Source organism: Vibrio sp. D404a (assembly GCF_030248535.1).
In the GTDB taxonomy this organism is placed as follows: Bacteria; Pseudomonadota; Gammaproteobacteria; order Enterobacterales; family Vibrionaceae; genus Vibrio.
In genome coordinates, this window is sequence record NZ_JAHGAJ010000016.1 from 230,687 (window position 1) to 281,840 (window position 51,154).

Sequence of the window (51,154 nt, forward strand, 5' to 3'; positions counted from 1 at the left end):
AAGGTGATCGTTGCACCTTCGTATGGCAAACCTGGGTAGCTTGGAACCATCATGTGCTCAGATGGTGTTACTACCAGTGCGTTTTCACCCTTGTCATCTTGGTTAAGACCGATAGTGTCGAATAGGCTAAGTGCAAATGTCACCAAGTTGGTGTCGCCATCAGTAGAAGCAATTTTCTCAGCGATTTCAGTCGCTTTCTCACCACCGTTCGAGTGCATCTCAAGCAGTCGATCACGACCTTTCTCAAGATCTGCTTTAAGGCTCTGGTTGAGTTTCGCCGACTCTTCAATCACTTCATCTAACTGTTCAGTGTTACCCGATGCTAGCATCTCAATCAGGTTTTCTGCGTATTTGTCGTAAACGGTGCGACCGGTTGGACACGTCTCACCAAACGCATTCAATCCTTCATCAAACCAACGTGCAAGAATCGCTTGCGAGGTACCTTTCAGGTATGGAACGTGGATATCGATATCACGCTGCTGACCGATACGATCAAGACGACCAATACGCTGCTCTAGCAGATCGGGGTTAAACGGTAGATCGAACATCACCAGTTGGTTCGCAAACTGGAAGTTACGACCTTCTGAGCCGATTTCACTACAGATCAGAACCTGTGCGCCACCCTCTTCCTGTGCGAAATAAGCCGCAGCTTTATCGCGCTCTAGGATCGACATGCCTTCGTGGAATACCGTTGCACGAATGCCTTCACGCTCACGCAGTGCCTGCTCAAGTTGCAATGCTGTGCTCGCACGCGAAGCGATCACTAGGATCTTCTCGCTACGCTTATCTTGGATCTTGTCCAGAAGCCAGTTTACGCGAGAATCGAACTGCCACCAGCTTGACTCTTCACCTTCAAACTCTTGGAAGATCTCTTCTGGGTATAGCATCTTCATCGCACGAGCTTCTGGCGTCATCTTACCGCCAATCATGCCCGATACGCGCATCGACGTGGTGTACTGACTTGGGATCTCCATTGGCAACAGGTGAACGTTACGCTTAGGGAAACCTTTAATCGCAGCACGCGTGTTTCTAAATAGAACACGACCTGTACCGTGACGATCCATGAGGTTATCGATCAATTCTTGACGCGCGATAGCTTGCTCTTCTTCAGGGCTATCGCCTTCGATAACGCGGAACAGCGGCTCCACATCTTGCTCAGAAAGAAGCTCTGTGATCTGATTTTTCTGGCTGTCTTCTAGCTTCACACCAGAGAAGAGTGCAGTAACCGCATCAGCTACTGGAGCATATTGCTCTTCTTCTTCAACAAATGCGTCGTAGTCATAGAAGCGATCAGGATCCAGCAGGCGCAGGCGAGCGAAGTGGCTCTCGCGGCCTAACTGTTCTGGCGTTGCCGTTAGCAGCAACACACCCGGTGTATTTTCAGCTAAGCCTTCAACCACTTGGTATTGACGGCTCGGCTTGTCTTGGCTCCACTCTAGGTGGTGCGCTTCATCGACAACCAACAGATCCCACTCGCCCTCTAGCGCCTGCTCATAGCGCTTGCGGCTCTTACGCAGGAAGTCGAGTGAACACAGTACATATTGCTGGGTATCAAACGGATTATCTGATTCCGCGAATGCTTCAATACAACGCTCTTCATCAAAGATTGAGAAATGCAGGTTGAAACGACGCATCATCTCAACAAGCCATTGGTGTTGCAGTGTTTCTGGTACCACAATCAAGATACGCTCAGCACGGCCAGACAATACTTGTTGATGGATGATCATGCCCGCTTCGATGGTTTTACCCAGACCAACTTCATCTGCGAGTAAAACGCGCGGTGCATGACGACGACCCACTTCATGAGCGATGTACAACTGGTGAGGGATAAGACCTGCACGCATGCCGCATAGGCCACGCATAGGGCTTTTGTGTTGTTGGTATTGGTTGCTCAGCGCACGGTAGCGAAGCACAAAGTTGTCCATGCGATCGATCTGACCAGCGTACAACTTGTCTTGAGGTTTGTTAAAGCGGATCTGGTTGCTCAGGAAGATCTCACGAAGCGTGATATCACCCTCTTCCGTATCTTGACGAGTACCTCGGTAGGTAAATAGACCTTTCTCTTCAATCACTTCCTCAACCGACAGTGACCAGCCTTCTTGACATTCAATAACATCGCCAACATTAAACGTTACTCGGGTTACGGGAGCATCAGTACGTGCGTAAACACGATTCTCTTCTGATGCGGCAAACATTAGTGTCACTGTGCGAGCATCCATTGCTACAACGGTACCTAAACCTAAATCGCTCTCCGTATCGCTTATCCAGCGCTGCCCCAAAGCAAATGTCATGAATCGACTACCTCAATCTTATCTATGGAATTTGGTCATTTAAGCTATCAATTTCTTATCGGAACTTTGCAATTCCCAGAATAAAAATATAGCTAAAAATGCTTCATTTGCAGCCACATTTTTCTCAAGCCAATCAGATTCTATTGGTTGAGAATATGGTGCAGAAAAAGGTCGCTCATCTTACTTGATGCTGTGATTTAGGTCACGCCAAAAGGTGATGATTTCATGCTTTTTTTCTGATTTCGTCTGTGCAATCAAACTGTCAAAAAAGCATGGCTATTCTAGAACGCAAAGATTGCTGTTTTTACATGAATGAACCATATTTACAGTATCGGCAATATGGTGACATTCCTCTGGCTAAAGTTGAGCTAGGTTGTTAACTAACATGCTCATTAGGCTTTGATCCTAGCTGGCTTTATCCACGTTTATCTGTGATACAAGAAGCCGTATCTGGCAAGGAGATGCTATGGGCGAGACCAATCGGAAACTATTTGTTCTAGACACCAACATTCTACTTCACGAACCCTTCGCTATTTTTTCTTTTCAGGAGCATGACGTGGTTATCCCCATGACTGTGCTTGAAGAACTCGACCGAATCAAAGACAGCAAAAGAGATGTCGCACGCGACGCAAGAATCGCAATTCGCGCGTTAGAGGACCTATTCAGAGATGCGACCCCAGATCAAATCTCAGAAGGCATTCCATTTTCTAAAGACCTAAACAGCGCTACAGGCAGTATTTCCATTCTCGCAGACTATGAGCTGCAAGAGAGCATCAAAGCATTTGCCGACGATAAAGCCGGCGACAACCGAATTCTTAATGCTGTGCTCTATCTACAAAACAAACGCGCACCACGTGAGGTGGTGTTAATCACTAAAGACATCAACATGCGTCTACGTGCTAAAGGTGCAGGCGTGCGTTTTGTTGAAGATTACCAAACCGACCAACTGATTGATGATATCCAATATCTAACCAAAGGCTTCCAAACGATAGAGGGCGCATTTTGGGATGGCATTGATAACGTTGATAGCCGAACTCTCGGAGGCAAGACTTTCCACACCTTAGCGCGCAGTCCTTTCGAACCCACTTTTATTAACCAATATGTGATTGATGAAGAGAGTGATTTCGCTGCTCGTGTTGCAGAGATAGAAGCGGAAACCATTACTCTGCAAGACATGAGCCGCGAGCGCCTAATGAGCCGTCGCACCTGGGACATCACGCCGAAGAATATCTATCAAGGGATGGCAATAGATGCACTGCTCGATCCAGATATCGACTTGGTAATCCTCACTGGCGCCGCTGGTAGTGGTAAAACACTACTCGCCATGGCGGCAGCCCTTGAGCAAACCATTGAGCGTAAGCAATTCGATAAGATCATCGTGACCCGAAACACACCGGATATCGGTGAGTCGATTGGCTTCCTACCCGGTACCGAAGAAGAGAAGATGCTGCCTTGGCTGGCTGCGGTGACCGATACGCTCGAAGCGCTACACAAAAATGACCACTGCACAGAAGGCTCGATGAAGTATATCTGTGACAAGGCGAACATTCAGTTTAAGTCGATCAACTTTATGCGCGGCCGTTCAATTCAGAACGCCTTTGTACTGCTTGATGAGTGCCAAAACCTCACCGCTTCACAAATCAAGACCATCATCACTCGTTGTGGTGAAGGCACCAAGATTGTCTGCTCAGGTAACCTAGCGCAGATAGATTCTTCCTACCTAACACCAGTCACTTCTGGTTTAACTTATATGGTTGAGCGCTTCAAAGACTTTGAAGGCAGTGCCAATATCCACCTCAATGGTGTGGTGCGAAGCCGCCTAGCCGAGTTTGCTGAAGAGAATATGTAGTCCTAAACCTCACTAACAAATACGAAAAAGCGCCTCACTAGGAGGCGCTTGATTCATTCTGGGAAGAGTATTGATTACTCCGTACCACCGACAGTCAGTGAGTCAAGCTTCAGCGTTGGCTGACCAACACCTACTGGTACGCTTTGACCCGCTTTACCACATACACCGACACCACGGTCAATGCTAAGGTCATTACCAACCATAGACACCTGCTGCATAGCTTCGATACCCGAACCAATCAGCGTTGCGCCTTTCACAGGGTGAGTGATCTTGCCGTTTTCAATCATGTAGGCTTCAGAAGCCGAGAACACGAACTTACCGGATGTAATATCCACCTGACCACCACCAAAGTTTGGTGCATAGATGCCCTTATCAACGGTTGCGATGATCTCTTCTGGCGTATGCTCACCCGGTAGCATGTAAGTGTTGGTCATACGAGGCATTGGAAGATGAGCGTAAGACTCGCGACGGCCATTACCCGTTGGTGCAACACCCATCAAGCGCGCATTGAGTTTGTCTTGCATGTAGCCCTTCAACACACCATTTTCAATCAGCGTATTGTATTGGCCGTTAACACCTTCGTCATCTACGTTCAGTGAGCCACGTAAATCAGTCAACGTACCATCATCAACGATCGTACATAGGCTCGATGTAACTTGCTCACCAATTTTGCCAGAGAAAACGGAAGACTCTTTTCGGTTAAAATCACCTTCTAAACCATGACCTACCGCTTCGTGCAGTAGCACACCCGGCCAACCAGAGCCTAATACCACAGGCATTGCACCGGCAGGCGCAGCTACAGCTTCGAGGTTAACCAGAGCTTGGCGAATTGCTTCGTCAGCAAACTGATAAGCCACTTGAGAACCGTTGTCGTCACTTAGGAAGAAATCGTAACCAAAGCGACCACCGCCACCAGCACTACCACGCTCACGACGATCGCCTTTTTGCGCTAATACACTGATAGACAGACGAACAAGAGGACGAATATCACCCGCATACGTACCATCGGTTGCTGCTACTAGCATTTGCTCATGCACACCACTCAGGCTGATCGACACTTCTGTCACCATCGGCTCTTTAGTACGAATGTAAGCATCCAGCGCCTTCAGGAGTTCGGTTTTTTGCTGTTTTTCCCAGCTCGCTAGCGGGTTTACTGCATCATAGTAAATCTGATTGGTATTGCGCTTAAACGCATGAACCTGAGTGTTTTGGCCCTGCTTAGCAATACCACGCGCAGCAATCGCGCTCTGTTTTAGACCTTCCAATTGGATTTGGTCAGAGTAGGCAAAACCGGTTTTCTCACCAGCAACAGCACGAACACCCACACCACAGTCGATGTTAAATGAGCCGTCTTTAATGATGCTGTCTTCTAAAACGAGAGACTCATGCCAGCTGGACTGAAAGTAGATATCAGCATAATCAATTTGGCGGGTAGCAATGCTCGCCAATGTATCTGCGATATTTTGCTCCGTAAGCCCTGTCGGGTTAAGTAGCGCTTCTTCAATTTGATTGATGCTCATAAATGGCTCTTATTTTTAATTAAAATTGATTCGAAAATCGAGAGTGTTGAACGATTGGCATATTCTGTCTAATAGGCTCACAACTTTTGGTATCGAGTTCGACAACCATGCTCTTCGGCTCTTGGCCTAGTTGTGCCACCACTCTCCCCCATGGGTCAATCACCATGGAGTGTCCCCAGGTCTCTCGCTGACAAGGGTGCTTCCCGCCCTGTCCAACCGCAACGACCCAAGATTGTGTTTCAATGGCTCGGCAGCGTAATAACGCTTCCCAATGCGCCTCGCCCGTCACAGCAGTAAATGCCGCCGGTACGACAATAATCTGTGCGCCCTGCTTTCTTAATTCAGAGTAGAGGTGCGGAAAGCGCACATCATAGCAAATACTCAAACCTAAGCGACCAAAAGGTGTCTCAGCAGTGACGACGCGATCACCGGGCGTAAAAATATCCGATTCGCGATAACACTTGTGTGCGTCAGCCACATCTACGTCAAACATATGCAGTTTGTCGTAATGGGCGACAACCGTACCGAAATCATCGATGACCAATGAGGTTGTCGTCACCCCAGTCACCGTCTTGATGGGCATACTGCCGACAACAATCCAAACACGATGCTGCTTGGCTAATTCACCGATTTGCTTTTGAAGTGGCCCGTCTCCCAACGGCTCTGCATGTTGGTGGTAATCCTTTTTGCTGCCGAACACCAAGGCATTTTCTGGGCAGACGACCCAGTTAGCTCCGTGCTCTTTACACTTAGCTATCTCTTTCGACAGAAAGTGCAGATTCTCGCTCGGGCTGGGCCCTGAGGTCATCTGAATCAAGCCAACACAATCCATGTGTTTTACTCCTTTATCATTCTTCATCCAGTCATATGAGTGCTAAAAGCGACCCGGTTTACTGGGCCATATCTCTAAGCTTTTCTGGCAATTTGAACTCGCCTTTACTTCGCGATAGCTCACTTACAGTCGGAGAGTCCAGTGGGCCTTTTACCGAGTAATTCACTTGAGTAAATACCTCAACAACTGGCGAGATCACGGTGGTAATGGCCAACACGTAGAGTGCCGTTTGTGGTGTTACAGCAAACGCAGTCAATACCGGAATACCCGAAGTAATGTCTGGGGTGAAGTTCACCTCAGCATCAACTAAGCGACTATTAAGGTTCGCGATGCCTTTAATCTTCATCTCACCCGCGACGGCATCCATTCTCAGATCGTTGGTTAAGAAAATCCCGTTTTGGAATTCACCGGTTCCCGTAATACTGTTGAATGCCATGCCTTTATCGAACACATCCGAAAAATCGAGCTGCATTTTGCGCAAGATAGAATCAAGACTAAATAGGCCAAGCAGTCGAGCTGCCCCGCTCACATCAGAGATGATCCCCTTGCCAAGCTCTGTCTCAACATCGCCACCAAGAGTGTCGATCTTGATCCCCCACGGTGAACCATCCCACTCAAGCTGTGCTTTCATCGAGAACGGCGCTTTCTGAATACCCGAGGTAATACCAAAACGCTCCATCAATTCACTGTTGTTTTCACCCTCAACATCAACATTCAATGCTGAATGGCTTTCGGTATCGCTCAGTGCCCACCAACCGCTCAGATCAGCTTTGTTGCTGCCGCTTCGAACTTGGATCTTGTTCCACTCAATACGATCATTCTTACGTTGTAGCTCAACATCAACCTTGCCAACCTTGTAACCCTGCAACCAAAAATCTTTAATCACAAGGGTTAGGTTTGGCATCGCATCATGGATCTTTCGGTCCAACTCAGAGATCAATGGTGAATCTTCATCTTTACGCTGTAGCAGTTGGTCTTCGCTCTTCTTCTCGCTCCACTCAGGCACAAATAGGTGCAGGCGATCCAAAGAAACCGTGAGATCATACGGCGCTAAGTAGTTGATATCGCCCTCAACCTCTTGGCTTGCAAGCTGCATTTGCCACGCTGATTTATTCTTACGCGCACTAAATTCCACATCATTCCAAGCGATACCACCAAGCGTGAGCTCTTTACTCTCTAGCGTAAGACGCGTCGGTGCCGGTATGGTTGGCGTGTTCATCTGGCTTAATACGGCCGTCGACGGCTTTACGGGTTCCATAACCACCGCTAGCCAATCATCAAGGTTAAACTCATCGGTACGGATCAGCGCATGATGCCCAACCACAGGACTTATCTTAAAGCCGCCACGCCCTAACACCAGGTTGGTCGCCTTGAGCACTGGTACGTCGCCAGTAATGTCGATCTCTGTTTGATACTTGGTATTCGGCAACTGCAGACGCGCTGTGATTGACTCCTGATTCCCTGACGCCTGAAGCCTTGCAGTGCCTTTCTCAAAGGTGCTCTTGGCCAATGGGTATGGATAATCACTCGCCAAATAGGTTAGGTCTGACTGTAAGTCTAGCTGATAAGTGAAACCTATGTCGTTGAGTTGTATATCGATATTTGATTGCCACGGTGCGTGACCTGACAAGCGGCTCAACCATTGCTCACCAATGTATGGCTCAAGTGGCTTAACATCCCAATCACCGAGAACATCAATCCCAACCGCATAACCCGGGCCATCATTCTGACCCGTAAAATCAACTGAAATGCCTTGAGTTAAGAGTTCTGCAGATAAGCCTGTCGCCGTCACTACATCGTTATCAAATTCGATACGACCGGTAGTATTTTCCAGCACCATAGGCGGCGCTTCTATCTGTACATGATTCCCTTTTAGGTCAGCATAACCCCAAGCTCTTGGTTCTCGGCTGTTATCAAACGGAATATCAAGCTGGAACTCAGAATAAACATCACCGTTAACTTGAAGTGCGGTCAATGCAGCACCGACTGAGTCCACCAACGGAGATGACGTCATGTAATCACGAACCGCGTTACCCGTTGCGGTTGCTTTGGCCTCAATTTCAATGTGGCCGCCTTCTCCTAGGTAAGGAATTCGCCCTGTGATTCGATCAGCAGTGACATCCATCAACTGAGCAGAACGAGAATCAAGGTGCATTGCATCATTCTCAAACAACAGGTCGAGTTGAAGATCGGTGATCAATGGCCATGCCGTATCGAAACTGAATTTCACATCCTCAAGCCCTACCCAGATCTGGAAAATTCCATCATGGTTTGAATAAGGAAATTGAGCTAGCTCGCCGTGCCATAACAGTTTCACCGAGCTTGAACGGCCTGCTTGAATCGCAGTCGAAAGATAATCGGTAAGCTCTTGTCCTAATGCCAGTGTTGGCAGGTAACGCCATGTTTCTCCGACGTTGTAAGCATCCGCTTCGCCATAGAAAGAGAGATAAGGACTGGCGTTGTTAGGGAAGTCGAGACGAAAAGCACCCAGCACTTGCAGATCAGGCGTCGCCGCCGTCACTTTGTCAGACCATAGGCGCCAACCATTCTCATCTTGCTGCCAAACAATATCCACTTGGCCTTGCTTGATATTTAGTGGAGCTTGGAACACCTCGCCATATGGGAAGACGTCGTCAATCACATTGATACTGGCCTTTGCCTCAGTTGTAGAACCAAACACCGAGCCAGAAACTTGGCTAAAACCCGGTAGCAACTCCCACTGCTCCATAGCTAAATCAGAGAAACTCGCTGAATAACGAAGGCTCTCAATACCAGAATCCATTGAGACACGAATATCGTCAACCAAGCCACCCGGCGACAATTGATCGAGCAGTTCATTGGATTTTTCTGATTCTGGCAGCAACTTGATAAGTGGGGTCAACGCAGCAATATCGAGCTCAGAAACATTGAGTTGCCACGGGCCTTTCTGCCAATTGAAAGCCACATCCAACTCTGGCCAAGCATGATCATCGGTGCGCAGGTTAAGTGAGTGACCATTCACTTGCCAGCCAAGTTGAGTTGGAGTTAACTTGAAGGTGCCCGACTCAATCATTAGCTCATGATAGCCATCTTCATCCCAAGTGAGTTCTGAAGGCAAGACTTCTACATACGCATCGACCGGTTTGCTGTTCTTGAGCGTAAGCCAGCTATTAAGGCTGACATTACCGGTTTTAATGCCCGATTCTGCTTGCATGTAGCGAGTGAGCCAAGGCTTCACTGAAATATTTTCAGCACTGACATAGAACTGCCCAGTAACGTCTGTTAATGAGCCACCATCAACAAAGTTAGCACTTACTGACAAAGAGTTGAGGTTAGCGTCTTTAATGCTGACAACACCCTCAGCAAGATGATGCTTACCAGAGTTCTGCCACTTGAGGGTTTCAATATCGAGTTGACGTTCTTCATCAGAAACCGTTCGATAAAGTAACGAGGAATCCTTAGCCGTAACATCGACCAAGGTTTTAAGTAGAAGGTTATCGAGCTCTTTGATGACCCGACCCGACGAGTCCGAAGTCTCTGTCCCACTGCTATCGCGAGCAGCAAACAGATCAATGGATCGGATATCGAGATACATCCCGTTCATCACCAAGTCGGCAACAACCGGACGCATTTGAATCGCCGATTGAATCAGATCGAATTCAACTTCGACTGTTTCAACGGAAAACGTCACATCTTCAGCTTGAACAAGATTGGCTTTCACCCCCTTCAGGGCAATAGAAGGGTGTGTGTTTCGCCAAAAGCCACTCACATCTTGAATAGAAAAATCAAAACCTGAATGCTGATCAACCCACTGTTCAATTTCAGTTTGGTATTTATTCAGGTTAGGAAGCGCAACACGTAAAGTGGTTACCGCTATGGCAAGCGCCACAAGTAAAGTAACCACTAACCATAAACATGCACGCAGTAGCTGAGTAACACTAGAGCTCACAAAATATCCATTACATCATAACAACGTCAAACTGCTCTTGAATATACAAAGGCTCAGCTTGAATTTTAACTTGTTTACCAATAAAGACCTCAAGCTCAGCCAGCGCATGAGACTCTTCACCTTCAAGGGCTTCGGCAACCGCAGGCGCTGCGTAAACCACAAATTTATCGGCGTCGTAGGCACGATTAACGCGCGTAATCTCACGCAAGATCTCGTAGCACACCGTCTCAACCGTTTTGACACTGCCGCGGCCTTCACAAGCAGGACAGCTTGAACACAAGATATGCTCAATGCTTTCGCGAGTACGCTTACGGGTCATTTCAACCAGACCTAGTTGCGTAAAGCCATTGATATTGGTTTTAACGCGGTCTTTATCGAGTGCTGCTTCTAATGAAGTAAGTACACGCTTACGGTGCTCTTCTGACAACATATCGATGAAGTCGATAATGATGATACCGCCCAAGTTACGCAGACGCAGCTGACGAGCAATTGCCTGTGTCGCTTCAACGTTGGTGTTAAAGATGGTCTCTTCAAGGTTGCGACGCCCAACAAACGCACCTGTGTTGATATCCACCGTGGTCATTGCTTCGGTCTGATCGATAATCAGGTAGCCACCAGATTTAAGTTCAACCTTACGATCAAGCGAACGCTGAATCTCGTTTTCGGTGTCATACATATCGAAGATAGGCTTATCGCCTTCGTACAGCTCAAGCTTGTTGGTCAGCTCTGGCACATATTCGGACGTGAACTCTTTAAGGTTTTCAAACTCTTGGCGTGAATCGACCTGAATCTTGCTCAACTCTGTTCCAACAAAGTCACGCAGGATACGCTGGCTAAGGCACAACTCACCGTACAGACGTGTGCGCGCTTTGTGTTTACCACGGCGCTCAAGTACTTTGAGCCAGAGACGCTTTAGGAACGCCGCATCTTGCTCAAGTTCATGGGCATCGGCACCTTCAGCGGCTGTACGAATAATAAAACCGCCATGCTCATCGCAGTAGCGAGAAACCACCTTTTTAAGACGATTACGTTCTGACTCGCTATCGATACGTTGAGAAACGCCGACGTGGCTAGCACCTGGCATAAACACAAGGTAACGAGAAGGCAGCGTGATATCCGTGGTTAGGCGGGCGCCTTTTGTGCCGAGTGGATCTTTAACCACTTGCACGACAATGTCTTGTCCCTGACGAACAAGCTCTGAAATATCACGCACTTGAAACTGCTTTTTCTCATTCTCTGCCACACACTCAGTATGGGGAACGATGTCTGAAGCGTGCAAAAACGCTGCTTTTTCTAGACCGATATCGACAAATGCTGCCTGCATACCTGGTAGAACGCGGCTGACACGTCCTTTGTAGATATTGCCTACAATGCCTCGACGAGCATCTCTTTCAATATGGATCTCTTGAAGAGCTCCCCCCTCAATCATGGCCACGCGAGTTTCACTCGGGGTCACGTTCAGCAACAATTCAGCACTCATGGTGCACCTCAGATTAGTAAATTATAAGAATTCTTGCAGTAGCTGGTCCGTTTCAAATAAAGGTAAGCCGACAACGGCGTAATAACTACCTTCGATTCGAGTAACAAAGCGTCCACCCAAACCTTGGATCCCATAGCTACCGGCTTTATCGCATGGCTCCCCTGTTTGCCAGTATTGTTCTATTTCTTGTTCACTGAGGGGTTTGAACCATACGTCGGTAATCACGATTTCTGTTTTTTGTTTGTCCGCAGAAACTACAGACACGGCTGTCATCACTTGATGGCGCTTATCAGACAGCTGGGTGAGCATTCGCTTACAATCGGCCAAATCACTCGGCTTTTCTAGCACCTGCCCTTGGCTTACGACTACAGTATCTGAGCCTAAAACCACTATATTATCTGAACCTAAAACAACAGTAGTATCTGAACCAAAAGAAGCAGTGTCGTCTGAATTAGGCTCTCGCTTTACTATCAAGTTCAATGCCGCTTGAGCTTTATCAAGCGACAGCCGTTGAACATACGCTTTGGCATCTTCATCCGGCTGCTGACGCTCTTCAATATCGGAAACGAGAACAGAAAACTCGTAACCTAACTGCGTGAGTAGTTCCTTACGTCTCGGTGAGCCCGAAGCCAAAACTAATGATGGGGTATCCATATCCCTTACCTCACATGCCAATGGCGACGCACTCGGCGCATCAACAAGAACATCCAAGGCCAAAGTATACAGTTAATCAATGCACTCCATAGCGATAATGGATTAAAAACAACGTCTTGAATCAAATATTCACCAAAGAAGATCAATACTTCAAACAAAACGGTTAATGCCGCCATGATCATCGCCTGTTGCCAAAGTGCCATGTTGCGAATAACAAGGAAGTTCATCGCAATAATGTACATCACTATCGACAGCATCATGCCGCGAATGCCTAGCGTTGAGCCGATCAACAAGTCCCATAGAAGACCAAGAATCAGAGCACTGCCCACGTTGACGCGGTGTGGCAACGCCAATACCCAATAACAAGTCACCAACAGTAACCAAGATGGACGAAACAGATCTAGGCTGCCCGGCCACGGAATGGTTTGAAGTATCAGGGCAATCAGAAGCGAGCAAGCGATCACTAACTTACTTTTTAATACGCTATTGGCCATTGTCACCCTCTAACATGGTTTGTTCTATATTAGTCTGATCTGCTTGCATACGCTTGTTTTCATCAGGCCAAATCAGCAGTAGGTAGCGCAGTTTATCAAACTCAACCACAGGCTCAGCTTTGATTACTGCAAACTCACGTTTCGGGTCGTAGTCGACCGATGATACATAAGCCACTGGGTAACCTTCTGGGTACACACCACCCAAGCCAGATGTCACTAGCATGTCTTCTTGCTGGATATCGGTACTGGTTGGAATGTGCTGCAGTTCAATCTCATCAATTTTTCCGTTACCCGACGCAATCACTCGAATGTCATTTCGAATCACCTGAACCGGAATCGCGTTATTCGCATCAGTAAGAAGCAAAACACGGCTATTGTGCGCAGCAACAAAGGTCACCTGACCCACAATACCTTTTTCATTAATCACTGGTTGGCCTTCATAAACACCATCGATCTGGCCTTTATCAATCACCACTTGATGTCGGTATGGAGAGGTATCAACCGCCATCACTTCAGTCACCACCTTCTTCTCGTCACGAATAAAAGGCGAACCTAAAAGCTTACGTAGGCGTTTGTTCTCTTCTTGATACTGCTCGAGCAGAATAAGCTCGCTTTTAAGACGAAGTACTTCACGCTTCAAACCGTGACTCGATTCGATCAAGCCCTTACGGGTGTTAAAACGATCATAAACACCATCAAACATGGTTCGAGGTAAGTTAGCAGCGTACTGGATTGGCGCTACCATGCTGTTCAATAGATAGCGAACATTTGAGAAAGCATCTAAACGACTATCAGCCAGCATAAGGCTGGCTGATATAATTACAGCAAAAAATAGGCGCAATTGTAGAGAGGGACCTCTACCAAAAATTGGCTTCATTCTATTTTGGTCCTAGGGCTACATTTGATCCTTTAGACAAAGTCCTAGGCTCTCAGCTGGCAATACGAGGCGAAAGAGCCTAAAACTCGATGATTACTCTTCGCTGAACAGATCGCCACCGTGCATGTCGATCATCTCTAGAGCTTTACCGCCACCAAGAGCAACACACGTTAGTGGTTCTTCAGCAACCACTACAGGGATACCTGTTTCTTCTGTCAGTAGACGATCGAGATCTTTAAGCAGTGCACCACCACCTGTCAGAACCATACCGTTTTCTGAGATATCTGAAGCAAGCTCTGGTGGGCACTGCTCTAGTGCAACCATCACTGCTGATACGATGCCTGATAGTGGCTCTTGTAGCGCTTCAAGGATCTCGTTTGAGTTTAGGCTAAAGCTGCGTGGCACACCTTCTGCAAGGTTACGACCGCGAACTTCGATCTCTTCTACTTCATCGCCAGGGTATGCTGAACCGATCTCGTGTTTGATCTTCTCTGCTGTCGCTTCACCGATCAAGCTGCCGTAGTTACGACGAACGTAGTTGATGATCGCTTCATCAAAACGGTCACCACCGATACGAACAGACGATGAGTAAACCACGCCATTTAGAGAGATAACCGCAACTTCAGTTGTGCCACCACCGATATCAACAACCATTGAACCAGTCGGTTCTGAAACACGTAGGCCAGCACCGATCGCTGCAGCCATTGGCTCATCGATTAGGTAAACCTCACGAGCACCAGCACCTAGTGCCGACTCACGGATAGCACGACGCTCAACTTGGGTAGAACCACAAGGAACACAAACAAGTACGCGCGGGCTTGGCTTAAGAACGCTGTTATCATGCACTTGCTTGATGAAGTGCTGCAACATTTTCTCTGTTACGTAGAAGTCTGCAATTACGCCATCTTTCATTGGGCGAATCGCTGAAATATTACCAGGCGTACGACCTAGCATCTGTTTAGCTGCGTGACCTACAGCAGCAACACTCTTTGCAGAACCCACACGATCTTGGCGAATAGCTACAACTGAAGGCTCATCAAGAACGATGCCTTGGCCTTTTACATAAATAAGGGTATTGGCAGTACCTAAGTCAATCGATAGGTCGTTTGAAAACATGCCACGAAGTTTTTTAAACATATTCTTCGCTCATCCTGCAAGAATTAGAAGACAAAAATTGCACTAAATGTACCAATGCCTTGCTGTAACGGCAAGGCATTGAAGTATAAACATGGGCTGAAACCCGCATTTTCTTACAGATTCCTAACTTAGCGCGTAAAAATTATATTATCGCTGACCTGTAAGACCACTCTCCCCTCGGTAGATCACGCGATCGTTACCGCGGTAGATACCGAATGTGACCACTGTGGAAGGGTCTTGCTCCCCATTAGCGTCATCCGAAACTTCATCACTGTCCCAGTTATAACGTAGCCAAGGCATATCATTAGAACCTCTATCAAGCTGTAACCACATCTGAGTTTGTTGGCGCACCTGAGTTGAGTGAGTAACGGTAATATTGTTTAACACCCCGTCAGCAACAGTTCCACTCCCACTAAACGTTAGCGTATCTGGAGTTTGATTATCCTCGACCCAGATATCTACATTTTCGGTAGAATCATTGACAGATTGAACTTCAGTCGTGGAATCACCTTTTGATCCTTCCTCACTAGTAACAAATCGATCGCCATTCCAAAATTCAACACGCAACGGAATTGTAAGTGTGCTATTGACTGAACCACCTACGCTATCAAGAGCAACACGACCAAAACGAAGAGCAGGTTGAGAATCTAGTTGATCGCCGCTGTCCAAAAATTCTACTGGGTCAATACTATTTTCTAGTGCGATACGAATATCTGTCGAATCAGTGCCAGCTCCATCATTAAATGGGCCATCTTCATACCCTAGGGCTGTTTTTGCTTTGCTCCAACACAAGCTATTAGCATTGCTATCACTACAATGCCCAGTGGGTGTAGCAGAGAAAGTCCCTATGCTCTGTTTCCCCCCCGCCCATGATGCATGACCAAAGTCAGGAAACCTCAACCTATTCGGCATCACATTATCATACAAATTGAAACGAGCTTGCACTACTGAACCAAAGTATTGGTAGTTCTCAACTGCCAGTGGAAATTCCCCACCGGAAAGTGCTTCAACATCAAAACTTACTTCGTCAAAGTTCTGATTCATATAATTGAACTCTTGAACACCAGCATAATTCCAAAATTGGCCAATAACTTGAAAATATTTAGGATAGAAGCGGCCAATAAGTTGAGAATCTGAGTCTAATGTCATTCCCAAGTACGTAGGGTTAGATATGCCATTACCCTTACTATCATCAAAAGTTCTAACTTCAAAACTTCCAACTTCATCCCAATTATTATCGGCAACCACTTTCACGCCTCCAGCATCGTTCGATAGAAATGATGGGGAAATCTGAGACAGAACTAAATTACCAGTATTAGCATTGCTGCCCGGATAAATCACTTGCCGAGTAATCGCCAAAGGACCACTATCCAACGCATAATTTGTCGTAACCGGTAGCTGGCACTTATCGGCACCTACATTGACTTCAGCATACGCCACAGGGCGATAGTTGATCGAAAACTCTTCTCCTGCAGCCATAAAACCTGTATTTCCGTCCGTTGAAGCAGGGTTAAAATTAGAAGGCTTTGATGTTTCTTTCACGTCACAGATAGCAATTTTCCAAGGTCGAGACTTAACAATAAAACTGCCTGAAAGTGAATCAATACCACTATCAGGACATCCCGCTAACTCACTACATTCAAAAGAACTGTCACTAAGAGTTACTCGAAACTGTCCCGACTCCAAGATCGTCAAAAGATCTTGAGTCTCACCATTCTCAGACGCAATAAACTCGGGCTCATAGGTCAACAAACTTATATCGTCTTTACCACCTGACGGGGATTCGATATCTAGTTGAATATCTGGCTTGCCAATATAATCTTGTGAAACAGGTGCATTTTCTGTATCGCACGACAAAACTCTGGCTGTAACGCTTTGAGCTTTACCAGCTACAACTTGTTGAGGATCAGCATCGAACTTATAAGGCACAAAAGAAACCTTAGAGCCCCCCAGAAACTCTTCTCCATTCCACTCACCACTAACTTCGTATCCAGATTTATTTAGCTGGTTTGAGGAAAGATAAAGTGTTTTTTTACCTTCAACTAATGATGCTGTTAGAGAAGAACCATAGTTACTACACTGCGAAAAGCTCCCCGTATCTTTGTCATACACTTCGCACCAACGAGCATTAGCATTTGGCATCGCTTTAGCGACAAAATCACCAGTTTCACTAGTCACGGTAGCGTTGCTATCTTTCTCTTTTACTCGAAACTCAACAGCGGCGGCTTCACAAGTCAAAACATGCGACTGAATAGGAGTAACAACTAATTCTCCCTGAGGAACTGGAGGTAGTGGACAACTATAATCGGGCTTATTAATAGTGACATTGGAATTATGGAATTCAGCCTTGCGGGCAGTAACAGCACCTTCGATATTCCCTTGATTCAAAACTAGATGGTCTGCAAGAATAAATCCTCTAAAAATTGAAAATTCATGGAAAGTAATTTTACCGTCCGGCGCATATAAAACTGGATATGAATGTTCCTGAGATATCTGAGCTCTCGTTAAGGTCATCGACAATCTGATATTAACTTGAGCCCCTGGTTCAAATATATATTGAGTGCTTCCAGACTGATGGTGAAATGTTCCAAATGTCACTGTGCTTAGCTTAGGAAATACAAGCTCAACATTGTTACCAGATGAAATCTGCATATTTTCAATATACAGATTATCTCTCAGCTTAACCCTAACGATACTATCGTTAGCCCACTCTTTGTTTATCGTTAAGTCAGCTAGGTCTTTCTCGATGACTACTTCGATGTTCTTTCCACTTTCGGAATACGAACATAACTTAGGGGTAGCACCATCTCGACAACTGTTCTTGATTCCATCAATAGTCGCGATTCTTAAGGTATGCGAAGTACTTCTCTGTGGAACCGGTAAAATATTAGCCTGTGCCACTTTTCTTAAATCTAAATACCCGTCTCCATTGCCAACATCGCAAGCATAGTCACCATTACAAACTTTCGATGTATAGAGGGGGTATGCAGTGGTTGTATGATCAAAACCCAATAATAAATAATCATCTACAGAAGGTGACCATATGCTCTCATCATAGCGCTGATAGCCCTCAGAGACTTTATTCACATATCGGTCGATGTAATCTTCTGACCAACCGTTTATCTTGATTGGATTCCCTAAATAAAGCTCGCTATTCACACCAGACCAGCTTTGGATTGGTTCTGGGAACAAGTTACAAACATTAGTAGGTAGCTCTGTTTCAGGGATCTCAAAAGCAAAATAACCAATTGACTCTGCTTTGCCGTGTTTACGGTTGTTGAGAGACTCTACATCTTCGTCAAAGGCAAAGGTAAAAGTTGGTTTCCCAGCTTCTTCAAACTGCTTACAGTAACGCAGCCATCCTCCATGACTACCTACTCGGCTTTGCTTATTAACAATCACACCGAACTTCGAAAAGTTCTGGTGTAAATTCACTTTATTATTCTCGCACGACCAACCAATAGACTTGGTCACTTTTAGCTCTTTTGATTGAGCATAATCTCTAGAGCCTTGGTAAAACTCAATGTTTGACTGCGAGTCTTCGTCTTTACCGTGAAACTCAGGGACAACTAAGTACGCAATATCTTTAGTGCCAGTCCCCAAAGGCCCTTGACGGCCTCGCTCAAGAGATAAGTCAAAGCCTGTTGAACTGACACTCTGGATTGCAGTGGTCGCCCACTTAGAATCTTTTCCTTGGACTTGAGCCATGATAACTGGTGCAGTGATATTTCCCAATTGATAGTCAATATCCACCCAATCATTAGCCCTATTACATCCACTCGTACACTGGGCTAGGTCTGTTGTTTTGACACCAGCTTCGCCGTAAACAGCACTGCCACTAGAGTCATAGAACTTTAACTTTCCGGGCTCGGTAACAAAGTAGTAGATAGGAGACATTCGGTCTGATTTTGAGGTACCCGGCATCGACTCACTTTCAATAGTCGCACCTTTCTTAGAATCCCAAATCGTAGCAACACTCGCTTTTGTCGGAACACTATTAACAATATCGTCTGGATCAATGGTCGACATCAAAAAGACAATAGGGTTTTCATATGACTTTTGAAATAGAAGGTTACACCCATGAGTACAATCCATCCCTTCAATGGAACCGAATTCATAGTGAACATCTTTCAAAGGCTCAGGAGTTACGTCTGTACCACATAAATTAGCATAATCCTCAACTGGGCAAACATTTTCAGAGTATGCACAACTTTCCATACCTAGAGCACAGTAAATATCATCGCCACGAATCAATTCGTCGTCTTCATATACTTCACCACACACAACAGAGTTATTTATTGTAATATCACCTTCAGATCTGATGGCCGTACCTTTTGAAAAAACATAGTTTTTCTTTTTATTAAAATCTAACGTCACAAAATCATCTGAATTTATTTCACCATCACATATAACCGTATCTTTTAGTGCAACCCCATCCCCTGTAGTTGCTACATTTCCAAAAATGAAGCTTTGCCCACCATCTGTAGTTACTTTATCCCCCTCCAAATTTATTGGAGCATTAACACTTCCAACAATAGAGTCTAGTATCTGAATCTCACCATCAGAATAAATAGTAATAGAGCTACTAGTCGAATTAACAATACTATCGCCTTTATCTAAAAATATTTTATCATCACAACTATTACTATTCTTGTCCCATTGACCTGTACAGAACCCTGTATCATCAGGAAATACATAATCAGTCCCAGAAATCGAAGGATTAGAGAATAGTAAAATGACAATAAAAGGAAAGAGCAAAGAAATCCGACTACTTATCTGAAACCTTTTTTTACCCGTAACTTGGTTCATAACTGCTCCTGCTCCCTCACCCAAATCTGTTGATTGCGTTGAACTCGATTAACACCTGTCCCACAAATTACTGAAGATTCCAAAACGTAAAAATTCATATCATTTAATCGACCACGATTCTCACACTCCAAACGGTGTAGCTCACAAGAGACAGGTGCACTTTCAACTAAGGTTCTAGCAAAATTGCTAATATTGGTTGGCATAGGAGTTGAGCACAACGTCGTTACAGCAGAAGAGGACGCTGGGTCTGGGTCTGGATAAAACTGAGTCATCACGTACTCATTCACTGAATGGCTTAGTAGCCATGCTTGAGTACCCATTACAGAACGAGTATTAGTATCGTGAGTTGACCAACTAGTACGCGTTAAACTTGTGGCGAGAAACCCTACAATAACGATGACAAAAATAACAATGACAAGTGCGCTACCACGCTGTTGATAACTATGGGACATTGAGCACCTGCACTTCTTGTTCAAAGGTCGTTGTTTCACCATTAACAGTAAATGTAAGTGTTAGATCTACAATTCCATTTTGCTGTACCGTAGCGGGAAGATATTGAAGGGAGCTTTGATCAACGTTTAATTTATCGCTAATGATGACTGACGCTCCACCATTGGTTCTTGTTAAAAAGCTGTCGCCAGAGAGACAGTATTCAACAGGGTTGTCATCGTCAAAAATATAGTGCCTGTTACTCACCGAGCCCCCGACCAAATCACTAGTCTGATCGTTCAAAGTAAATGCCGCTCCTGATACATTTGCACCTATCGCTTGGCTGACGTTAGTTAATGGGAATACATTATCAATATTACCAATCGTTTGATAAGGGCGAGTAGGATTAATGACCAATGATAAGTTTTGCAGTGATTGGACGTCACTATCTGAATCACTCACAAGAAAATTGATATCCGCTCCAGAAACGACATAAAAGCCTGAATCTACAATCGGATAAAAAGAGACACAACCGCTGGATACAGCAGAGGGAAATAAATTAGGCACGGCATGTCTCATCTCTCGCGATAACTTCTCGATTACAAACTTCGCCTCAGTTTGCAATCGGTGGCGCTCTACTGTACCAAAATACCCCTTCACACCGACTTCAGTAAAGTTAGCTAAACCAAGTAACAAAATCGTAGATACAACGATCGCTAGAATCAGCTCAATTAATGTAAAGCCTTTCATTCGCATCAGTAGTCTCCTTTAAAAGCATTAAAAGAGACGGTTGGCTGCGAGCTTGCTGTAACTTCGACTATGACAGATTTAAGATTGTTAGTTGCTCCGGATACGGGCTCTACAGCAACCTCTATTTGGAAGTTTGTGTAGGTAGAGGCATCTTGTATTAGATTGTTTAGATCCGTTTCACCATCAAACGCATCAATACCGCTATAAGTTTGCGCTAATAATCGAGACATCACACTGCTTCCCAAAGCGGAAGCACGGTTATAATAACTTGCGTCGCTCGTTTGAGCTGCTTGTGGGGCTAAAAAAGAGGAAAGCGTGAGTGCTGCAAAGCCAAGCAAGACGATCACAATCACCGACTCTATTAAAGTGAACCCTTTTAGTTTGTTTTTCACCATCAACACCCACCTACTTCTGCAGAAACAAAGCCTTGTTCATTAATACAAACCCAAACTCGGTTTCCTGAGTTTGCTTGTTCACTAATCTCAATACCAACTCCAGCTGAAGCAGCTAAGGTAGGATTGCCTAAAAGGTCAAATTCAAGTGTGTTATTTGTAAGACTAGGTTGGTAGCGGAATAAGTACCCATCATCCAACACACGATCACTTCGCAGTACTGATTCTTCGCCGGGTGAGCATGCATTAGATGAACCGAGGCAATTTCCATCAGCTACGAGTTGAAAATTATCTTGGTCTAGAGGAGATGACGAATCAAGGTTGGATTGCATGCGGTTGACTTGAACTTGCCTAACAACAGAAATGACTTGATCCTGCAGAGCATAAAGCTCAAAGCTACTTCGGCCGGACATGCGTGAGACAGCTGTAATAGATACAATCGCGATGATAATGATGACAATAATAAGCTCTACAAGGGTAAAGCCATTACTTGGAAAACTTTTCTTCATCACGAACCTCTCACTACGGTGTGACTTCGAGTATACAAGATATTGATATGTAAAACGGTATGACTATCTATTGTTTAACATTAATGAGTGGTAGATAGAAAAAAGGCCAGCTATAGCTGGCCTTAATAGCAAAAACAATTAATTAGTTACACTCAGTAACCGTAATTTCCGGCTCTTGAGGTGTAGTTGCTGTAGCATCAATTGAATACGTAACAAAACAAGTTCGATTTGCTTCAAAACCGTAAGCGATAGCACCTGTTGCTGATGAGATAACTGTCCAATCTTCTGCAATACCAGAAACAGCATTACCAATACCAGCAGATGAAGCTTCAGGGTAACCAAATACGATATTGATATCGGTACCATTAGCGCCAGAAATAGCAAAACCAGATGAAACTGCTTCTAAACCATCAATTGCAGCTTTACCATAAACGATACCTGCTGCGCCAGACATAGCACCTTTAAGACCTTCAAGAGAAGATGTACGAGCATCATCTTGCAGGTTTAGGAAACGTGGTGCTGCAGTTACAGCAAGAATACCTAGGATAACAATCACTACCACTAATTCGATTAGGGTGAAACCGCCTTGTCTTTTCATAGTTAAGCTCTCTCTATGTTAATTTACGCAGACTTACTGCAAAGTTACGGTCACACGACCAGTTTTGACTTCATAAACAAACTGATGGCCTGTGTTACCTTCTAGTTGAACGTAGGTACAGGTTTCATCCGTTGTATTTGCTTGAGCTGAGTACTTGTAGTTACTGTCATTAGCAACGACATCCACATCCCCTACTTTTGGCGGGTTTTGCAGAAGATTGTCCATCAGCTCAGCACAGATCTCATTCGTTAGGCTTTGTGGAAATGAGGTTGAATTCTCATTAATTGCCCAAGGGTATCCATCACGAAAATCGGTATCGACATTGTTACTATCTTTCGATCTCGTTAACCAAAAATCAACACCATCATAATTTACAGTATTGTATGTTTCAACCCCAATTGTCGCTGTTGGGCGAGCTTCTGCTTCCCATTGCGCGCGAGCCGACAAAACAGCTGTGGCAAAACCACCAGCAACGCCTTCAATACTCGATTTTTTCGCTTCATCTGTCACATCTAGAAACCTAGGAAGGGCAGCAACTGCTAATAAACCGACAACAACAATCACGATAACTAGTTCGACAAGGGAGAAACCCTTTTGATTTTTAAGCATTTTCTACCTTCTCATCTAATTACTAATGCGCATTATACATATGCACGCCTATAAAACCATAGAAAAACTGTCAATATTTTTACTAAGCCAAAATATTGGCCTTGACGCTAAAACGTTCACCTTTGAGCAAGATCTCAATTTGATGTTTTTCTGTGTATTGATAGCGACAACGGTAACGAGCGTTGTCACTTAAATCCTCAACTTTCGGGTTTCCTAAGCCTAATACCCTGCCATTCGGGTATAACTGGTCTAACCAATAATTACAGTTTACATCGGTCTGTTCAATAGGAATTAACCATCCCGTTCGGCTATAACGTAATGGCTCTCCATCTTCATTAACCTGCTTGTGACCATTAAGTAGATACTGCTGCTTATATAGGTTTGCACGCTCTAAAATACGCTTGCTCGCCACAATCAATGCTGTGTTCGTTGCCTCTGCCTCTACCGAGCGCCACATTGATAATAGCCCCGCTATGATAGACAGAATAACCACACTCCAGACAACAAAACGTGAGCGTCGTAGGTTATTTATCATCCACTAACCTTTGATTGCATCGAGCATGCCCCACATAGGCAAGAAGATACCCAGAGCCAGTACCAACACCATACCTGCCACAACCACCAACAAGATCGGCTCAATGCGGGCAGTCAGTGTTTTGAGGTCATAATCAACCTCGCGGTCATAAAAGTCAGACACTTCAAGAAGCAACTCATCAATGCGACCCGTTTCTTCACCCACCGAGATCATTTGTATCACCAAAGGTGTGAAAATTTCGCTATTAATGGCCGTAGAGGAGACGGTACTACCTGCTTCAATGGCTGACTTCATCTCTTGAACGCGCAATTCCAAAAAGCGGTTGTCGAGCGCCTCAGCTGAAAGCGCTAAAGATTGGTTCAACGGTACTCCCGCTTTAAGCATCAATGCAAAGGTACGAGAAAATCGTGACAGCAGTGCGCGATTTACCACACCCCCAATGACTGGCATCTTGAGGCGAAATCTATCCCACTTTTCCAAGCCGTTGTCGGTTTTAACCCAAGCTTTAAATGCGAATATCAAGCCAACGATCGCACCAACCATAAACATCCAGTAGTTGACAAAGAAATCCGACATACCGATCAGAATACGAGTCGGCAGAGGTAGATCGACGCCGAAGCGCGAGAACATACTCGTGAATTGTGGGATCACCTTGATGTTGAGGATAAACATAGCGATCAAAATAAAGCTGATAACAAAGGTTGGATAACGCATCGCGGTTTTGATTCGCTTGCGAGTCTCGACCTCTTGCTCGTAGTAGCCCGCGAGCTGAAGCAAGGCTTGATCAAGTCGACCGGTGTTTTCACCTACGCCGATCATAGAGACGAACAACGGACTAAAGACTTTAGGGTGCATCTGCATCGAGGCAGAGAGGCCACGGCCATTAGTCAGCTCTGTACTCACCTCTTCAAGTGCAGCTTTGAGCTGCTTATTCTCACAGTTCTGAGTCAGACCTTTCATTGATCGAAGCAGCGGTACACCGGCCTTAGTCAGGCTATATAGTTGACGACAGAACAGCACCAGCACTTCTAGCGGAACATTGGGTGAAAATAGGCTGGAGACGTCCATCTCCAATACCGACTCACCACTTTTGCCAAGCTTGATAGAGGTAGGAATAATTCCCTTACCCATCAAACTCTCTGCAGCAAGCTCTTCACTGTTGGCTTCTAATTGCCCGGAAACCTGACGCCCGTCGGAACCGCGACCAACATAACGATAAGTTGGCATACTCTATACCTCTACAACAGAATCGGGTCAGTAGAGCCCGAAGCATCACCTTCACCAAGGTGCATGATCTCATCGAGGCTAACGACACCCTTCAGCGCCAGTTCCATTGCCGACGCCAATAGAGGCTTATAGTTTTCAGACTGTCTAGCGGTCTGAGCAAAACCTACAGCATCGTTGGCACGCAGCGCATCCATCATGTCTTGTTCAAGCTCTAGCATCTCGAACACACCAATTCGTCCGCGATAACCGGTCAGGTTACAGTTTTGACAGCCACGGCCTTTAACAAACGACGCTGATACTTGATTTGGAAAACGCTCGCTCAGCCACTGTTTACGTGATTCGTCGAGTTCATCTTCAACGGTACAATCTGTACAGACTTTACGTACCAATCGCTGTGCGACCACGGCCCTTACAGCACTGGCTACAAGGTACCCGGGAGCACCCATATCCATCATACGCAGTGCGCTGTCTACCGCATCATTGGTGTGAAGTGTACTCAATACCAAGTGACCGGTCAGTGCAGCACGCAAGCCAATCTCAACCGTCTCATGGTCACGCATCTCACCAATAAGGATGATGTCGGGATCCTGACGTAAGAAGGTTCTGAGAATGGTAGAGAAGTCGAGGTCAATCTTAGGGTTAACCTGAACTTGGTTAATACGTGGTAGACGATATTCCACCGGATCTTCTGCCGTGATGATCTTCTTACCCGGCTCATTGAGTTCACTAAGCGCACCATACAAGGTGGTGGTTTTACCTGAACCGGTTGGGCCGGTTACTAAGATCATGCCGTGAGGACGACGCAGTTGCTTACGCAGACGCACAAGCAGATCGCTCGGAATACCAGAAGACTCAAGCTTACGCAGGCCTGCCGACTGATTGAGCAAACGCATTACTACCGATTCACCGTGCTGTACTGGCATGGTCGACATACGAATATCAACCGATTGACCCTTGGCGCGAATATTAAAGCGACCATCTTGTGGCAGACGCTTTTCTGAAATATCTAGGTTCGCCATCAGCTTCAAACGCAGTACCAATGCGGAGGCAATGTTGACCTCATTTAGCAGTGTTTCATGCAGCACACCATCGATACGTTGACGTAAACGCAGCACGTTGGCGTCCGGCTCGATATGGATATCTGAAGCGCCAACCTGAATCGCATCTTCGAACAGCGAGTTGATCAGTTTTACAACCGTCACTTCATCGCTGTCTTCCGCAGCGATATCAAAGTCAAACGCTTCATTGACTTGGTGCTCGGCGTGAAGCTGCTCAGCAAAAGAGGCGATCTCTTTAGTACGGCGGTAATAGCGGTCAAAACCATCGACCAATTGACGCTCTGGCGCGACAACAAACTCAAGAGCATAGTCACCCAACTGTCCAAGCAGTGCTTCTTGAGCAAACAAATCCGCAGGATCACTCATTGCGACACGCAAAGTATCACCCTGACGACCAATGACGAGCGCACGTAAACGACGTGCATGCACCTCAGGAAGCAGTTGAACTGCCTCAACATCCACCGCAGCTCGGCTTAAATCAATCAACGGAATATCTAGCTGCTGAGACAAAAAGCTCAGCATCTGTTGTTCTGATAAGAAGCCAAGCTCAATCAGAGCATCACCCAGTTTTCGTCCTGAACTCTTTTGCGCAGCCAAAGCCTGTTCGACTTGCGCTTCGGTGATGATGCCCTCTTCAACTAATAGGTCACCCAACCTTTTTCTTAATCTAATCTGCATTGTTGGTGTCCTCTAAGTCTGAGATTACTTTTAGTCTATCGCGGATAAAGCTTTGAGATTGCGATGAAATACCGACTCGAACTAAAGCATTTTGGTAAGACTGTTTTGCCTCTTCAAACATGAATTGACGTTCTTGTTGTATTGCTAAACCCAGCCACCAGCGCGCATTATCTTGTTCAATTACGGTCAACTTTTGATAACTTTCCAGAGCGATCGCTTCTTGCTGTGACTTTTGACTCAACGCCGCGCGCATCGCAAGGTACTCTTTGGACGCATTATTCGGTAAATGCAGTAGTGGGCTCAGTGCGGCTTCAGCTTGGTCAGCTTTGACAAGCAGTTTTGAAAGGCCTAATCGCAACGCTTCGCTATCATTATTCAGACGAATCCCCGCCTGAAGCAGTTCATAAGCTCGGCGTGTATCACCTTTTCCAAAATAGAGAATAGCGAGTTTTTGTCTCACGTCTTCATCACGCGGAGTGTAACGTAGTGCTTCAGTAAAGCCTTTTAACGCCCCTTCAAGATTGTTCGAGTCCAACGCTTTCTTCGCACGGCCAATGGCATTCACCGCAAGTTGCTCCGGTGTGAGTTCGACCTGCTCAACCACAATACCGCTTTCAATTGGTTCAACACTTTGCGATGAAACCGTATCAGCAGGCTTAGGCGTTGTTGGCACCACATTGTTCATACTTTTCGAAGAAGTTGATTGTACGTTAGCCAGTAAAATCGGAGATAAAGGTTTAGCAGACGTTCGCTCTTTGCCGGCTTGAACCTGTGTCTTTTTATCTTCGGTTTGTTGATTGTTCTTTACGTTCGCTACCACAGGGTCAGCACTTGATTTGCCTGTTGTTGCCGCTGTTTGAGGTGAGTTTGAAGCTAAGCTTTGGCTCGGCTCAGTGGTCACACTGGTCATTGAAGGTTGAAACTCAGTGCTCGTGAGTTTCTTTGTCGGTGACTCAATCGATGATACCGCAGGCTCTCGGCTTGAGACTGGAGCATCTTCGTTTTGATGATTTAAAGCGACACTTTTAGATTCAATGCTTGGTCCTTGTGAAACAGCCCAACCGCCCATCGCTAAGCTCAGCGAAAAACCCGCAGCAACCCATATCCAAGGTGAACGCGTTTTTACTTTAGGCACGTCAGCCGCTTCGATAGCAACCTTAGACTCTTTCTTTGCCAGTTCAGATAAGGCGTTATTGATGGTACTCATGATTCACTCCAGCCCCACAAGATTGGCTTTTTAAACTTAGGTTTCGACACGTCATAGGTTTCATGCATTGCCGAATAAAGGTGCTTGTTCTCAACAGTCGGCTTATGTTCACTAAAGGCCAACAACAACGATTTATGGCATAACTGGTTGATTAGCCTAGGCACACCATGGGTTGAGCGCCAGATGGCTTTTTTCAGATTTAAGCTGAACAACGTCTCTTTGCCACCAGACTTGGTGATTCGACTGTCGATATAAGCGACCGTCTCATCGAGGTTGAGGGTTCGCAGACAAGAACTGAAAGAGATCCGCTGACGAAACTGTCTTAAATGATGTGCGTTAAGGCGAGTATCCAATTCAGGCTGCCCCAACAGAACAATCTGCAGTAACTTCGTCGATTCAGTCTCTAGGTTGCCAAACAAACGTAGGGTCTCTAACGCTTCATCAGACAAGGCTTGGGCTTCATCCAGTATCGCAACCACTCTTTTCCCTGAACCGTTTAACTCAATCAGTTTATGCTGAATCTCATCCACCAACATTGCTCTGTCCTGAACATCAAGCCCCAACTCTTTTGCCACTGCGTATCGAAGATCGTCGCCAGACAATACAGGGTTTGGCAGGTATATCAGCGCGGTATCGTCATCAAGGTGGTTGATCAGCATTCGGCACACCATGGTTTTGCCGGTTCCTACCTCACCCGTGACTTTGATGACACCCTCACCCATATCCAGAGCGGATAGCACCGTTTGAATCGCTTCAAAATGCGGTGCTAATCCGTAGAAGAGCTCAGTATTCGGAGTCAGTGAGAATGGAGATTGTTCAAAACCAAAATGAGCTTGGTACATCGATGCTCACCTCTATGACTCAGCGACAACAGATACAGAAAGATTACTCTTCATCCGGGAACCACTGTTGCAAAAGATCGCGCGAGCGCTCAAGCTCACTCTGCCATGTATTAACGCCAACAATGGTAGGTTTAAGTAAGATCACCAATTCAGTTTTCTGAGTCAGTTGACTGGTATTACGGAACAGGTGACCTAGAGCAGGGATATCGCCAAAGAATGGGACTTTAGACGTTACATCGCTAACGTTAGACTTCATCAAGCCACCAATCACAACCACATCGCCGTTACGAGCACGGATCACTGAGTCAGACTCACGGATCGAGCTTCTTGCTAGCGGTAGTTCGACTGTACCTGTGGTTGAACCAAGGTTAAGCGATTTGGTTTCTTCGCTTACATCGATAACCGCTGGGTGAACGTGAAGGAACACGTTTCCAGTATCATCAATCTGCGGTGTTACATCCAGTGAGATACCAGAGAAGAACGGTGTTAACTCCACCTCTGGTGCGACGTTAGCGTTGTCACCACTGCCCACAGCACTTGATAGATCGGTCACGTAGTATTCATCCGTACCGACTTTGATAACGGCTTTTTGGTTGTTCGATGCTGTTACACGTGGGCTAGAAAGTACATTTAAATCACCCTGAGTACCCATAAAACTCAACACAGCTTCGAAACTACCACCTGATACCACGATATTCGATTGACCACCCAATAGCGCACCAACGGGATCAAGCCCTGGGAGCGTCACTGGTGTGATTGCACCGGCTGCATCTTTTACAATATTGCCAGTACCTATGGTGTAGTTGGTACCGTTAGATGAGAACATCTTGGTCCAGTTAATCCCTTGTTGGTAACCATCACTCAAAGTTACTTCTAGGATCTTAGCCTCTAGAATCACTTGGCGCTGTAAACGCTCTTGAGAAATACCTAAGAACTGGCGAACCTCACGAATCTCATCAGGGTATGCACGAACAGTGATCACACTCGCTTGTGGTGTCACCACCACGCTTTGACCATCACCACTGCCAATCAAGTGCATCACAGCGGCTTCAAGCTGTGGCCAAAAATCGCTTTCTGAGGTTGTTTCTATCTCAGTACCGCCCGTCGAAGAAGAGGAGTTCGAAGAATTTGACGAGGAATTTGAGTTAGAACTTGAGCTCGAAGTGCTTGATGAACTCGAGTCTGAGTTAGTAATCGTACCGGTTGTAATCGTCGTCAAAGAGCGACCCGCGCGCTTCAATTGCAGATAATCAACAGGGATCGTGACCGTGCGTAGACCTGCAGGGAAGATCTGGATAACCTTGCCACGCTTCTCAATGTCGTAGCCATACAGGTCTTGTACCACTGCCAAAACTTCATCGAGCGTTACATCGGTTAGGTTGACGGTAATGTTGCCCGAAACACTCGGGTGAATAGCGGCACTGAATTCGGTACCTTTGACCAAGCTCGCGAAAAATGCACGCGCATCGACACGGTTAGCCTGAATTCGAAAACGCTTCACCGTCTCCATACTCGGCGACATTGGGTCATCATCAAATTGTGGCATCAGGTCGTCTTGCACTGACGATGGTAGCTCATTTAGAGCTCGGCTATTGGCTTCATTAATGGATTCATTTAAAGACTCTTTGATCTCTACCGGGTCACGATGCCCCATAGAACAACCGACTAAAGATGAAACTATAATTGCTACTACAAGTTTACGCATGTCTTCACTCAAACCTTAATTATTCTTAATATCCAAAGAGAACAGCTCCAACTTCCACTGCTGAGTGCTTCTCTGAAGAGTGACGTATTCTGAATCGATTTTTTTCACCTTATACCCACGGATCACCTCACCTTGTGAGACAACCTGACCATTTAAAATGGCATAACATGGGCTTTGACCTTTACACACAATGCTCTGCAATGAAGGTAAACGGTAACGAGTGGGTGCTTTTTTAACGGGTGCGGCTCTCTGCTCTTTCGGTACCAACCACCCCAGAGGCGCGGTTGGATCTTGTTCAGCCAATACCGACGAGCTACAAAACAACAGAGACAATAAAAGAACTCTAACCACCGATGAACTCCTGTCTTGTCCCCAACGTGTAGACCTCAAACACCAAACGTGCTTGTGGGTACTCCTCAACCTTGTACTGGAACGTACGCCAGTAGTAAGAAACCGGCAGAGACTCCAAAGCCTGTAAATAAGCCGAGATGTCAAAGTAGCTACCCGTTAATTCCATGCGTACAGGGTGAAGGTAATAACCAGAATATTCACTGGTGCCCTTATTGTTCGCAATCGGCTCAGGTTTAAGTGACTCTAACGAGGCAAGCTTAAGACCTTTACCTGAGCTCAAGACATTCTCTAGCAATTCTGCCATCTGAGAAGGCGAGATAAGGCCATCGATAATCTGAGACAGCTCCATAGAGAGCTCTTGGCTCTGAACTAATAGAGACTTGTACTCAATATTGATCTCTTTATCTGGGTTTTTACTTAGCTTGGCTTGCAACACCAACAGTTCACCTTCAAGCCTCTGATTGGATTGCGTCAGGCTCATGCTTTTTGCACGTTTTGCTTGTAGGTCGTTGTAAGCTGGCTCAACCAACACACTGAATAGGAGCATAAACAGGCCAACCAAACCGCACAGTAAAACCAGCCATTTTTCTCTTGAGCTTAATGCGAGGAACTTATCGCTATATTGCTCCCACCTTTGCATTATTAATTCTCCCTACGGGTGCTTAATTCAAACGTCACAACATCTTGGTCATTGCGACCAATCTTCAGTTTTTCAAACGCGCGCCCCACGAGATTGAGCTCATTTTTGAACTGCCCAACCCAATTCGGAATCACCTCGGCACTGCGAGCGAAACCAGAAAGATCAAGCGAGTCATGAGTCATATAGATGCGAGAAAGCGAGATATCATTACGCCCCAATTTTGCCAGGGCATTCATGACGCCAGAATACCCGATCTGCTGGCTCTCGTCGTATTGACCTACTGCCTTTAAGGCATCTTTTTTAGCTTGAATCTCACGTTTGAGACGCTCAACCGCAGCCACTTTCTCTGGAGAGGGCTTATGTTGCGCTAATTCAGCATTAAGCTGCTTAGCCTGACTATTTAATTGATTAGATTTTTGCTGAAGAACAATCAATTCATCATCAATATGAATCGTTTGATAGTGCATAAAACCGTAAGCTGCGAACATAACAGTAGAAACTAAAGCCCAAGATGCCGCTACATTCGTTAGTGTAAAGTACTCTTTTTTCGGTTTTAGATGCTCAGGGTAGAGGTTAACTTTGAACTCAGAGCGCGTATTGGCAAGCTCAATCAATAGAGCCTCTGAGCTTTCACGCCCGTTGTGACTGATTAAGGAAACATTCGAACTCAGTGTGTTCGATAAAGCCTCTTGTAACTGTGCCTCATCTTCTTCATCACAGCATATTTTTAGCTGTCGAAGTTGAACGCCCTTAATTTGAGAAGAAAGGTAATCAATCGAGCGCTGTAGCTCAAGCGCTAGGCCGTCCATCTGCAGTGCACTGGAAGCGACACCCGTCAGCGGCGGCACAACACTACGAATTGAGCGCTGGAAACAAACGGTATGATCAACAAATGCACCTAGCTTAAAATGCGCATTTTTGCTGCGTTGCAATAAGATGAAGTTCGATAGCTCACCGGCACTGTATCCCCAAAGTTCATCTTCCGGCGCGATACCAGATAGTTCAACTTGAGCTTGGCCCACCACATTCAGTAGCTTGTCGAGCAGTTTCTTAGCTAAAACGTAAACTTGTAATTTGTTTGATGTCGGAAGAGCCACAGCACTAGCGGTGATCTCAGTGACACGCTCTGAAACCAGATCTTTAAGCAGGAAAGGTAACGCCACTGGCCATTCACTTTCAGGCACTTCTGGCTTATCTATTTGATAGGTTTGATAGTAGTTAGCACTCACGAACAATTGAAGCTGAGTACCCGTAAACGAGTCGCTGCTGAGTGACTTTTTCAGCGCACTTTCCCAATCACCATTAGTAATAGGTGTCGCAACTACGTTCTTATCAGCTGTCGAAAGGTAAACTGCTTCACTGCCCAATAATACCATCTGAGCTTGAGGGCCGTTCTGGGCTGGCTTTATTTTATTTAAAATCGCTTTTAACTTCATGCTTAACTACTACTCTTACGCCATCGATTTCTTCGGCCAACTTTTACTACCGACTCTGTTTTTACTTGAGGCTTACTCGGTTGTGGAACCGGAATAATTTGCCTCTCTTCATCAAACAATCGTCCTTGATAGCCATGGATACCCAACTCAAGCAGAGTGTTTTTCTCGTGCTTGGTTTCAACACCAACAGCAATAACTTGGGTTGGAGAGTCTCCACAGGCTCCAATCAAACTGCGTACAAACAGTTGATTTTCATGCCTTTGATCGATTTTCTTAACCAAACTTCTATGCAGTTTAATAAAATCGACTTTTAAATCCTTAATATAGTGAGTGCTCACAATAGTACGACCTGCTTGGCCGACAATCATTTTACACCCAAGTCCCGATAGCATCTTGGCTACTGGTCTCATGTAATCTAAATGCGCAATCACATGCCCTTCAGGAAACTCAAAACCTAGATGAGCTCGCTGTTGGGTTGATAGCTGTAATAATTCGCTTCTAAACCACTTAAAATGTTGTTTACTCGCAAACGGAGTGACATTTAGGTTTATAGAGTAATTCATCAGTTCCGAAGATTCTTTTACCGACTTCAATAAAACTCGTAAAACTGATTGATCCATTTGGGCTTGGTATCCGACTTGCTCTACGGCAGGCATAAAGCGCGAGGATTTCAGTAACCCCTTCTCTGGATCTTGAATCCTTACGAAAATTTCTCCATGTAATTCATAAGGTTGCCCTTTATTGGACATAAGATAACACTGCTGAGCAAAGATTACTAAGTTTTCAGGCAGTAGTGCTTTATCCAATAATGTGCGCCAACGAACACTGCCTCTATCAAGCTCATTCTTATTCAGCTTAGGGTAACGACTCCAGTTATTAATGCGCTCCAACTGGGCACTTTTCAGTGCCGTTTCCGCTTCATCCATAATTTGACTATGACGCTCACCTTCTGCATACATGGTCACCCCGATGTGGCACCAATTATCCACATCTAGAGGCTCTGGTGGGGTCAATTTGTCGAGTTGTCTCAAACATTGGGCAGCTAATGTCGCAATATCTTTACTACCTTGGTGAGGAATGAATACAGCAAAGTCGGCATCGTAGTATCGAGAGAAGATAACATCAGGGTAACGCTGGACGATATTCGACAGTACTTCCCCTACCTCAACAATGAAGGCATCTGTCGTCTGTTTATCATTGCTATCTCGTACCTGCTCCCACTCTTCAATGCGAATCAGAAGCACACCACCTCGAGCACCGCTCTCGTGCAGTGCCGATTCAAGTTTATTATCGAATAGAACACGGTTTGCTGTGCCTGTCAGCTTATCTAAGAAGGTGTGTGTACGAATAAAAGTATCGAAGCGGCTGCGCTCTTGGCGGGCATCTTTTAGCTCTTCGATCAAAACATCAAGCGCCTCACTGGCAGTATAGGGCCACTCCCGCTCATCGCCTTTTGCATGAGCTTCCACCTGACCAGCCAAGATCATTCGACCACGCTCTTCAAGCATTTCAGAGCCCATCAACTGCTCTTTTAACCACTGCACGCCTCTGGCTAAACAGAAGATGATCAGCGCGACCGCGAGTGTGATCGACCACATCGCTTCCATTGAATAGCTATAACCAATATAAGGAGGCAGTGCTTTGAATTCGATTTGATAGCCCGTATTGCGCTCTAATACAAAAGTGCGCTCATAAAGGCGATTGGAATCAATTTGCGGGGAGGTGTCTTTGAAACGATAGACAATACCGGTTGAGTTGGAGAGTTTCATCTCTACAATGTTGCTCGCCTGCAACATCTTCGGCATCCAGCGCTGCATAGAATAAGCCGCATCTGGATCTTCCATTTCTTTATCCACGACGTCGACAATCCCGACCAAATAGTGATCAAGATACTCTTGCCCAATACGCTTGAAAGAGAGGGTGCCCCCGATAAATAGAATAAACATCGCACTGATAACAATAACAGTAACGAATGCCACTAAGCGGGTGCTCAACTTAAGGGTTGGGGTATATCTCATGAATAACGAAATCCTTTTCAACTCACATTATACCGTACTGCTACGTTATACTATAATTTGCGGTTGTAAATAAAGCGTTAAGAGTTTTGGGTAACAAAAAGCCGCGATGAACGCGGCTTTTCCATTTTAATACTTTGTTTCTGATTTATAAAAAACAGAGTTTAGAACGGGATGTCATCATCAAAATCCATCGGTGGCTCATTGTATTGTGGTTGAGCCTGCTGTGGAGCTTGTTGTTGAGGTGCTTGCTGCTGTTGCTGTGCAGGAGCACTGTATTGCTGCTGTTGTGGCTGTTGAGGTTGACCCCAACCACCTTGCTGCTGTTGGCCACCCATGCCGCCTTGAGCAGGAGCACCACCTTGAGCACGGCCACCTAGCATTTGCATTACGCCGTTAAAGCCTTGAACCACAACCTCTGTTGTGTAGCGATCTTGACCGCTTTGATCTTGCCATTTACGTGTTTGCAGTTGGCCTTCAATGTAAACTTGAGAACCTTTACGTAGGTATTCACCTGCAACTTCAGCTAGCTTGCCAAACAGTGCCACACGGTGCCATTCTGTTTTCTCGCGCTGCTCGCCTGTTGCTTTATCACGCCATGATTCTGACGTTGCAATGGTAATGTTCGCTACTGCACCGCCATTCGGCATGTAACGAATCTCAGGGTCATTACCTAGGTTACCCACTAATATAACTTTGTTAACTCCACGGCTAGCCATGATTTGCTCCGTCTAAACTCATAGTCTTGAAAATTTTAGCGCATAAGAATAACACGCTTTTGAACAGTGATAAATCGCAATCCGATTCTCTATTTAACCGAAAGAATAAAAACGTAACAAATCATGATATTCAGACGAGTGTTGCTTTTTTCACCACTTACAAACCACTCATTTACTTTGCCAATTGATATTCAACGCAACTCATAAACAAGCCACTAGAGATGATCAACTCAGCGTGACAGGGTGAAATCCCTTATAACTTACAAAGGATTACTCTATGAAGGTATCAAGATATACCCGCACACTGCACTTTTTGTGCTTAGACCCAAAACAGACACATCTCTATATCAATGAGATCGAAAAGCTCCTTTCAATACCTATGTTTAGGCTCCCTCCGGGAGAACTAATGTGTGTGAATAAGAAACAGAGCAATCGAATTATTTTAATTGATTACAAGCAATTACCTGATTTGTTCGAGGCATTTCCTAACCTAGCGGTAATATGGAAAAACTACGAAATCATTCTTTTTAACGTAGATAAGCCGCTACAAACCCAAGAGATCATTCGTTTTGGTCACCTTAAAGGGCTTTTTTACTGCAGCGACACTAAGCCCCAAATTGCCGAGGGCATTACCAGAATCATTAATGGTGAAAATTGGCTTCCTAGAAAGATCACCAGCCAACTGCTGTTTTACTATCGCAATATCGTCAACACCAGCACTTGCCCAATTACGGTGGATTTGACCATTCGTGAACTGCAGGTCATTCGATGTCTACAAACTGGAGCCTCGAATACCCAAATCGCAGAGGACTTATTCATCAGCGAATTCACAGTCAAATCCCACCTTTATCAGATCTTTCGTAAACTGGCTGTAAAGAATCGTGTGCAAGCTATTGCCTGGGCAAACCAGAATCTTATATCTTGATTGTTAAAACAATAATCTATTATTGAGGGTAACGAGCACAACGATAGAGCTCGTTGCTAATTTTTCGACATTAGTTGTGCTAGAGTTGCCCTCAGAAATGTTCAGTAAACATAACTGAATCAATAATTCTTAAAGATATAAGGTTTTTATCATGATCAAAAAATGCCTTTTCCCAGCGGCAGGCTACGGCACACGCTTCTTACCTGCAACCAAATCTATGCCAAAAGAGATGATGCCCGTCGTAAGCAAACCACTCATTGAATATGGTGTAGAAGAAGCGATTGAAGCTGGTATGAATGGCATGTGCATCGTAACAGGCCGTGGTAAACACTCAATCATGGACCACTTTGATAAGAACTACGAGCTTGAGCACCAAATCAGCGGTACCAATAAAGAAGAGCTGCTTTACAACATCCGCGAAACGATTGAAGCGGCAAACTTCACCTACATTCGCCAGCGTGAGATGAAAGGCTTAGGTCACGCGATTTTAACGGGCCGTGAACTGGTTGGTGACGAACCTTTCGCAGTGGTGCTTGCGGATGATCTATGTGTCAATGAGCAACAAGGCGTACTGGCTCAGATGGTTGCACTTTACAAACAGTTCCGTTGTTCAATCGTTGCTGTACAAGAAGTACCTGAAGATGAAACACATAAATACGGTGTCATTTCTGGTGAGATGATTAAAGACGACCTTTATCGTGTTGATGACATGGTAGAGAAGCCAGAGCAAGGCACTGCACCAAGCAACCTAGCGATCATTGGTCGTTACATCCTGACTCCAGACATCTTCGAACTGATTGAAAACACTGAACCAGGTAAAGGTGGCGAGATTCAAATTACAGACGCGCTGCTTAAGCAAGCAAAAGCGGGTTGCGTACTAGCGTACAAATTTAAGGGCAAGCGCTTTGACTGTGGTAGCGTGGAAGGCTACATCGAAGCAACTAACTACTGCTACGAGAACCTATACAAAAAAGATGAGCAAAAGGTTGAGCTAAGCAAGCACTCGACCCAAAAAGAGGCATAACCCCTCTTCTACTCATTCAATGAAAAAGGCAGCTCAATCGAGCTGCCTTTTTTGTACTGTTTTTTTATCCAGTAAAACTTTGCACAAAACTCACACTATGTAATACTTTAGCCACTGAAAATTACATGGTTGCCTGAGATGGATAAAATTGAAGTAAGGGGTGCTCGTACGCACAACCTAAAAGATATAAACCTAACAATCCCAAGAGATAAGCTGATTGTGATTACGGGTTTGTCTGGGTCTGGTAAGTCTTCACTGGCTTTTGACACCCTGTATGCTGAAGGACAACGTCGCTACGTTGAATCCTTATCAGCCTACGCTCGTCAATTTTTATCCCTCATGGAGAAGCCCGATGTTGACCACATAGAGGGCTTGTCTCCGGCAATCTCTATCGAGCAAAAATCGACATCTCATAACCCGCGCTCAACCGTCGGTACCATTACAGAAGTCTATGATTACCTGAGACTCTTATATGCTCGTGTTGGTGAGCCTCGTTGTCCAGATCATCATATCCCTCTTGCAGCACAAACCATCAGTCAAATGGTCGATAAAGTACTCGAGCTGCCTGAAGGTTCAAAAATGATGCTGCTTGCTCCTATCGTCAAAGAGCGTAAGGGTGAGCATGTTAAAACACTACAAAACCTTGCGGCTCAAGGCTTTATTCGAGCAAGGATCGACGGCGAAACCTGCGATCTTTCCGATCCACCAGCCCTAGAACTTCACAAAAAGCACACCATTGAAGTGGTGGTGGATCGCTTTAAGGTTCGCCCAGATCTTCAGCAGCGTCTCGCTGAATCTTTTGAGACCACTCTAGAGCTATCTGGCGGTATCGCCGTTGTCGATTGGATGGATGATAACGATCAAGAAGAGATCGTGTTTTCGGCTAACTTCGCTTGTCCTAAATGTGGTTACAGCATGCAAGAGCTTGAACCACGACTTTTCTCTTTCAACAACCCAGCTGGTGCCTGTGGTACCTGTGATGGCCTAGGTGTACAACAATATTTCGACCCAAGCCGCATTATTGTTGACGACAACCTAAGTATTGCCGACGGTGCCATTAAAGGTTGGGATCAAAAGAACTATTACTATTTCCAAATGCTCACTTCGCTCGCTGAGCACTACGGATTTGATCTGTTTGCGCCGTTCAACTCTTTGCCAAAGAAAACTCAAGACATCATCTTGAAAGGATCGGGTCGCACAGAGGTTGAATTCAAATACATCAATGATCGTGGCGATATTCGAGTTAAGCGTCACCCGTTTGAAGGTATTCTGAATACGTTAGAGAGACGCTACCGTGATACTGAGTCGAACTCAGTTCGTGAAGATCTTGCGAAGTATATTTCAACTAAGTCCTGTTCTAGCTGTGGCGGTACCCGCCTAAGACTCGAAGCGCGCAATGTATTTATTGGTGATACCACCTTGCCACAGATTGTTGAACTGAGTATTGCTGATGCCTTGGCATTCTTCCAAAACCTGCAATTGAGCGGTCAGCGCGCACAAATTGCCGAAAAGGTAATGAAAGAGATCAACGACCGCCTACACTTCTTGGTCAACGTTGGCTTGAACTATCTCAACCTATCGCGCAGCGCAGAGACACTTTCAGGTGGTGAAGCGCAACGAATCCGACTTGCAAGCCAAATTGGTGCAGGTCTAGTTGGCGTTATGTATGTTTTGGATGAACCTTCCATTGGTCTCCACCAGCGCGATAACGAGCGACTACTACAGACTCTCGTACACCTTCGCGATCTTGGTAACACCGTATTGGTTGTCGAGCATGATGAAGATGCGATTCGCTGTGCCGATCACGTGATTGATATTGGTCCGGGCGCTGGTGTTCATGGTGGTAATGTCGTAGCCGAAGGCACCATGCAAGAGATCATCGACAATCCAAACTCTTTGACTGGCCAGTACCTCAGTGGCGTCAAAGAAATTGCAGTACCAAAAGAGCGTACTCCAATCGACAAGAAGAAAGTCGTAGAGCTGATTGGCGCGACAGGCAACAACCTTAAAGAGGTGACAGCAACAATTCCTGTCGGCCTGTTCAGTTGTATTACGGGTGTGTCAGGTTCTGGCAAATCAACCCTGATTAACGATACCTTCTTTAAGATCGCCCACACGCAACTTAACGGTGCCACAACAGCAGTACCTGCACCGTACAAAAAGATAAAAGGCTTAGAGCATTTCGATAAGGTTATCGATATCGACCAAAGCCCAATTGGACGCACCCCGCGCTCTAACCCGGCAACCTATACCGGTATCTTTACACCAATTCGTGAACTGTTTTCAGGTACACAAGAAGCGCGTTCCCGTGGTTACAAGCCGGGCCGCTTTAGCTTCAACGTTCGAGGTGGACGCTGTGAAGCCTGTCAGGGTGATGGTGTAATTAAAGTCGAAATGCACTTCTTACCAGATGTATACGTTCCTTGTGATGTATGTAAGGGAAAACGCTATAACCGTGAAACACTGGAAGTACGCTATAAAGGCAAAACCATCGATGAAGTATTAGAGATGACAGTCGAAGATGCTCGTGAATTCTTTAACCCAGTTCCAGTGATCGCACGTAAGCTCCAAACATTAATGGATGTGGGCTTATCATATATTCGACTTGGACAAGCCGCGACAACGTTGTCTGGTGGTGAAGCACAGCGTGTTAAATTGGCTCGTGAGCTATCTAAGCGTGATACAGGCAAGACTCTGTACATCCTAGATGAGCCGACTACAGGTCTTCATTTCCACGATATCCAGCAGCTTTTGACTGTTTTGCATCGCCTACGTGACCACGGAAATACGGTCGTGGTGATTGAGCATAACCTTGACGTGATAAAAACCGCAGACTGGATCATCGACTTGGGTCCAGAAGGTGGACAAGGTGGCGGTGAGATTATTGCGGCAGGTACGCCAGAAGATGTGGCATTGGTCGAAGGCTCTCACACTGCTCGCTTTCTTAAGCCTATGTTAACTATGAAATAGAGCTACAATACCACTCAGTCAATAGGGTGAAAAAGTGTTACAGTATCGGGGCTTGTTCTAATCGGACAGGCCCCGTTTTTATAAGGTTAAGGATCTATGGCGACAATACACACCAGTGGTACACAGCTTGAGGGTCAGGTGACTCAACTTCCGCTCAATAAACCCTTCTTGGCTTCATTGGCGGTGGTTTTTCTCCTCGCTATGCACTTTTTTATGCCTAACCCTGGTGGTTCAGGATTGGCGTTGTCCTTCAACCCAACCACTTGGTTGGCGCTTAGCTTTACCTTAGCCATTGGCTTTTACCAAATGGCCAATAACCGTGTTATCAAATACTCCAAGCTCACTATCGGGCTTCTGATTAGCTGCATTATTCTTACACTGCCAGTCCTATACAGCAACGCAGATACTTCCGGTGCTTCAGGTCGCTTACTTGGGCTGTGGACTGGTTTCTCTTTTTTCGTTCTTCTTCAGCAGTTCAAGTTTAGTAACAAACATAAGCAGCGCTTACTCTGGTTCATTGTACTCGCCGTTATGATTCAAGCTCTGTTTGGTTACTTCCAGTACTTTTTCTTAGAAGCCGGCAATATGTTTGGCTACAACACCAAAGCCAACCGCCCTTATGGCATTTTCCAGCAACCGAATGTGATGGCAAGTTTTCTCGCAACTGGCTTTGTGCTCTCTGCATATCTTCTGGCAAGACAACCAACCAAATACAACCTTAAACTGAGCGAGTCGTTTCTGCTCTATATGATGCCTGCGATCACAGTACCACTGCTGATCATCATCGCATCCAGAACAGGTTGGCTGGCTAGTGTATTAAGCTTTGTCCTTATCCTGCCATACCTTTACAAGTTTTCGACCAAGAAGCGCTTTTACGGCTGGTGCGGTTCTGTATTGCTCGGACTGATTGCTGGTTTTGCTATTATCAACTTACAGGCAGCTGATAGCTTAGCCAGCAAGCGTACACACTTAGAAAGCCCTCGAGCTTATACTTTTCCGCAAGCCCTCGATATGATGGTAGAAAAGCCATTCTCTGGTTATGGCTACGGTAAATTTGAGTCTGAATATACGCTGTACACAGCACGTCAACATCAACTCAACTCCAATTATCACCCGGGGCTTCCTGCGATGGACCACCCGCACAATGAGTTGTTATTTTGGGGGGTTGAAGGGGGTATTGTACCGATCATCGGTATTCTACTTGCAGCGGCTTTGGTCGCAGGCCGGATAACGACCGCAACAAAGGGAACACAGTTAGCTCTGTTCGCTCTGTTTATTCCGATCGTTTTGCACTCACAACTTGAGTACCCGTTTTATCACTCGGCCATTCATTGGGTCACCTTTATTGTACTCCTTTATTGGGTTGATCAACGCACTTCCTATCATTACCAAAAGGGATTTAGCGTTATCAGTAAAACCTTATTTAGAGTAACGAGCCTGGTTGTGCCAATTCTTGTGAGCTTCTATATGTTGAGCGCCTTGCACACCAACTATGTGCTGACCAAGTTTGAGAAATCACAGCCTAAAAATCCGGATATTCTGAAAGAGGTTTCGAACCCTGTGGTTTGGAAAGATCGCTACGATTGGGATATCTACAGCACTTACCTCAATATCGGCCTCTATCAAGAAGATCCAAAACTGATTCAGCCGTATATTGATTGGTCTCTAAATATCATCAAGTCGAAGCCACGACCTGCGTTTTACAACAACCTGATCTTGGCTTACCAAGGCTTAGGTGACGAAAGCAAAGCAGAGCAGATTCGTAGCGAAGCGCAATTCTTGTTCCCGAACCGAGACTTCTCGACAGTGCAGTATCAGCGTCCATCACAAGCAAAATCAGCGACATCACAAGCACAAGAGACGGCTGAATAAACATCAATAAAAAAGGCGAACGGTTTATAACTCGTTCGCCTTTCTGATTGGGATATTCTTGATGTCTACTTCAACACATCAGCCAGCGCTTTAAGACACAAGGCAACATTCTCTTTGCGAGCGCCATAACCCATTAAGCCAATTCTCCACGCTTTCCCGGCTAATGCACCAAGACCCGCACCAATCTCTAGATTGTATTCTTCAAGCAGTCGCGTTCGAACAGCGGCCTCATCAATACCTTCAGGGAAATACACAGCGTTCAATTGCGGTAATCGACTTTCTTCTTCAACCACAAAGCTTAATCCAAGAGATTCAAGACCAGCCTTCAGCTCACGGTGCGCTGATTGATGACGCTCCCAAGCATTCTCTAACCCTTCGTTGCGCAGAATCACTAGCGATTCATGCAGAGCATATAGGCTATTTACAGGAGCCGTATGGTGGTAGCTACGCTTCCCTTCACCACTCCAATAGCCCAACACTAAACTTTGATCTAAGAACCAGCTTTGCACTGGTGATTGACGCGCTTTCATCTTCTCTACCGCTTTTTGAGAAAAAGTCACTGGCGAAAGACCCGGAACACAAGACAAACACTTTTGGCTGCCCGAATACACAGCGTCTAACTGCCATTCATCCACCAGCAGAGGAACACCACCCAGAGAAGTAACAGCATCGACGATTGTCAGTGCATTGAAACGGCGCGCTACTTGTGAAATCGCTTCAGCGTCCGTCAACGCACCTGTAGATGTTTCCGCATGAACAAACGCCACAGCCACAGCATCAGGGTGTTCGGACAGTGCTTGCTCTACTTTTTCGACAGAGACAGATTTACCCCAATCATCATCAACCAAGATGGCTTCACCACCACAGCGAACCACGTTTTCACGCATGCGCTCACCAAACACACCATTTCGGCACACAATCACTTTTTCGCCTGGTTCAATCAAATTAACGAAACAGGTTTCCATACCTGCACTACCCGGAGCTGAAACTGCAATCGTAAACTCATTTTCCGTTTGGAAGGCATATTTTAATAGCTGCTTCACCTCATCCATCATATTGATAAACAGAGGATCTAAATGGCCGATAGTCGGGCGACTCAGCGCCTGTAAAACTCGTGGGGAAATATCGGAAGGCCCCGGTCCCATGAGCGTGCGATGAGGAGGAAAAAAGCTTTCAGCGATGGAAGTTGTGTGCAGGTTCGACATAATTATCCCTTATGTTTATGACATGAACCTTCCACACTAAAGCAAATCCACTACCTCAGCAATTAGTCGAAAGTCTCGAGGTCAAACCAGTGTCACAGAATTGTTAAATTTATTTTCACTTTATCTTGAGTTACCGATTGACATTCTTATCGCAAACACGTTCAATAAAACAGCTATCAAGCAGAAGAGGAGCACTGCCCAGGTAGATGTTTTGTGGAGCCACATTTCCAATACAAAACATTCAGGGGGAGCAGTGCCGAGGTAACTGAAACATGTCGGGTTTCTGTTATCGGTTAATTGGGCTGAATCCCATTAACTGTCATCATTCCAATATGATGAGGAGCTTCTGAGGTTTACAATTCAAATACACACCTCTCTTTTTGCTCTAAACACTCTCTTCAAACATTGGACGTTGGATTACCAACAGTAATTTTTATTTTAGGAAGTCGGGAGATTTATCGTGAGCGCATCTAATGTAGCTGGTTCTTTTAATGTCGCCAAATTTGGTGGGACAAGTGTTGCTAACTTTGAGGCAATGAGTCGCTGTGCAGCCATTATTGAGAATAACCCAAATACCAAGCTTGTTGTCAGCAGTGCGTGCTCTGGTGTAACCAACCTATTAGTCGAATTAGCCAACGGTGTTCAAGAGCAAGCTCGACGCCAAGAGCTAATGAACCAACTGACCGAGATTCACCACGCTATCTTAGATCAGTTGGCGGATCCTATTAGCGTAGAGAAAGAGATCCACGCTATCCTAGATAATGTTGCTAGCGCAGCCGAAGCAGCATCATTTCAATCTAGTGCCAAGCTAACCGATCATTTAGTGGCATGCGGCGAATTAATGTCTACGCACCTTTTCGCTCAAATACTACGTCAACGAGGCGTAGCTGCGGTTAGATTTGATATCCGTGACGTGCTGCGTACCAACGATGCTTACGGTAAGGCTGAGCCTCAACTTGAGCAAATTTCTACGCTTGCTCAAGAGAAGTTAATTCCTCTATGCCAAGAACAGGTAGTCGTAACTCAAGGCTTTATCGGTGCTGATGATGAAGGCAATACCACAACACTTGGTCGTGGCGGAAGTGACTATTCAGCGGCTCTAATTGCCGAATCAGTATTGGCGGCCGGGTTAGAAATTTGGACCGATGTGCCGGGGATCTACACCACTGACCCTCGCATCGCTTCTAAAGCATCACCGATCCCTGAGATTAGCTTTAGTGAAGCCTCAGAGATGGCAAACTTTGGTGCTAAAATTTTACACCCATCGACACTAGTACCTGCATTGCGCCACCAAATACCTGTCTTTGTTGGTTCATCAAAAGAGCCAGAAAAAGGTGGTACTTGGATTCGCCAACAAGTGGAAAGCTCACCACTGTTTAGAGCACTTGCTCTGCGCTGTAATCAAACCATGGTGACACTGCGCAGTGCGAATATGTTCCACGCCTATGGCTTCCTTGCAAAAGTGTTTGAGATCCTTGCCAAGCATAAGATCTCAGTCGATCTTATTACCACCTCAGAGATCAGTGTCTCTCTGACTCTCGATCAAACAGACACTTCTGGCGGAGCACCAGAACTACCGGAAGTGGTACGTAAAGAGCTAGAACAGTTATGTACGGTAGAAGTGGAACATAACCTATGTCTTGTCGCTCTTATTGGTAACAATATGAGTGAAAGCAAAGGCTATGCAAAGCAGGTATTCAGCACTCTTGAAGACTTTAACTTGCGCATGATCTGCTACGGTGCAAGTCCACACAACCTCTGCTTCTTGCTGCATGAGTCAGTTTCTCGCTCAGCAATTCAGAAACTTCACCAAGAGTTGTTTGAACAAGAATAATACAATCAAACAGATACAAAAAAGGGTTGCTCAACGGCAACCCTTTCTCTTTCTAGTAGGTCTTAGTTAATGTTTGGACCTAACCACTTCTCTGCTTCCAGCGAATCCCAACCCTTGCGATCTGCGTAGCTATCTACTTGATCTTGCTGAATCTGAGCAATTGCAAAGTAACGTGAATCAGGATGAGAGAAATACCACCCCGATACTGATGCACCCGGCCACATTGCATAACTGCTCGTTAGTGACATATCAATGGTTTCCTCAACCTTCAATAGCTCCCACAATGCGCCCTTTTCAGTATGCTCAGGACAAGCAGGGTAACCCGGTGCAGGGCGAATACCTTGGTACTTCTCACGAATCAACTCATCATTCGATAGGTTTTCATCGGCAGAGTAACCCCAGATATCTTTACGCACGTGTTCATGTAGATATTCTGCAAATGCTTCCGCAAGACGGTCAGCCACAGCTTGAATCATAATCGCATTGTAGTCATCGCCCGCTGCTTTGTATTCATCAGCAAGCTCACGCTCTCCGATTCCGCCTGTCACTGCAAAAGCACCGATCCAATCTTTCTTACCAGACTCTTTTGGCGCAATGTAATCAGACAGACAGTAGTTAAACCCTTTCGGTTTCTCGGTTTGTTGACGTAGGTTGTGCAGAACCTTAGCGACCTCAGTTCGTGACTCATCAGTGTACACTTCAATATCGTCGCCAACACTTGATGCTGGGAACAACGCACACATGCCGCGAGCTTTAAGTAAGCCTTCACGTTCAACTCGATCAAGCAGGTCATTGGCATCTTTAAATAGACGTTTTGCCTCCTCGCCGACTTCCTCATGATCAAGAATTGCAGGGTATTTACCTACTAACGACCAAGTCATGAAGAATGGAGTCCAATCAATGTAACGACGCAAGGTCGCAACATCAAAGTCATCATAAACATGGACACCCGGCTTAGCTGGAGCTGGCGGCGTATAGCTTTCCCAATCAATAGCCACTTTATTCGCTCGAGCTTGCTCTAGAGTCACAGGCTTAGTGCGAGGTTTCTTGCGATTGTGCTGATCACGCACACGCTCATAATCCAAATCTAGCTTCTCGACAAACGCCGGACGAAGCTCATCAGATAACAGCGAAGCACATACACCGACCGCTCGTGATGCATTGTTTACATACACCACAGGGTTCTTGTAGTTCTGCTCAATCTTAACGGCAGTATGCGCCTTGGAAGTTGTTGCACCACCAATCAATAGTGGCAAATCGAAATCCAAACGCTCCATCTCTTTAGCTACATGCACCATCTCATCTAAAGAAGGTGTGATCAGGCCAGATAGACCGATAATGTCGACATTCTCTTCCTTAGCGACTTTTAGGATCTGTTCGCAAGGAACCATCACCCCAAGATCAATAATCTCGTAGTTATTACACTGCAGTACCACGCCCACAATGTTCTTACCGATATCGTGAACATCGCCTTTAACGGTAGCGAGCAAAATCTTACCGTTTGAAGAACCAGCTTGCTTAGATGCGTTAATGTAAGGCTCTAAGTGCGCAACTGCTTGTTTCATTACACGTGCAGATTTTACTACTTGAGGAAGGAACATCTTACCTTCACCAAATAGGTCACCGACCACGTTCATGCCATCCATTAGTGGACCCTCGATCACTTCCAATGGCTTGCTAGCATTAACACGCGCTTCCTCGGTATCCTCAACAATAAACTCAGTGATACCTTTAACCAGTGCATGCTCTAAACGCTTCTCAACCGACCAAGTACGCCACTCGAGTGCAGAAGCATCTTCCTCTTTACCGACACCTTTGTTAGCGTATTCGGCAGCGATATCTAGCAATCTCTCAGTCGAGTCGTCACGACGGTTAAGAACCACATCCTCTACCGCTTCACGCAGTTTATCTGGGACGTTATCATAAATTTCAAGCTGACCAGCATTAACGATACCCATATCCATACCGTTCTTGAAACAGTGATACAAGAATACTGCGTGAATGGCTTCTCGAACGTAGTTGTTACCACGGAAAGAGAACGATACGTTAGATACGCCCCCAGAAATCATCGCATAAGGTAGGTCACGCTTAATATCAGCAACCGCTTCGATGAAATCAACCGCGTAGTTGTTATGCTCTTCAATACCTGTCGCAACCGCAAAGATGTTCGGGTCAAAAATAATGTCTTCTGGTGGGAAACCAACTTCATCAACCAAGATATTATATGCATTGGTACAGATCTCTAGCTTGCGCTGACGAGTCTCCGCCTGGCCAACTTCATCAAAGGCCATCACGATAACCGCAGCACCATAACGGCGAATTAGCTTAGCTTGCTCAACAAATTTCTCTTTACCTTCTTTCAATGAGATCGAGTTAACGATGCCCTTACCTTGAATACATTTAAGGCCAGCTTCGATGACTTCCCATTTCGAGGAGTCGACCATAATAGGCACTTTAGAAATCTCAGGTTCAGACGCACATAGATTTAAGAAACGCACCATACACGCCTCAGCGTCTAGCATGCCTTCGTCCATATTGATGTCGATGATTTGCGCGCCATTCTCAACTTGTTGACGAGCAACTTCCAAAGCTTCGTCATAAAGCTCTTCTTTAATCAGACGCTTAAATCGAGCAGAACCGGTAACGTTGGTACGCTCGCCAACGTTGACGAACAAGGTGTCTTTTTCGATAGTGAGAGGCTCTAATCCTGATAGGCGGCATGAGACAGCTAACTCAGGTAAAGCACGCGGCTTAACATTGTCGACCACATTAGCCATATGGCGAATATGTTCTGGCGTGGTACCACAACAACCACCGATTAGGTTTAGGAAGCCGCTCTCCGCCCACTCTTTTACGTGAGAGGCCATATCTTCAGGAGAGAGATCATATTCACCAAAGGCATTAGGAAGACCAGCATTAGGGTGAACTGAGACAAATGTTTCTGAAATGCGAGAAAGCTCATCTACATATGGGCGCAGTTCATCTGGTCCTAGGGCACAGTTCAAGCCAAAGGACAGCGGGCGAACGTGGCGTAATGAATTGTAGAAAGCTTCAGTTGTTTGACCGGAAAGCGTACGACCTGATGCGTCAGTGATAGTACCTGAGATCATAACAGGCAGAGTAATACCTAACTCATCGAACACGGTATCAACGGCAAAGGCACAAGCCTTAGCATTTAGAGTATCGAAGATAGTCTCAATCAGGATCAGGTCAGAACCACCTTTGATCAGCGCTCGGGTTGATTCGGAATAAGCTTCCACTAACTCGTCAAAGCTAACATTTCGATAGCCCGGGTCATTTACATCAGGGGAGATCGAACAAGTACGGTTAGTTGGACCAAGCACACCTGCGACATAGCGAGGCTTTTCCGGTGTTTTCGCAGTCCACTCATCAGCGGCTTCACGAGCTAGCTTAGCCGCAGCAAAGTTAATCTCTTCGCTGAGGCTTTCCATATCATAGTCAGCCATCGCAATGGTAGTAGCGTTAAAGGTATTGGTTTCAAGGATGTCTGCGCCAGCTTCTAAGTAAGCTGAATGTATTTCCTTGATCAATTGAGGCTGAGTTAACACTAAAAGGTCATTATTGCCTTTTAGATCACTGTGCCAATCAGCAAAGCGCTCTCCTCGATAATCCTGCTCTTCCAGTTTATAGTTCTGGATCATGGTGCCCATGCCACCATCGATCAATAGAATTCGTTGCTTTAATTGAGCTTCGATCTGTTGCTTTACATTACTTCCCACAGTACAGCCTCATTCCTTTAGTTATCACTCCATCCTATCATACATTAAAAAGGAGTCTAGACGTCTAAACGGAGAATTTGATAACTAATCTATGACAAAAAACAGTTTGCTATTTAAGCGATAGAGGACGAAAATTCATGTTCATATTTTGTTACATATCGGAAATCCAATGTCGGTCTACTACACACTTTGCTTTTTATCTGCAGCAGCAATGTTGATAGCGTTTGTAAACAGCAAGATAGGAAAGATGCAAACCACAATCGCCATTACTGCTGGTTCGATGATGCTTTCACTGATTATCCTAATTGCAGGTCAAAACAATTGGTTTCAGCTGTCTGAAATCGCTTCAGACACAGTGGCGAGTATCAACTTCGAAGATTTTCTACTCAAAGGGATTTTAGGGTTCCTATTATTCGCAGGTGGACTAGGGATTAAACTACCCAACCTCAAAGATCAGAAGTGGGAAATCACGGTACTCGCATTGGGCGCGACTCTGTTTTCTACTTTCTTTATTGGATTTGTGCTTTACGGATTCTGCCAAGTTATCGGCATTCAGTTTGATCTTATCTACTGCTTACTGTTTGGCTCTCTTATTTCACCGACTGACCCAATAGCAGTACTCGCGATCGTTAAAAAACTCGATGCACCAAAACGCATTTCGACCCAAATTGAAGGTGAATCGCTGTTCAATGATGGCTTTGGTCTGGTTATCTTTGTCACTCTATTTACTATCGCATTTGGTACTGAAGCACCAACGGTAGGCAGTGTAACGATGTTGTTTATCCAAGAAGCCATTGGCGGGATTGTTTACGGCTTTGCATTAGGCCTTCTATTCCATTATCTAATTAGTAACACCGACGACCACTCAATGGAGCTGTTACTGACTATCGGTATCCCAACAGCTGGATACGCTTTTGCAGAAGTACTTCATGTATCAGGTCCATTAGCTATGGTGGTATCAGGTATTATGATCGGCAACTGGACTCGCTTTATCGGTTTCTCAAAAGAGAGTGAAGATCACTTAGACCACTTCTGGGAGCTAGTCGATGAGTTCCTAAATGGCGTGCTATTCCTGCTGATCGGTATGTCGATGCTACTTTTTGAATTCCACGAAGAAGACTGGATCTTAATGGCTTTCTCTGTGCCGTTAGTACTAGGAGCTCGCTACCTCAGTGTATTCCTGTCATACATTGGCTTTAAGCGCTTTAGAAGCTATAACCCATGGTCAGTTAAGATTCTTACATGGGGTGGATTACGTGGTGGTCTAGCTCTCGCAATGGCTCTATCTATTCCATCAGGTATCTGGGTCATCGAAGACAAACTGATCGATGTAAAAGAGATCATCCTAGTCATGACATATTCAGTGGTAGTGTTCTCAATCTTGATTCAAGGCTCAACGATTACACCAATGATTGAGAAAGCTAAGCAAGCAGAGAAAGAACTAAACGAATAAACTCTTACCTTATACAGAGGCTATAAAGATATTGCCTCTGTATTCTCCTACCTGAATTGAATCCCTCCAAATACCTACACCCATAGCTAATCCAAATCTCCCTTTGTAACCCTGGTTCAATCCATTATTTCCCCTAACAACTGGCGTCTTCTTGGATGAATTACAAACCCAGCACTCTTGTTAATACCAAAACACACAAATAACACTCAGCTCTAATTCGCCACCACATCAAGTTAATACCAGTTGAGTAGACCTCCTGTGATTCTGGAGTTCCCCAAAACATCGGCTTACCTATGATTAGTATATTGAGTAAATGATTCAGCTCCTTGGGCAGTCTTCACGAGATGTCACATAGGAGGTGAGAATAGGTAAAAAGTGTAGTCATGCGGATGACAGTGATTTTTGGAGAGCTTTGTAGAGAGGGAAAGCTGTAAAAAAGAGTGGATTATCGAGAACCGTTACTTGTTTAGGTTGAAATTATCCAAAAGTACATTTGAATACTTCATTGAAATGGGACAAGCTCTGACGCTAGTCAGAGCTTTAATACCAATCTAAGTAAA

At 45.4% G+C, this 51,154-nt stretch carries 36 protein-coding genes and 1 riboswitch (1 of these 37 only partly in view); of the genes, 7 read left to right on the forward strand and 29 right to left on the reverse strand.

Annotation, left to right across the window (positions count from 1 at the left end):
• A protein-coding gene (rapA, locus tag KI655_RS10050) for an RNA polymerase-associated protein RapA (protein WP_285404302.1) crosses the window boundary here: on the reverse strand, nucleotides 1-2,291 show its 5' portion. It extends 619 nt beyond the left edge of the window; the window shows 2,291 of its 2,910 coding nt (coding positions 1-2,291); the start codon lies at nucleotides 2,289-2,291; its stop codon lies off the left edge, out of view.
• A 466-nt stretch (nucleotides 2,292-2,757) separates the two neighbouring features.
• Between rapA and KI655_RS10055 the strand changes: the two genes are divergently transcribed.
• Entirely contained in the window at nucleotides 2,758-4,140 is a 1,383-nt protein-coding gene (locus KI655_RS10055) for a PhoH family protein (protein WP_285404304.1), read from the forward strand.
• A gap of 74 nt (nucleotides 4,141-4,214) precedes the next feature.
• Here KI655_RS10055 and tldD read toward each other — a convergent pair whose 3' ends face one another.
• From tldD to KI655_RS10185, 26 genes are all read right to left on the reverse strand, one after another.
• Nucleotides 4,215-5,660, reverse strand: a complete 1,446-nt coding sequence (gene tldD / locus KI655_RS10060) for a metalloprotease TldD (protein ID WP_285404306.1) — start codon at nucleotides 5,658-5,660, stop codon at nucleotides 4,215-4,217.
• 19 nt (nucleotides 5,661-5,679) lie between these two features.
• Complete coding sequence (locus KI655_RS10065) at nucleotides 5,680-6,492, reverse strand: carbon-nitrogen hydrolase family protein (RefSeq protein ID WP_285404308.1); 813 nt, start codon at nucleotides 6,490-6,492, stop codon at nucleotides 5,680-5,682.
• 58 nt (nucleotides 6,493-6,550) lie between these two features.
• Entirely contained in the window at nucleotides 6,551-10,420 is a 3,870-nt protein-coding gene (locus KI655_RS10070) for a YhdP family protein (RefSeq protein ID WP_285404309.1), read from the reverse strand.
• 10 nt (nucleotides 10,421-10,430) lie between these two features.
• Nucleotides 10,431-11,900, reverse strand: coding sequence for a ribonuclease G (gene rng / locus KI655_RS10075; protein ID WP_285404311.1), 1,470 nt, complete (start codon nucleotides 11,898-11,900; stop codon nucleotides 10,431-10,433).
• A 21-nt stretch (nucleotides 11,901-11,921) separates the two neighbouring features.
• Nucleotides 11,922-12,554 (reverse strand): nucleoside triphosphate pyrophosphatase, encoded by a 633-nt coding sequence (locus tag KI655_RS10080; protein ID WP_285404313.1) that lies wholly within the window; start codon nucleotides 12,552-12,554, stop codon nucleotides 11,922-11,924.
• 5 nt (nucleotides 12,555-12,559) lie between these two features.
• Nucleotides 12,560-13,048 carry a rod shape-determining protein MreD gene (gene mreD, locus KI655_RS10085; protein ID WP_285404315.1) on the reverse strand — a complete coding sequence of 163 codons (489 nt, stop codon included), beginning with the start codon at nucleotides 13,046-13,048 and terminating at the stop codon, nucleotides 12,560-12,562.
• Entirely contained in the window at nucleotides 13,038-13,925 is an 888-nt protein-coding gene (mreC, locus tag KI655_RS10090) for a rod shape-determining protein MreC (RefSeq protein ID WP_285404318.1), read from the reverse strand. Before mreC ends, mreD begins: the two co-directional genes overlap by 11 nt.
• Nucleotides 13,926-14,018: 93 nt before the next feature.
• The gene (locus KI655_RS10095) at nucleotides 14,019-15,062 is read right to left on the reverse strand and encodes a rod shape-determining protein (RefSeq protein WP_004740843.1); all 1,044 of its coding nucleotides are present in this window, start codon (nucleotides 15,060-15,062) and stop codon (nucleotides 14,019-14,021) included.
• 147 nt (nucleotides 15,063-15,209) lie between these two features.
• The gene (locus tag KI655_RS10100) at nucleotides 15,210-19,871 is read right to left on the reverse strand and encodes a DUF6701 domain-containing protein (RefSeq protein ID WP_285404340.1); all 4,662 of its coding nucleotides are present in this window, start codon (nucleotides 19,869-19,871) and stop codon (nucleotides 15,210-15,212) included.
• On the reverse strand, nucleotides 19,868-20,323 hold the full coding sequence (locus KI655_RS10105) for an MSHA biogenesis protein MshP (protein WP_285404342.1): 456 nt from the start codon (nucleotides 20,321-20,323) through the stop codon (nucleotides 19,868-19,870). The genes KI655_RS10100 and KI655_RS10105 overlap by 4 nt, the downstream gene beginning before the upstream one ends.
• A complete protein-coding gene (locus tag KI655_RS10110; RefSeq protein ID WP_285404344.1) occupies nucleotides 20,313-21,056 on the reverse strand; it encodes a PilW family protein in 744 nt (247 codons plus the stop codon). The genes KI655_RS10105 and KI655_RS10110 overlap by 11 nt, the downstream gene beginning before the upstream one ends.
• On the reverse strand, nucleotides 21,056-21,445 hold the full coding sequence (locus KI655_RS10115; RefSeq protein WP_285404345.1) for a prepilin-type N-terminal cleavage/methylation domain-containing protein: 390 nt from the start codon (nucleotides 21,443-21,445) through the stop codon (nucleotides 21,056-21,058). Before KI655_RS10115 ends, KI655_RS10110 begins: the two co-directional genes overlap by 1 nt.
• Complete coding sequence (locus tag KI655_RS10120) at nucleotides 21,445-21,951, reverse strand: prepilin-type N-terminal cleavage/methylation domain-containing protein (protein WP_285404389.1); 507 nt, start codon at nucleotides 21,949-21,951, stop codon at nucleotides 21,445-21,447. Before KI655_RS10120 ends, KI655_RS10115 begins: the two co-directional genes overlap by 1 nt.
• Before the next feature lie 142 nt (nucleotides 21,952-22,093).
• A complete protein-coding gene (locus tag KI655_RS10125; protein WP_285404347.1) occupies nucleotides 22,094-22,549 on the reverse strand; it encodes a type II secretion system protein in 456 nt (151 codons plus the stop codon).
• Between the two features lie 33 nt (nucleotides 22,550-22,582).
• Entirely contained in the window at nucleotides 22,583-23,158 is a 576-nt protein-coding gene (locus KI655_RS10130; protein ID WP_285404349.1) for a prepilin-type N-terminal cleavage/methylation domain-containing protein, read from the reverse strand.
• 82 nt (nucleotides 23,159-23,240) lie between these two features.
• Nucleotides 23,241-23,693, reverse strand: coding sequence for an MSHA biogenesis protein MshF (locus KI655_RS10135; protein ID WP_285404350.1), 453 nt, complete (start codon nucleotides 23,691-23,693; stop codon nucleotides 23,241-23,243).
• Between the two features lie 3 nt (nucleotides 23,694-23,696).
• A complete protein-coding gene (locus KI655_RS10140; RefSeq protein ID WP_285404352.1) occupies nucleotides 23,697-24,920 on the reverse strand; it encodes a type II secretion system F family protein in 1,224 nt (407 codons plus the stop codon).
• 11 nt (nucleotides 24,921-24,931) lie between these two features.
• Nucleotides 24,932-26,656 carry a GspE/PulE family protein gene (locus KI655_RS10145; protein ID WP_285404354.1) on the reverse strand — a complete coding sequence of 575 codons (1,725 nt, stop codon included), beginning with the start codon at nucleotides 26,654-26,656 and terminating at the stop codon, nucleotides 24,932-24,934.
• Nucleotides 26,646-27,863 carry a lipopolysaccharide assembly protein LapB gene (locus KI655_RS10150; RefSeq protein ID WP_285404356.1) on the reverse strand — a complete coding sequence of 406 codons (1,218 nt, stop codon included), beginning with the start codon at nucleotides 27,861-27,863 and terminating at the stop codon, nucleotides 26,646-26,648. Before KI655_RS10150 ends, KI655_RS10145 begins: the two co-directional genes overlap by 11 nt.
• Entirely contained in the window at nucleotides 27,860-28,705 is an 846-nt protein-coding gene (locus tag KI655_RS10155) for an ExeA family protein (protein WP_285404357.1), read from the reverse strand. The genes KI655_RS10150 and KI655_RS10155 overlap by 4 nt, the downstream gene beginning before the upstream one ends.
• Nucleotides 28,706-28,748: 43 nt before the next feature.
• Nucleotides 28,749-30,410 (reverse strand): pilus (MSHA type) biogenesis protein MshL, encoded by a 1,662-nt coding sequence (gene mshL, locus KI655_RS10160; RefSeq protein WP_285404358.1) that lies wholly within the window; start codon nucleotides 30,408-30,410, stop codon nucleotides 28,749-28,751.
• A gap of 15 nt (nucleotides 30,411-30,425) precedes the next feature.
• Nucleotides 30,426-30,761 (reverse strand): MSHA biogenesis protein MshK, encoded by a 336-nt coding sequence (locus tag KI655_RS10165; protein ID WP_285404359.1) that lies wholly within the window; start codon nucleotides 30,759-30,761, stop codon nucleotides 30,426-30,428.
• A complete protein-coding gene (gene pilO, locus KI655_RS10170) occupies nucleotides 30,754-31,401 on the reverse strand; it encodes a type 4a pilus biogenesis protein PilO (protein ID WP_285404360.1) in 648 nt (215 codons plus the stop codon). Before pilO ends, KI655_RS10165 begins: the two co-directional genes overlap by 8 nt.
• Before the next feature lie 2 nt (nucleotides 31,402-31,403).
• Nucleotides 31,404-32,837, reverse strand: a complete 1,434-nt coding sequence (locus KI655_RS10175; protein ID WP_285404361.1) for an MSHA biogenesis protein MshI — start codon at nucleotides 32,835-32,837, stop codon at nucleotides 31,404-31,406.
• A gap of 2 nt (nucleotides 32,838-32,839) precedes the next feature.
• The gene (gene csrD, locus KI655_RS10180) at nucleotides 32,840-34,855 is read right to left on the reverse strand and encodes an RNase E specificity factor CsrD (RefSeq protein ID WP_285404363.1); all 2,016 of its coding nucleotides are present in this window, start codon (nucleotides 34,853-34,855) and stop codon (nucleotides 32,840-32,842) included.
• A gap of 161 nt (nucleotides 34,856-35,016) precedes the next feature.
• Nucleotides 35,017-35,571, reverse strand: a complete 555-nt coding sequence (locus KI655_RS10185) for a single-stranded DNA-binding protein (RefSeq protein ID WP_285404365.1) — start codon at nucleotides 35,569-35,571, stop codon at nucleotides 35,017-35,019.
• 277 nt (nucleotides 35,572-35,848) lie between these two features.
• Between KI655_RS10185 and KI655_RS10190 the strand changes: the two genes are divergently transcribed.
• From KI655_RS10190 to KI655_RS10205, 4 genes are all read left to right on the forward strand, one after another.
• Nucleotides 35,849-36,496 carry a LuxR C-terminal-related transcriptional regulator gene (locus KI655_RS10190; protein WP_285404367.1) on the forward strand — a complete coding sequence of 216 codons (648 nt, stop codon included), beginning with the start codon at nucleotides 35,849-35,851 and terminating at the stop codon, nucleotides 36,494-36,496.
• A 151-nt stretch (nucleotides 36,497-36,647) separates the two neighbouring features.
• Nucleotides 36,648-37,520 (forward strand): UTP--glucose-1-phosphate uridylyltransferase GalU, encoded by an 873-nt coding sequence (gene galU, locus KI655_RS10195; RefSeq protein ID WP_285404369.1) that lies wholly within the window; start codon nucleotides 36,648-36,650, stop codon nucleotides 37,518-37,520.
• A gap of 138 nt (nucleotides 37,521-37,658) precedes the next feature.
• Nucleotides 37,659-40,490, forward strand: a complete 2,832-nt coding sequence (gene uvrA / locus KI655_RS10200) for an excinuclease ABC subunit UvrA (protein WP_152468072.1) — start codon at nucleotides 37,659-37,661, stop codon at nucleotides 40,488-40,490.
• Between the two features lie 96 nt (nucleotides 40,491-40,586).
• Nucleotides 40,587-42,362 carry a PglL family O-oligosaccharyltransferase gene (locus KI655_RS10205; protein ID WP_285404371.1) on the forward strand — a complete coding sequence of 592 codons (1,776 nt, stop codon included), beginning with the start codon at nucleotides 40,587-40,589 and terminating at the stop codon, nucleotides 42,360-42,362.
• 65 nt (nucleotides 42,363-42,427) lie between these two features.
• On the opposite strand, the gene KI655_RS10210 is transcribed toward KI655_RS10205, so the two are convergent.
• Entirely contained in the window at nucleotides 42,428-43,567 is a 1,140-nt protein-coding gene (locus KI655_RS10210) for an alanine--glyoxylate aminotransferase family protein (RefSeq protein WP_285404374.1), read from the reverse strand.
• Between the two features lie 176 nt (nucleotides 43,568-43,743).
• Nucleotides 43,744-43,921: riboswitch (Lysine riboswitch) on the forward strand.
• Between the two features lie 106 nt (nucleotides 43,922-44,027).
• Here KI655_RS10210 and lysC point away from each other — a divergent pair.
• Complete coding sequence (lysC, locus tag KI655_RS10215; RefSeq protein ID WP_285404376.1) at nucleotides 44,028-45,401, forward strand: lysine-sensitive aspartokinase 3; 1,374 nt, start codon at nucleotides 44,028-44,030, stop codon at nucleotides 45,399-45,401.
• Nucleotides 45,402-45,463: 62 nt separating this feature from the next.
• Here lysC and metH read toward each other — a convergent pair whose 3' ends face one another.
• On the reverse strand, nucleotides 45,464-49,141 hold the full coding sequence (metH, locus tag KI655_RS10220; RefSeq protein ID WP_285404377.1) for a methionine synthase: 3,678 nt from the start codon (nucleotides 49,139-49,141) through the stop codon (nucleotides 45,464-45,466).
• Nucleotides 49,142-49,310: 169 nt separating this feature from the next.
• Between metH and KI655_RS10225 the strand changes: the two genes are divergently transcribed.
• Nucleotides 49,311-50,594: a sodium:proton antiporter gene (locus KI655_RS10225; RefSeq protein ID WP_285404379.1), complete on the forward strand. Its 1,284-nt coding sequence runs from the start codon at nucleotides 49,311-49,313 to the stop codon at nucleotides 50,592-50,594.
• Nucleotides 50,595-51,154 lie beyond the last annotated feature (560 nt).

What these genes read in the sequence shown, in the direction of transcription:
- KI655_RS10055 (WP_285404304.1), top strand. Translation starts at nt 2,758, where the DNA reads ATGGGCGAGACCAATCGGAAACTATTTGTTCTAGACACCAACATTCTA.
- tldD (WP_285404306.1), bottom strand. Translation starts at nt 5,660, where the DNA reads ATGAGCATCAATCAAATTGAAGAAGCGCTACTTAACCCGACAGGGCTT.
- KI655_RS10065 (WP_285404308.1), bottom strand. Translation starts at nt 6,492, where the DNA reads ATGGATTGTGTTGGCTTGATTCAGATGACCTCAGGGCCCAGCCCGAGC.
- rng (WP_285404311.1), bottom strand. Translation starts at nt 11,900, where the DNA reads ATGAGTGCTGAATTGTTGCTGAACGTGACCCCGAGTGAAACTCGCGTG.
- KI655_RS10080 (WP_285404313.1), bottom strand. Translation starts at nt 12,554, where the DNA reads ATGGATACCCCATCATTAGTTTTGGCTTCGGGCTCACCGAGACGTAAG.
- mreD (WP_285404315.1), bottom strand. Translation starts at nt 13,048, where the DNA reads ATGGCCAATAGCGTATTAAAAAGTAAGTTAGTGATCGCTTGCTCGCTT.
- mreC (WP_285404318.1), bottom strand. Translation starts at nt 13,925, where the DNA reads ATGAAGCCAATTTTTGGTAGAGGTCCCTCTCTACAATTGCGCCTATTT.
- KI655_RS10095 (WP_004740843.1), bottom strand. Translation starts at nt 15,062, where the DNA reads ATGTTTAAAAAACTTCGTGGCATGTTTTCAAACGACCTATCGATTGAC.
- KI655_RS10100 (WP_285404340.1), bottom strand. Translation starts at nt 19,871, where the DNA reads ATGAACCAAGTTACGGGTAAAAAAAGGTTTCAGATAAGTAGTCGGATT.
- KI655_RS10105 (WP_285404342.1), bottom strand. Translation starts at nt 20,323, where the DNA reads ATGTCCCATAGTTATCAACAGCGTGGTAGCGCACTTGTCATTGTTATT.
- KI655_RS10110 (WP_285404344.1), bottom strand. Translation starts at nt 21,056, where the DNA reads ATGCGAATGAAAGGCTTTACATTAATTGAGCTGATTCTAGCGATCGTT.
- KI655_RS10115 (WP_285404345.1), bottom strand. Translation starts at nt 21,445, where the DNA reads ATGGTGAAAAACAAACTAAAAGGGTTCACTTTAATAGAGTCGGTGATT.
- KI655_RS10120 (WP_285404389.1), bottom strand. Translation starts at nt 21,951, where the DNA reads ATGAAGAAAAGTTTTCCAAGTAATGGCTTTACCCTTGTAGAGCTTATT.
- KI655_RS10125 (WP_285404347.1), bottom strand. Translation starts at nt 22,549, where the DNA reads ATGAAAAGACAAGGCGGTTTCACCCTAATCGAATTAGTGGTAGTGATT.
- KI655_RS10130 (WP_285404349.1), bottom strand. Translation starts at nt 23,158, where the DNA reads ATGCTTAAAAATCAAAAGGGTTTCTCCCTTGTCGAACTAGTTATCGTG.
- KI655_RS10135 (WP_285404350.1), bottom strand. Translation starts at nt 23,693, where the DNA reads ATGATAAATAACCTACGACGCTCACGTTTTGTTGTCTGGAGTGTGGTT.
- KI655_RS10140 (WP_285404352.1), bottom strand. Translation starts at nt 24,920, where the DNA reads ATGCCAACTTATCGTTATGTTGGTCGCGGTTCCGACGGGCGTCAGGTT.
- KI655_RS10145 (WP_285404354.1), bottom strand. Translation starts at nt 26,656, where the DNA reads ATGCAGATTAGATTAAGAAAAAGGTTGGGTGACCTATTAGTTGAAGAG.
- KI655_RS10150 (WP_285404356.1), bottom strand. Translation starts at nt 27,863, where the DNA reads ATGAGTACCATCAATAACGCCTTATCTGAACTGGCAAAGAAAGAGTCT.
- KI655_RS10155 (WP_285404357.1), bottom strand. Translation starts at nt 28,705, where the DNA reads ATGTACCAAGCTCATTTTGGTTTTGAACAATCTCCATTCTCACTGACT.
- mshL (WP_285404358.1), bottom strand. Translation starts at nt 30,410, where the DNA reads ATGCGTAAACTTGTAGTAGCAATTATAGTTTCATCTTTAGTCGGTTGT.
- pilO (WP_285404360.1), bottom strand. Translation starts at nt 31,401, where the DNA reads ATGCAAAGGTGGGAGCAATATAGCGATAAGTTCCTCGCATTAAGCTCA.
- KI655_RS10175 (WP_285404361.1), bottom strand. Translation starts at nt 32,837, where the DNA reads ATGAAGTTAAAAGCGATTTTAAATAAAATAAAGCCAGCCCAGAACGGC.
- csrD (WP_285404363.1), bottom strand. Translation starts at nt 34,855, where the DNA reads ATGAGATATACCCCAACCCTTAAGTTGAGCACCCGCTTAGTGGCATTC.
- KI655_RS10185 (WP_285404365.1), bottom strand. Translation starts at nt 35,571, where the DNA reads ATGGCTAGCCGTGGAGTTAACAAAGTTATATTAGTGGGTAACCTAGGT.
- KI655_RS10190 (WP_285404367.1), top strand. Translation starts at nt 35,849, where the DNA reads ATGAAGGTATCAAGATATACCCGCACACTGCACTTTTTGTGCTTAGAC.
- galU (WP_285404369.1), top strand. Translation starts at nt 36,648, where the DNA reads ATGATCAAAAAATGCCTTTTCCCAGCGGCAGGCTACGGCACACGCTTC.
- uvrA (WP_152468072.1), top strand. Translation starts at nt 37,659, where the DNA reads ATGGATAAAATTGAAGTAAGGGGTGCTCGTACGCACAACCTAAAAGAT.
- KI655_RS10205 (WP_285404371.1), top strand. Translation starts at nt 40,587, where the DNA reads ATGGCGACAATACACACCAGTGGTACACAGCTTGAGGGTCAGGTGACT.
- KI655_RS10210 (WP_285404374.1), bottom strand. Translation starts at nt 43,567, where the DNA reads ATGTCGAACCTGCACACAACTTCCATCGCTGAAAGCTTTTTTCCTCCT.
- KI655_RS10225 (WP_285404379.1), top strand. Translation starts at nt 49,311, where the DNA reads ATGTCGGTCTACTACACACTTTGCTTTTTATCTGCAGCAGCAATGTTG.